Here is a 55,647-nt window from a genome sequence, read left to right on the forward strand (position 1 = left end):
GTGCCGGTTTCACCCCCTACCGGGCGGGTTTCACCCAAACCCGTAGGAGTTTCCATGCAACTGCCCCACCAGGCAGAGCGGGGGCGCATGCCCCCTCCCCTGCCCTCACGTCCGACCGGCTTGCGCCGTTTAACACCCGCCATGCTGCCCACAGCCCGCCTTGCTGATGGATTTGCCGGGGGTGACATCACTCCCGGCCAGGCTCTGGCCGCGTTCAAGGCTGCTGCGCCGTTTCTCGGAATCGGGCCGCGTGTCGCCCAGGCGATTGACTGGCTTTTCCGATTCACGCAGCCGCAGGATTGGCAGCCAGGCGCAAGGCCCATTGTTTGGCCGAGTGCGGCGATGATGTCGGCCGAGCTGGGGATCACTGAGACGCAGACAAAGCGCCTCAACCGCCATTTGGCTGAGCTCAGATTGATTGTCATGCGAGACAGCCCCAACGGCAAACGCTACGGCCATAGAGATCGGTCTGGGCGGATTATCGAGGCGTATGGCTTTGACCTCTCCCCTATCGCACAGCGTATCGAGGAGTTTCGTGCTTTGGCAGAAGCCGGCCGCGAGGAACGCGCCGCTGTAGCCAAGTTGCGCCGGCGCGCTTCGATCGCCCGTGCAAGCTTGCGGCAGACGTGGGAGACATTTCGGGAGCAGGAAATTGATCTGCCCGCGCCCCTCAGAACGGCCGCTCAGGCCGCAAGCCGTGGGCTCAAAGATTTGGAGAGCAGCCAGAGGCTCAAGCCAGCCGTGGAGGCTCTGGAAGCGATCGCGGTTGATGCGCGCCGGGCGCTAGAGATGACCCTTGCTGGCGCTTCTCTGGAGCAAACAAGCATTTCTGAATCTGTGGAAATGTGCCCCAAGGGGCACGCTGATGTGCCCCACATTACAACTACAAACCAACGCCTTAATCCTAAAAAGGATACTGTAATCGCCTTGAAGGAATGTAGTCGCGGCGACCTGCCGGGTAGAACGGCACAGACGAAGCCGCCTGCTAGGCCGGAAAGGCAGGATCGGGGCACTTCACTGAAATTGACCCCAGACGAGTTGGTCCGCTTGGCGCCCAGATTGGTGCCGTATCTGCGACAGCCCTCCCCCAGCTGGCCGGAAATCGTGGATGCGGCAGATTGGTTGCGGCATGACCTTGGCGTGTCTAAGCCCCTTTGGGGCGAGGCGTGTCTGGCCATGGGCCGAGAACAAGCGGCTATCGCTCTTGCCCTGGTTTCAGCTAAACCAGAGGGATATTTCAGGTCGAGCCCTGGCGGATATTTTCATGGGATGGTCGAGCGTGCCCGCGACGGCGGCTTGCATTTGGATCGTACGATCTGGGGGCTACGTGGCGCCAGTGCCCATAAAAGCTAGGCTTTTCCAGCATTTTTCATGGATACATAATTGCATGTTTACATGTAATCGTGTTTACGTTTTGGGGCTGTGAGCGTGTGTCACCTCACGCCGCTTCCATCACCCGCAACTCAACATGCAAACCAGCTGCGACCGCCATGTTGACCAAGGTATCCAGGCCAAAGAGGTTAATCTTGCCGCGCAGCAGATCGGAAATGCGAGGTTGCGTGACGCCGAAAAGCTTGGCGGCTTGGCTCTGGCTCAATCCTTCACGGGTGATCCGCTCTTTGAGCGCCATAATCAACGCTGAACGAAGCTTCATATTTTCGGCCTCGGCCGGGGTGTCCTCGATCGCGTCCCATACGCTTGAAAAGCGTTCGTTGCTCATGAGTTTAGCTCCTTCACTAGATCCCGATATCGCTTTGTCGCTAATTCTAAGTCCGGTTTACTGGTTGCCTGGGTTTTCTTTTGAAAGCAGTGCAGGACGTAAATCGTGTCTGCGAACTTGGCGACATAAATCACACGGAATGCACCTGCCTCATCCCGAATCCTAATTTCTCGAACGCCTTGCCCGATCGTTCGCATTGGCTTCCAGTCGTCAGGGTCACGACCTTGTTGCACTTGATCCAGTTGGTGCCCGGCTTCGCGGCGGGCGGACATCGGAAAGTCTCGTAGATCATCGAGGGCGGAGCCCCTGAACCGATTAGCTTTGAACGCTCGGGCATAGGAGGGTTATACAAAAAATTGTATACTTCTGCAACATGCTCAATGGCGGTGTGTAGCACGTTGCCTTACATGAAATCATGTAAACATGGTTATAATATTCCATGTCATCATGAAATTATGCTTGCACGTCCAGTGATCGTATGGGCATAAAGAAATGCCTGCATGCTTAGATATCAGCATGGAAGCAGGTTTTCATGAAAGGGTGTAAACATGCTTGCAGTTGCTTTCTGCACCCAAAAGGGCGGCACCGGAAAAACGACGATTGCCACCGCTCTTGCGGTTGCTGCGCATCGTGCTGGGAAAAAGGCTGCCTTGCTGGACCTCGACCCGCAGACCAACGCCGTTGATTGGTTTGATCGCCGTGAGGGAGACGGGCCGGATGTGGCCTCGATCCAGCCGGGCGCGATCCGCCGATCCCTCGACGCCTATCGCAAACTTGGGATGGAATGGGTGTTTATCGATACGCCAGGGAAAATGGATAGCGCCTCTACTGAGGCCGCCAAGCACGCTGACATTGTGCTGATACCGACCCAGGCCCAGATTTTCGCGATCGATACCTTAGAGCCGTTGAAGCGCTTGCTCGACATGGCGGGGAGTCCGCCGGCTTTTGTGGTGCTCAATCTAGTTCATCCGAACGCGGCCGGCCGAGCTGGTGAGGACGCCGCAGCTATTGCCGAGCGTTTCAAGGTGCCAGTTGCGCCGGTCCACATGTCCCGCCTGAAAGCTTATGAGGATGCGCCAGCGTTAGGGCAGTCACCCCAAGAGTATGAGCCCAAGGGAAGGGCGGCCCGCGAAATTTCCGAATTATTTGAGTTCCTTACCGCTCAAGGAAACATGGTTACAGGTAAGCGTGAAAGCATGAAAGCATGAGTCGGAAGCCCTCACTCCTTGCATCTGCCCTCAAGACCAGCGAGCCGGAAACCACCGTGCCGGTAGGCAAGGCACCAACGGAACCGAAGGCCGCGGCCGTTACGGCCCCTCGGGAACAGCGTGCAGAACACCAAAGCGGGGCTTATGTGCCGCCATCGCGGGCCAATAAGACCGCGAAAACCCACTATTTGCCCCCGGCCTATTGGGACACTCTGGAAGAAATCAGCTTTCGGACGCGCGACGAGAAGGGCAAGCGCGTGCCACAGGAGCGATTGGTTGCCGAAGCCCTCAACCTGCTTTTCGTGAAATATAATTATCCGCAAGTTCGTGATGAGTAGTGCAATCATACTTACACGTCATCATGTAAACATGGAAGCATGATTGTTTTTCTGGTCGAGCTGGTGAGTGGCATGGTGGCGACCGGCGCGGCAGCGGCCGCGATCATCACGCACCCCGGCGACCAGGCCACAGAGACCCATGCACAGCGCGCTGGTGCGGCCGGGGAGAAGCGTGTCGCGCGTGCGTTGGAGCGGGCAGGGGTGCCCGCGATCCACGACATCACCTTGCAGGATCAGCGCGGCACGCATCAGATCGATCATGTCGCGGCGGCCGGCGATTGCCTCTATTGCCTCGAAACAAAGACCTGGCGCGGCGAGCTGCTGGGGCGCGCCGATGCCCAGCATTGGATTCTAAAAAAGCCGGATGGCGCCGCGCAGAGTGTCTATAACCCACTTATGCAAAACGAGACCCACCGCGACGTGATCCGCCGGGTGGCACAAGTGCCCGTCCGGCCGCTGGTCATCCTGGCCGGGCATCTGCGGCTTGCCGGCGGGCCAGTGCCGGGCATGATTCCGCTCACGAGTGCGATCATGGAGATGACGAGGGCAGGGGCGGCCTCTGGCCGCGCCCTGGCGGCCTTGGAGAGCCTGGCGAGGTTCCGGGGGCAATCGCGGCAGGCAGCCCTGTCCGCCGCGCACAGCCGACGCATGAGGCGACAGAAGCCAACCCGCACACGCCAGCTTTGGACTCTGGCCGTAGGGGCGGCGCTGGTGTTTCTTATTCTGGCGGTCGAGCAGGCAATTTTCTCGTGAATATCCTTGCTTTTCGTAAGATATTTAGATATTCAAAAATAGATATTCGGATATCATAGGGAGCCCATGCCGCTTTACATCCGCGATGATGCGACTGCCGAGCTTGTCGCCAAACTGGCGAAAGAGCGCGGCCTAACTAAACAGGATGCCGTGCGGATCGCCGTGCAGGCCGAGCTTGACCGGACCCACGACGCAAAGCCCTTGCGCGAGCGCCTGCGCGAGTGGCGCGAAGCCAATCCGCTGCCACCGCCAACAGGCTTGAAGGCAGACAAGGCATTTTTCGATGATCTGTCGGGGGAGGGGGAATGATCTTCATCGATGCCTCGGCCCTGATCGCCATGATTGCCGGCGAGGAGGGTGCGGATATGTTGGCCGATCTTCTGGCCCAGGAACGCACCCGCTTGGTTTCGCCGGTTGCCATGTGGGAGGCCACAGCCGGGCTTTGCCGCCGCTTCGGGCTTTCGATGGATGGCGCCCGGCAAAAGGTGAGGAGTTTTATGAGTGCCCTCGGCATCGAGGTCATTTCTCTCGGTGAGCGTGAGTATGATCTGGCGATCCAGGCTTATGTCGATTTCGGGAAGGGGCGGCATCCGGCCGCCTTGAACATGGGCGATTGCTTTGCCTATGGTGCCGCCAAATCCTACCGCGCGGCGCTGCTGTTCAAAGGCGATGATTTTACCAAGACGGATATTCGCAAAGCCGGGATGAATAGTTGAAATCTCTTGAATTTTACGGCGTTTTTCCTTAAATCTTAACATTGGTGGAGAAAGGACGCGGCGCGATGGATCAGCTTGTCAGCAGGATTTCGGAAGCTGAAATGACGCGGCGCCGGCATGCGATTGAGCAGGCTCGCGCGGCGAATATCCGCCAGGGCTATGTTCATGATCCAGTGCTTGAGGCTGCAAACGAGCGGTTTATCCGGGGCGAGATCGACATGGTCGAGCTGGATCGCTTGATGATCGCCGCGATCGAGGCCGGACGTTAAGGCGCCCGGTTTGGCTTTCCGGCATGGCGGAAGATCGCGAGCCGCACGGCTACACCTATCCGAACACGTCAGACGATCCCGATCAGATTGATGTTCTACGCAACAGATTTGGCTTGCGAAGCCACGCGGCCCTGGCGCGGGCCGAATACCGCCTGACCAACAACCGCCTGGCAGACCTGGTGCTCGGTGAAGGCCCGCGCGGTGCCTTCGATGCGGCGCACCTGAAGGCGATCCACCGATATCTGTTTTCCCAGGTCTATGAATGGGCCGGGCATACGCGCAATGAGCGGCCGATCGTGGACGGTGCGCCGGTGGAGCCTATTGGCGGCTTCTACAAGGGCGGCACCGCGTTCCTGCACGGATCGCGGATCGAGATGGGGCTTGAGGAAGCCCTGCGGCCGCTCCGCGACCCGGATTTGAGCAGAAGACCCGCGACGGAGTGTCAGATAACCTCGACATCAACGGGCGGTTGGTGTGCTTTCCGTTCGCTGTAGCGATCGACCAAATAGGCCCGGCGATCACGAAGCAGAAGCGTGAACCGCAGTAATTCCTCCATTACGTCAACTACCCGGTCGTAATAGGCTGATGACAGCATGCGGCCGGCTTCGTCGAATTGCTCATAGGCGCGGGCGACGCTGGATTGGTTGGGAATTACGAACATGCGCATCCATCGGCCGAGCAGGCGCAGCGTGTTCACCGCATTGAAGCTTTGCGAACCGCCGGACACCTGCATGACGGCGAGTGTCCGGCCCTGTGTCGGGCGCACCGCACCGACTTCCAGAGGAATCCAGTCGATTTGGTTTTTCATGACGCCGGTGACGGCGCCGTGCTGCTCTGGGCTGCACCAGACCTGACCCTCCGACCAGATTGATAAATTGCGCAATTCCTGAACCTTCGGATGATCGACCGGCACTGTGTTGGTGACCGGGAGCTCACGCGGGTCATAGATGCGGGTTTCGGCTCCCATCAGATCAAGCAGCCGAGCGGCTTCCAGGGTCAGGAACCGCGAATAAGAGCGCTCGCGCAATGAACCATAGAGCAGCAAGATGCGCGGCTTGTGGGTGGCGCGCGATGCCGGCTCGAGCCGTGAAAGGTCGGGAGGTGCCAGCATCTCCGGGCGCAGTGCGGGAAATTCGGCGGGATCACCCATGGCCGATTGATCCCACTACTGGCAGCCAAAGTGCAAGCGCCGCGAGTGTGGCGAGCAACACGGGCGGCGTAATGAGCAGGCCGATCCGCATATACTGACCCCAGGTGATCCGTGTGCCCTTCTGCGCCAGCACGTGCAGCCATAGCAGGGTGGCGAGGCTGCCGATCGGGGTGAATTTGGGGCCGAGATCGCAGCCGATGACGTTGGCGTAAACCATGGCGTCGTGGATGGGCGGGGCGACATGGCCGAACTGGCCGATCGCCAGCGCGCCGACCAGTACACTCGGCATGTTGTTCATGATAGAGGAAAGGGCGGCCGCCAGAACGCCGGTGCCCAGCGAGGCGGCCCAGATGCCGTGGGCGGCAAAGGCCCTGAGCGCGCTGGAGATATAGTTGGTCAAGCCGGCATTGCGCAGGCCATAGACAACCAGATACATCCCGAGACTGAATACCACGACCTGCCAGGGCGCCGAGCGGAGCACGCTTCGGACCTCGATGATTGGGGCACCGCGGCCAGTGATGCGGGCAGCCAAGGCCAGCAATACCACAGCGCCGACGATGGTGACGAACGATACCGGTAAGCCGAGTGGGGCGGTGATGAAATAGGCGCCCAGCAACACCAGCAGCACCGGCCAGGCGGCGCGGAACACCAGGGGGTCGCGGATCGCCGATCTGGGGGCGTCGAGTGCCGCGACGGCATAGGTCCGGTTCGCGGTGCGGCCGTAAGTCACACCCAGGACGGCAAGGGTTGCGATCAGTGCGACGATGTCAATCGGCACCATGACCATGGCGTAGCGATCGAAGCCGATCTTGAAGAAGTTGGCGCTGACGATGTTGACCAGATTGGAGATTACCAAAGGTAGGCTGGTGGTGTCGGCGACGAAACCGGTTGCGATGACGAAAGCGAGGGCTACAGTCGGGGGAAATTCGAGGCTGACCAGAATCGCCATGACGATCGGGGTGAGCAGCAGGGCAGCGCCGTCATTGGCGAAAAACGCAGCGATCACGGCGCCGAGCAACACGATCAGCGGCAGCAGAATCCGGCCACGGCCACGTCCCCAGCGCGCGACATGCAACGCCGCCCAGCGGAACAGCCCGGCTTCGTCGAGCAGGAGCGAAATGATGATCAGCGCCACGAACGTAAAGGTCGCGTTCCAGACGATGTGCCAGACGGTGGGAATGTTGCGCCAATGGATCACCCCGAGCGCGAGATCAAGGATGGCGCCCGCCATCGCGCTCCAGCCGATGCCGAGGCCGCGCGGCTGCCATATGACGAACACCAGGGTTGCGACGAACACCGCAAGAGCGAGCATGGCGAGCCTCGGAAACTGGGGGATTAGCGGATGCGCCGACCGGCGGGATCGACCACGGCTTCACCGTCTTCCTTGGTGAAGGCGGAACGTTGCGGAGCCGGCAGGATATCGAGCACGGTCTCGGATGGCCGACAGAGCTTGACGCCCAGCGGTGTCACCACGATCGGCCGATTGATCAGGATCGGATGCGCCATCATCGCATCGAGCAGCGCGTGGTCGGGCAGGGCCGGATCGGCAAGACCGAGTTCGGCATACGGCGTGTCCTTTTCGCGCAGCACGCTGCGCACAGGCATTGCCGTTCTGGCAATCAGATCGATCAGGGTTTCGCGCGACGGCGGGGTCTTCAGATATTCGATGATAGTCGGTTCGATGCCGGCGTTGCGGATCAGGGCGAGCACGTTGCGCGACGTGCCGCAAGCGAGGTTGTGGTAGATCGTGACGCTCATGCCGCCGAACCCTCATCGGCGTTCGACCCGATCCGGCCGATCTCCTGCACGCGGCGTCGGAGCGAGGCTTGTTCCAGTTTGGCGAAGGGCAGGCTGGCGAACAGTCTGATACGGGTTTCGAGCATTCTGAACGCTGTCCGGAACGCCGTCATGCGTTCGAGGTCGGTTCCGCCTACGGCCGCCGGATCGGGCACGCCCCAATGCGCCGTCATCGGTTGTCCGGGCCAAACAGGGCACATCTCGCCAGCCGCATCGTCACAAACAGTGAACACGAAATCCATCACCGGCGCACCGGGAGCTGCGAATTCGTCCCAGGATTTCGAGCGCAGTCCTTCGATCGGCAAACCGGCTTCTTCGAGCATCGCCAGTGCACCGGGATGGACGTCGCCTTTCGGATGGCTGCCGGCGGAAAAGCCGCGAAATTTGCCCATGCCCCAGCGCTCGACCAGTTTTTCGGCCATTATGCTGCGGGCGGAATTGCCGGTGCATAGAAACAGCACGTTGAGCGGCTGATTGGTCACGCCGATTTCGCCTTCGAGCGCATCGCTTCCTGCTTCGCTGACGGTAGTGCGGGATCGCAGGCTGGGCTGCAGATGGATAATCCTTGCCCGCAACAGTTCTCGACGAGAAATCCTACCAGCGTATTCATCGCCGCAAAATCGGCGGCATAGATGACGTGGCGGCTGACGCGCCGCTGGCTGATCAGTCCCGCATTGCGAAGTGCCTGGACATGGAAGGTGAACGAGGACGGCACCAAACCGATCTTTTCGGCGATGTCTCCCGCTGCAATACCCGCAGGGCCGGCCTCGACAAGGATTCGGTACGCCGCCAGTCGATGTTCATGGGCGAGAGCGGCCAGGGCTGCAACCATCCAGGCAGGATCTTTTTTTGGGCTCCGTGGCATTCTCATTTCCATAATTATCGTAATGTCACCGATCTAGCATCGTCGGCTCAAATCCGTCAAGTCAACCGTGCCAACTGAAATGCGAAATTTTCTTGACGATTTTTATATAACGATTCTATTAATGTCGTAATATCATAATTCAGGGAGAGAAGCTGGTGAAAGTGTCACGTCGAGACTTTGTCCGGACATCCGCCGTAGCGGGCGTGGTAGCATCTCCCTTGATCGCAAAGGCCAACATGGTGATGCCAGATGGCAAACCTTGGCCTTCGGTCAAAGCAGGCAACATCAACCAGCTCAGCCCGGGCAAGCCCGTTTCATTTCAATACCCCGACGCGACATCACCCGCCTGGTTGTTGAAGCTCGCCGAACCGGCCTACGAAGGTGCAGGTTCGTCGGGTGATGTCGTCGCGTTCTCGGGCATCTGCACGCATATGGGTTGCCCTGTGGCATTCAAGGACGGCCGCTTCGTGTGCCCCTGCCATTTTTCGATGTTCGACCCAGCACGGAACGGCGTCCCCTATCAAGGATTGGCGTCGGATTATCTGCCGCAGATCGAACTCAGGATTGATAGTGCGGGTGACATTTACGCCGAGCGCATGTCCGGCCTGGTCTGGGGCCGGACCAGCGACGTTGCCTGAACGAGAAACTCCGAAAATCAAAGGGAGACGACTATGGCCTTGTATCGCCGTGAGGAATCCATCCCGCTACCGCCCAAAAATGCGGAAGCCTATAATACTGCTTGCCAGTATTGCACGGTCGGCTGCGGCTACAAGGTCTATGTCTGGCCGGATGGGCTCGCCGGTGGGCTCAAAGCAGGCGACAATGCTTTCGGGATTGATTTCTCCGGCCCACAACCACCGATCGTCGGATTTTCCTATACTGAATCGATGCATTCAACGATCCGCAAACGCGACGGTCGAACTTACCACGTCGCGATTGTACCTACGCACGACTCGCCAATTAACCCTATGGGCAACCATTCGAGCCGCGGCGCGGTTAATGCCAAAACAACATGGTCCGATAGCCGGCCGACCCAGGCGCGGCTGCATTACCCGCTGCTGCGCAGCGGCAGCGAATTCAACGCGATCCCGTGGGACGCTGCCATCGAGTTGCAGGCCCGGGTGATCAAGGGTGTCGCCGACAAGCATGGTGCGGACGCACTTTGCTCGAAAATCTACGATCACGGCGGTGGTGGCGGCGGCATGGAGAACACCTACGGCACCGGCCGGCTTCTGTTCACCGGCCTGCAGATGAAGCATGTCGGCATTCATAACCGGCCGGGGTACAGTTCGGAAACCTGGGGCACACGCGACCGTGGCGTCCATGAGCTCAATTATTGCTATGAGGATGCAAGGCTCGCAGATACTATTATGCTGTGGGGCTCAAACGCCTACGTCACCGCGACCGTGTTTTTTGTTGCGCACATGATGCCCAACCTGCAAGGCGCAACTACGGACGAGAAGAAGCGGCACTACGCAAAAGGGGAGGCGATCACACCGGCGCGCATGGTGATCGTCGATCCGCGGATCTCCGCAACGGTCAATGCAGCGCATGAAACTGGTGCCAAGGTGCTTCACCTGCGGCCCAATCTGGGCACGGATTACATGCTGATGAACGCGGTAGCGCGTGTGGTTTGGGAGAAAAAGTACTACAACAAGAACTTTCTGAACCAGCATACCGACATGACGAGCTTCGAGGACTACAAGAAAAAATCCCTCGAACTGGATATCCCCTACAAGGACTTCATGGCGCGTGCACAGAAGATTTCCGGCGTGCCAGTCGCACAGATCGAACAAGCCGCTGCATGGATTGCGCAACCCAAGCCGGGCGGCCATCCGCGACGCAGCCTGATCCTATACGAGAAAGGTGTTATCTGGAATTATCGTCAATATGATGCCGTTGCCGCGATCGCCCAACTTGGCGCACTCAGCTTCAATATTGGCCGGCCGGGTACCGGCACGGGACGAGTCGGCGGGCATCAGGAAGGTTATGCGCGGCCGGATTACCCCGGCCCGAAACCACCGCCGGATGTCGATAAGTATGTCCAGGACGGCAATGGGAAGATTTTCTGGCTGACCGGCTGCAACCCGTATCTCGCGGCCCAAAACAATGCGTATTTTCGCAAGCGGATCGGCGAGCGGGCGCAGGCCCTGACCGACTATCTGTCAGCGCAGAAGCAGGGCGATGGCGAGCCTGCTTCGATTGAGCACCTCGCCGCCCGTATCCTGGAAGGACTTGACAAAACCAACGGTTTGTTCGTCACCGTGCAGAATATTTACATGATCGAAAGCGCGCGCGACGCACATCTTATCCTGCCCGCGGCGCAATGGGGTGAAGCGGAGAACATCTCTCTCAATTGCGGCGACCGTCTCATGCGGCTCGACGACAGGTTTATGGACCCGCCGGGCGACGCGAAACCCGACTGGGAAATCCACGGCCTCGTCGGACAGAAGCTCGAAGAACTCTACAAGGCCGACGGCAAGGCCGACATCGCCAGGCGTTTCGCCGGCATGGACTGGAAACACGGCGCGGATGTCGTCAAATCGATCCAGGATGACCTCTATGCCGGCATGAACACGAAGGTTCCCGCATCGCGTGCTAGCACGCTCGATCCCGAGAGCTTCAAAGGCGTTGATTACGCCTATCTTCGCAAGATTGGCCAGAAGGGTATCCAGACACCGGTTCGAACCGATCCAAACACCGGCGAACTGGTCGGCACAAAGCGCCTTTATTCGACCTTCTATTTCATGACCAAGGACGGCAGGTTCAGTTGGTACGGCACGCGGCCCTGGGATGACCATGCCTCCGCTAAGGTGGTCGCAGGCTATCTAAAATCAGATCGGACCAAATATCCGTTCTGGTTCACTATGGGTCGCGACCAGCCTCTCTGGCAGACTAGCTATCATATGCGCCACTTGCCCGAAAAAGCAGAAACGATTCCGCTTCCGTTCGTGCAGGTCAATCCGGCGGACGTTAAAAAGCTCGGCGTCACCAATGGTGACATTGTGATGATCTACAATGATCCTTGCCTATCCGGTTGTTACCCACACCCACTAAATGTAGGGTGTGTCCATTCCCCGGAATAAAGCTCGTCAAAGGTTGGTGCGGCTGCCCTACCCGCGATTCCGAGCAGCGAGCGGAACGCGTTGAAGGGATAGAGGCGCCGGTTGAACCGAAACGTGAATTCATTGAGGTAGGCTTGTAGATGTTTGGCGCTGACCCCGTGATGGATGCCGTTGATCCAGGTCTTCAGGTTGGTAAAGACCAAGTGGACGATCGGCAGGAATTCTTCTGCCACCTCCGGGTCGCCGCATTCGGCGATTGCATGGTGGTCGAACCCGCGCCTTCCGAGACCGGCATAGCCGCTCCAGTCGTCGGTAACGATCAGCGATCCGGGAGCAACGGCGTTTTCGACGAATCCGCAGAGCGAATTGGCGCTACGGTCGGGGACAACAGCGAGACGAACGCGTCCCGCGTAGCGACCGTCTTTCCGATTGTCGAGCTTGGTTCCCGGTTTCCGGTGGCGCACCTCCACGGCACAGGCGACGAGAACCTTGTGATGGACACCCCGTCCATCGCCTCGGGTTCGTCCTCCAACCCACGTTTCATCCACTTCGACGTGTTCTTGCGGCGTGTCGCCAATCTTGTCGCGCTCGGGGCGCACCATCCCGGCGCGCAGCTTATGAAGGATGCCGAAGGCGGTCTCGTAGCGCGACAGGCCGAGTTGCCGCTGAAATTGGACGGCCGACATTCCGGGCGTCTGGCTGGCGATCAAGTAAGCCGCCCAGAACCAAGTCGACAGCGGCGTGTGACTGCGTTCCATAACGGTCCCAGCCATCAGGCTTACGTCTTTGCGACAGGCCCGGCAGCGCAGAACGCCCGGGCGCGCCTCGAAACGGAACGGCTCGCCAACGACGCCGCACCTTGGGCAGGCGAACCCTCCATTCCAGCGGGCGCTTTCGAGATAGGCGGCACAGGCCGCGTCGTTCGGGAAAATACGCTGGAATTCCGGCAGAGACTGCGGGAACGGCAGGTCTTCACGGGCCAGGACATCCATGCCCAACACTAGATCTAGTAGGTATGGGAGTCAACCGGATAGGCAAGCAATGATCAAGGCAATGAGACCTTCGCCGTCTATGAAACCGACGCGGTGCCGCCAGGAACAGTGTTTGCACTAATGTACCATTGGCTCGGCACCTCAAACAGCCTCACCTCGCCCTACACTGACCCGATGAGCACAAATCCCTGGTATAAAGGAACGCGCGTCGGAATCCGAAAATTATCCGGTGGCCTTGCGAGTGTTGTGGCAACGACAAGTTATCGGCAAACCAATACGTTTACTTGAATCTCTTGTGTCGGCGGCACTTGAATATAGGACAGCTGATCTTGCCTGGAGGGCTTCGTAGAGCGCAGATTTACCTGCCTGGAGTCTTTTCTTACGGTCAGTCAGGCCAGACCTTATGAGTGCGTATGCTTCTTGGATGTTGATTTCCGCTGAGATCTGACCCGGGGATTCCATCGAGATTTGACCCGCCCATAGTTTATGATTTGAGTTTCATGATGGGGTCAAGGCTGGATTTTTCTCCTTTCGTTTTTGGGATTTCTGCACGGAGCTATTTTTGAACCTGAAGCTGTCATTTCCGGTCTCGAGGATATGGCAGTGGTGGGTGAGGCGATCGAGGAGCGCGGTGGTCATCTTGGCGTCGCCGAAGACGGCGGACCATTCGCTGAAGCTCAGGTTGGTGGTGATGACGACGCTGGTGCGCTCGTAGAGCTTGCTGAGCAGATGGAACAGCAAAGCGCCGCCTGAGGCGCTGAAGGGCAGATAGCCAAGCTCATCGAGGATGACGAGGTCGGCATGGATCAGACGGCCGGCGATTTGCCCAGCCTTTCCCTGAGCCTTTTCCTGCTCCAGAGCATTTACCAGCTCGACGGTGGAGAAGAAGCGGACGCGCTTTTTGTGATGCTCGACGGCCTGCACGCCGAGCGCGGTGGCGATGTGGGTTTTGCCCGTGCCCGGGCCGCCGACGAGCACGACATTGTCGGCGGGTTCGATGAAGTCGCAACGATGCAACTGGCGGACCAGGGCCTCATTGACCTCGCTGCTGGCGAAGTCGAAGCCGGCCAGGTCGCGATAGGCCGGGAAGCGGGCGGCCTTGAACTGATAGGCCATGGAGCGGACCTCGCGCTCAGCGGTCTCGGCCTTGAGCAACTGGGAGAGCACCGGGATGGCGGCTTCAAAGGCCGGGGCACCCTGCTGGGCCAGTTCATCGACGGCCTGTGCCATGCCGTGCATTTTGAGGCTGCGCAGCATGATGACGAGCGCGCCGGTGGCGGGATCATGACGCATGGCGGGCCTCCTCAGATTGGCGCAAGCTATCGTAGCGCTCGACGTCAGCCTTGGGTTCATTGGCCAATGTCAGTGCCTGTGGCGCGGTGATGACCGGAGGCGGAGCCTGTTTGCCGTCGATCAGCCGGTGGAGCCGGTTGATGATATGCGTCTTGGACGGCACGCCGTCCTCCAGCGCCAGTTCCACCGCCACCAACACCGCCTGCTCGTCATGGTGCAGCACCAGGGCCAGGATCTCCACCATCTCCCGGTCACCGCCAGGACGGCGCAGGAGATGTTGCTGCAGCCGCTTGAAGGCATCGGGCAATTCCAGGAACGGCGCACCGTTGCGCAAGGCGCCCGGCTTGCGCTGGATCACCGCCAGATAGTGGCGCCAGTCATACAAAGTGCGCCCTGGGCCGTTGTGCGTCCGGTCGATGATGCGCGGATGCTCGCAGATGATTTGCCCCTCCGCCGCCACCACCAGCCTGTCGGGATAGACCCGCAGGCTGACCGGCCGGTTGGCAAAAGAGGCCGGCACGCTGTAGCGGCTGCGCTCCAAGTGGATCAGGCAGGTCGAGGAGACCCGCTTGGTGTGTTCCACGAAGCCATCGAACGGACGGCCCACAGGCATGAGGCTCTCAACCTCGCTGGCCCAGACATCGGCAATGGTTCCCGGCTCGTTGCCATGCGCGGTCTGCTCCCACAGCTCCCGGCAGCGCCGCTCCAGCCAGTCGTTCAGGGCGTCCAAGCTTTCGAACGGAGGCATGGACTGCCACAGGCGGTGGCGTGCATCCTGAACGTTCTTCTCAACCTGCCCCTTCTCCCAACCGGCGGCCCGATTACAGAACTCGGCCTCGAAGAGATAATGGCTGGTCATCGCCAGGAAGCGGGCGTTGACGCTGCGCTCCTTGCCACGGCCGACCTTGTCAACGGCGGTGCGCATGTTGTCGTAAATCCCGCGCCGCGGCACGCCGCCGAGAGCTTGGAAGGCGTGGTTATGCGCGTCGAACAACATCTCATGTGTCTGCAGCAGATAGGCCCGGACAATGAACGCCCGGCTATGCGACAGTTTGGTGTGCGCCACCTGCAACTTGACGCGGACGCCACCGATGATCGCAAAATCTTCGCTCCAGTCAAACTGGAACGCCTCGCCAGGCGCAAAGGCCAAGGGCACGAAGGTTCCCCGGCCGGCGGTCTGCTGCAGCCGTTGGCACTCCTCCTTCCAAGCCCGGGCAAAGGCCGCCACACGATTGTAGGAACCGTCATAGCCCAGGCTGACGAGATCACCGTACAGCTGCTTGACCGTCCGCCGCTGCTTGCGCGGCCGGTTCCCCTCACGCCGCAGCCACGCCGAAAGCTTCTCGGCATAAGGATCAAGCTTGCTCGGCCGGTCCGGAACCTGAAACTTCGGCTCAATCACATCAGACCGAAGATATTTGCGGATCGTGTTCCGCGACACGCCTGTGCGCCGCGAAATCTCTCGGATCGGCACATGCTCACGCTTATGCCACCGGCGGATAATGCTCAAAAACGCCATGTCCAACACTCCGTTCGCCCCCGCCTCTTCCAGACGGGGAAACAGTCAAACATGGGTCATGTGTGGAACGGCCCGGGATTCAAGAGCGAGCTTCGAAGATGTGGCGGCGGCACGAATGCGGTCATGTGTCCGGCTTATCGGTGCGGCCTCATGACCGCCAGCCCAGATGGGATCCGCGAATGACATCCAAACAAATCTGCGGCATCGACGTGCCGTTGACCCAGGCTGGATTATCGCCATTCGTCGGTTCGACCGATCACCATCATCTTCTGTCGCTCCTGCCTCCCCGGCACCGGCCGCGGTCAGGCTGATGCCGGCTGCCGCCGGTATGCCTCGCCACGCGCCATCATCGCCCAGATGATCCGGGCGATCTTGTTGGCCAGAGCGATTGCCGCGATCTTGCGCGGCCGCCGCTCCAGCAATTGCAGCAGCCATGTGCTCGCCGATTTGCTGCCAGGCTTCGCGTATCGAACGACCGACATCGCACCGACGACCAGCAACTGGCGCAGCCGTTCATTGCCTGCCTTGCTGATCCTGCCAATCCGATGCTTTCCACCTGTCGAATGTTCTCGTGGCGTCAGTCCCAGCCACGCAGCGAAGTGGCGGCCACTCTCGAAATTCGCCGGGTTTATCGAGATCGCCATGGTAATCGCGGTAATTGGTCCAACGCCGGGGATCGCAGCGAGACGCTGGCTGACTGGGTTGGCCTTATGCTGTTCCAGCAACTGCCGGTCGATCGCCTCGATCTTCAGATCGAGTTCAGCAATGTGTCGCCCCATCTGAGCGAACATCGTCCGAGCACCTTCCGGGATGGCAGCCTCATTTGTCAGAACGCAGACCAGCGCCGCAACATTGCCGCAGCCCTTGGCCGCGACGATACCGAATTCACCGGCATGGCCACGTAAGGCGTTGATCGCCTGCGTTCGTTGCCCGACAAGCATCTCGCGGTGCTTCACGATAATCGTCGCGGCCTGCTCGTCGACCGTCTTCACCGGCACAGTGCGCATGTCCGGCCGAGCGGCAGCCTCGCTGATCGCTTCCGCGTCGTTGCGATCGTTCTTGCCGCGCTTTACGAAGGGCTTCACATACTGGGGAGGGATCAACTTGACCCGGTGACCCAAGGCGCCAAATTTTCGGCCCCAATGATGGCTTCCCGCGCAGGCTTCCAGAGCAATCTCTGTCGCGGGCACCTTGGCAAAGAAGGCTTCCATCTGCCCTCGCCGCAGATCCCGCCTCAGAATGACACGATCTTGCCCGTCAACGCCGTGTATCGTGAAAATATGCTTCGACGTATCGATCGATATCCGTTTAAATTCCATCGGAGCGGCCCTTTCATGATGGTCATTTGAGCGACCTCATCTTGGCACATCCGATGCCGTGGGCCGTTCCACCCCAACAGATCTCAGCGGAAATCAACAGCGTGATGACAGATACACCGGTTTTCCACAGACGCAGCACCAGCCGCTGATCGGCGACAAGCCCGTGCGCGGCGAGAATCATCACCAGATCCGCACTCCTTCCGTCATCCCAGCGCGGCAACACCGGGATGACAGAAGGCGTTGCGTGGGGTGCGAGGAACGCAAGCGCGTTGCGGAACGTCCACGGCGCCGGTGAGCGCCAACCGAGCTGGACGAGAGCGCGCCGAAGCCCGCCGGCCGGGCCGATCCACTGGATTGTCAGCGCGCCAGAAAAGCTGCCGAGCATGCCGAGGCTGCGTGCTGGCAGGTTTTGCCATCCGCGTTGTAGCCAGTCGCGGCACGTCATCGTCGAGCTCGTGCGCCCCCCTTCATGACGCGCCAGATCGGCATGGCGGTTGAGGGCGATCGCCGGCGTACCGGCGATGGCGAGCGTGGCCGCCGTGATGGCGACGAGGCGCCAGGGGGCCACCGGTTCGACCGGGCGCGCAACATAGGCGAGGCCGAGACCGGCCGCCCACGCGAATCCGAAGCTCAGCGCGGCCAATTCGGATGAAAACCAGTCCAGCCCGAGATAGACGCGACTACCGAGCTGCAGCGCCGCGAACAGGACCGTCGCCGTTATTAGTGTCAGGCGCGCGCGTGTGCCGAGCTGGCGGCCGGCGATAACGGTCAGGATACCATAGACCGCGCATGACGTTGCAAGATCGCCGCCCGGAAACGGCATCAAGCTCCAGCCGGGCGCAATCGGCGACGGTGGCGCGCGATGCAGAGCGAGATCAAGCCCCGCTGTAAACAGGGACGCGCCGATCACCGCGGCAATGCCGTAGGCCGCACCACGCCACGCACTCTGCCGGTCGAGCCAGACGAGCGCGACTACGGCGACCGCTAGCGTGACCACGCCGCTGCCAAGCCGCGAGAACGTCACCGCCGCTTCCATCGGGATGCCGCTTCGATAGGGCGCGAGGAAATGCAGGATCGCGTGATCGGCATAGACCAGCGGATCTCCGGCTATCAGGTCCTGCAGGATACCGAGCAAAAGCCACAGGCTACCGGCAAGGGCGCAGGCGAGGGTGATCAGGCCGGACAGTTCCGTCCTTGCCGGATCGAGGATGGAGGCCACCGCGCTCCGGATCCGCCCTTTGCCGCCGCGGGCCCAGGCAAGAGCAGGCCCGCGCCCGGTATCCAGCCAGTTGATCGCGAGGCGGAGAAGCCGTGGGACCAGCCAGAGCAGGAGCACGAGGCCAACGACTGAGCCGACGAGCAGGGCCTCGAGCCTGCCGGCCATGACGCCGAGAATGGCCAGCGAGGCGCCGACGAGAACCCCGGCGCCGACATGTGCGGGCGCCCAGATGACAGCGGACCCGACGTCGAGCAGATAAAAGCGAAGCGGACGCATACCGCTGACGCCGGCCACGATGGGCACCACCGCCCGCACGCCAGGCGTGAAGCGCGCAATGATCACGGCGGACCCGCCGTGGCGCTCGAAGAACGCCTGGCCTTTCGGCAAGAGCCCCGGATGCAGGTTCAGCGGCCAGAGTTCTGTCGCCCGGTCCCGGAACCGAGAGCCGAACCAGAAGGGCAGCCCGTCTCCCAGGATGGCACCTCCCGTGGACCAGGCCACCAGTGGCCAGAAATGCAGGGCGCCCGTAGGCACGAGAGCACCTAATCCAACGATAATAGCAGTTCCGGGCACAAGTGCTCCGATGACAGGAAAAGCTTCGGCTCCGGTAAGCACAAAAGCCAGAACGTACGCGAGGAACGCGTGTGTCTTGGCCGTATGGATAATCATATCAGAGAGGTGACCCAGCAAACCTCAATAGCTCCGCTTCGGTGTTCAACGCCTAATCTCCGTCCCCGGCGGTCGCCCTGCAAGCGTGGCGGCGCGAATGATATCAGGCAGGCATGATCAGATAGGGCCGCAGATCGCAACTATGGCCATCGACTGAGCGTATGGCCCGCTTTTCACAAATCGAGACATGGGGTCGTGTTTGCCACGCGAAGCACCGTCTCCAAAGTCGGCCTCGCGAACGCAAACGATCCCGAAAAGCCGACAGGCCACGCTATCAGAAGAAAACATTTACACTTTTGGAAGGTCGGCTTCAGAGCATCCAATTAGAGCCGGGGATGACCGGGAAGGGCGCAGAGCCGTTGCAGGCCAGCGCCGCCGAATGACCGGTCTTGGGTTCGGGTTGCCTCCTCCCTATGGCTCGGTAGGGTCGATTTAGACCCACCAACACGGCAACATGTTTACATGTAATCATTTGGCTTCTGGTAGACATTAAAAATGGCCAGCTCCATCAACGCCGAGGCGGCAAAACGGTGAACGCATATCGCTTCACCGGCCAGGCTTGCGCCCAGGCATGGAGTTGCAGTTGCCCGAAACGCAGCCGGTCATTGAGGAGCAGGCTGGCGCGTGAAAGCGTCATCATGAGGATGCCTGCGCCGAGCGCGAACGCGGCCAAGCGGAGCTTGTGGACCTCATAATTCAAAATGCAGGACAGGGCCGAGAAGAAGCCCAGCCAGAACAGGAGGCGGCGGAACCAGAGCACGAACCGCACCGCGAGAATGAGCACGTCGAGCACAGCCGCCACCAGAAAGCGCAAGGCGCCCCGGAGCAGGCCGAGCAAAGCGCGGCCGAGCTGGGAGGCGAAGCCAGCCGAGCGGCCCGGCGCATCCGGGGGAGGTGGGAAGCCCTCCTCCATCCCGCTACCCATGCGCGGCCGGGGCAACGTTCGGCGTGGTCCAAAGCCAGAGATGGCAAGCCGTGCGGCCGTCCTGATGCGCCACGTTCTTGCCGGTGCAGTCGGATTTCATCGTGTCGAGGATGGCGTTATCGCGCATGAGCTGGTGCCATTGCGCCAAGCCAGCCGGGCCTTGCGAGGCGAGGACGGATTGCTCAACGGCGCCGGCAGCATGAATCGTCCCGGCGGCCTGGCTGTACCCGGCCGCGTTGCCGCGCCAGTAGCCCAGGCCGAACCCAAGGGCGAGGATCACGATTGCCAGCGCCGCGCAGGAGGCGAGGGTTCGCCACCATACCCACCGTGACATGGCCTTGAGGCGCTGTTCTGCCGCTTGGGCAAAGGATGCCACAAACTGACGCGACAAATCCGCATGCGCGGCCTCGGCCTGGGCTTTCGCGGCCTTGAAGGCTTGATCGATGGTTTGCGCCAGGCCGTCCCGCGCCTGGCGCACGGCGCTGAAATCCCGATCGACATGCAGGCGGTGTTCAGCCATGGCGCGGCGTTGATCGGCGGCGATGGCAGCGGTCGAGCCCAGGAATACCCGGAGCGCCAGGAGCGTGTGAGCGGTGGGGTCATTGTCGAGCCGGGCAAGCTGGTCGTCTGTGAATTAAGCGACTTTGCTGTTCCGTAGGCGAAGGTCTGGAGAGGGTCTTGCGGCCGAGAGCCATGCGACGAGGGCGCAAAGAAGCCTGATCAGCCATCTGCGGAGGAGGCGTAGGTTGTGGCCGGCGCCGGCGAGGACGGCGTTGATGGCATCACCGTCGACGCCGAGCAGGAAGTTTCTTCCGAGATGGCCATCGGTCTTCATGTGGCCGATGACGGGTTCGATGGCGGCGCGTCGGCGCAACTCGCGGCGGATGGTGGGGGTGATGCCGCGTTTCTGGCGGGATATGAAGATCTTTCTGCCCTCGGCTTCGACGCCGTGGCCGCGATAGCCGCGGTCGACATAGGCGCGGGCGACGGCAACGCCGGTGATCCGCTCGACCTGCTCGATCTGGCCGGCCAGGGTGTGGCCGTCATAGGGATTTCCCGGCCGGCTCTGCATGCCGAGAACGAACTGACCGCCGGGTGCAGCGGCGTTGGTGGTGGCGATGGAGACCTTCACGCCGAATTCGAAGCGCGTCCTGGCCTTGCCCTTGCCGATGCACTCCACCTCGGGCGCGTGCAGGGAATAGAGCTTGTCGGCACCGCGATCGGAGCGCTTCTGGCGAAGCAGGCGATTGATCAGGCCCAGCGTTTCGGCGAACGCCGCCTTCGCCTCAGCGTTGCCTGCGATCTTGCGGGTGATGTCACGCGCCAGCCGGCCCAGCCAGGTCCGCAGCTTGCGCACGCGCGCCTCGGCCTCGCGGCGTTTGCCACCATGGTGCAGGCGCGCCGCCTCCTGCCTGGCGTAGCGCGCGACCCGGCGATAGGACTGGCGCAGCGTGATGCCGTGCCGGCGCGCCATCCGCGCCAGCGTCTCGATGCCGCTGTGCAGCAGCTTGCTGTCGGTCGGATGCGTCACGGCCTTTGGCTGGACCGTGGTATCGATGGTGACCCGCTCGTAGTGCGTCTCCGCCACGGCCCCACCCCGCTCTGCAGCCACCAGCGTCTCGGCGAGCAGGGCCTCCATCCGCTCCGCCCCGATCCGCTTGCGCCAGCGCGTCATCGAGGATCGATCGAGCGGCAGCGTGTGCTGGAAATGCGTCTCGCCGCAGAATGCCTGGACATACGGACTGTCGAGATAGCGCGCGCAGATCGCTTCGTCGGACAGCCCATCCATGTGCTTGAGAAGATGCAGCGCCACCATCAGGCGGGTCGGCAGCGCGGGACGTCCGGCCGCCTCGGCGTAGAGTGCGCCAAAGCGTTCCTCGAAAACCCGCCAGTCGATCAGCCGGGCCAGCCGCACCAGGGGATGCCGCTGGTCGATGATGTTCTCCAGCCGCGAGCGGAACAGTTCGAGATCATCCTGCGAGGCACTCAGCTTCGGCGGCATTCTTTCCTCCACGCCAAACACATGATGTTCGGCATCAACGGGAGAGAATCACGATCGCGACCACCGCGCAACGCTCCAACGGTTTTGCAAGGTTTTCCCACTCAGGTCTCCCAGACCTTGCAAATCCCGATACTACCCGATCCTAAAAAATCATGAATATATCAACAAAGTTCGATTTTTCACAGGTGACAAGCTGTTCGGCCCGATCCAGCTCCGCTTGCGCGGCGCGGATCGCGGCCTCTGTCTCGCTCTGATCGACAGCCTCGCTCATGGCATCCACGATTTCACGCCGGCGAATTGCTCATCCATCGCCTTGAGCCAGTGGCCCACCCGCGAGCGGTTGAACACCCCGAGCGGCGGTTCTGTCTGACCGTCCCGTGCCGCGACGAAACTCGCGGTGCGGGCCTCGACCGCCTCGGCAGCGTGCAGGCGCGGCATCCAGAGGGTGAGTGCCCCGTCTGCTGTTTCATCGCGATAGACGTTCGAGGAGGTCACGCGCCCGAATGCCTGGTCACGCGATTGTCCGGCCAGAGCCATACCTTCATTGAGCACGAAGGCTCGTGCGCGGGGCTTAAAGCCCAAAGCGCCGAGCGTGGCGGCTGGGGTTAAATCCTCGGGATGCGGGCCGGCGAGGTAGAACATCACCACCGCCATGCCCGCATCCTCAATCATTGCATCGAAGCCGGGCATTTCTCCGGCTATGGTGCGCAGGATCGTATCGCCACCCCCCAGATCGATGATGGCGGTTTGTTTTTCGGCGATGGCGAACTCCATGAAATCTTGCAGCCAGTCGCGAACGGCGGCCTGATTGAAGGTGTCCGGCCAATAGTATCGAGTTTTGAGCAGGGCAGGGTAAACCGGGCTTGCAGCAATATAGCTAATACGCTATATAGCGTATATGAGATGGTCGGTTGAGACTCTGGATGTCGTGGATGATGAGATCATGGAGTTGCCGCCGAAGTTGCAAGCCCGGTTGCTACGGCTGTTCGAGATGGTTGAAAGCCTCGGATTGGACCAGCTTCATGAGCCGCATGTCAAACATTTAGATGGGAAGCTTTGGGAGCTTCGAGCAAAGGCAGCGGAAGGAATAGCGCGGGGCATCTATGTAGCGGTGACAGGGCGACGAGTGGTCGTCTTGCATGTCTTTGTCAAGAAGTCACAGAAAACCCCAAGGCGGGCATTGGAGCTTGCACAAGAGAGAATGAAAGAGGTGAAGCCATGACAAAACTTGGCGAGTTGAAGAAAAAGCTAATGGAAAACCCCGAGTTTCGGGTAGAATATGCACAGGCGGATGCAGATTATAGGCTGATCGAGGAGATGATCCGCGTGCGGATGGAAGCTAAGCTGACGCAATCCGAATTGGCACTGAAGATTGGAACCACACAGTCTGCCATTGCCAGATTAGAAGGCGGTAAAGTGTCACCATCCGTTTCGACGCTGCGTCGCTATGCGGAAGCAACGGGGCATCAACTGAAAGTCTCGTTTGTTTAAGTTTACGCAGAGGAAGCGGGTGTCCAGCTGATTGGGCATTTGGCCGCTATACGAGCCTGGGCAAATCGTCAAGCTCGCAACACGGGTCGTCACCCGGCGTGGCTGAATCCCCTGCGCTCCACCCGCACGGCAAGATGTTTCAAAAGATCGAGCAGCAGCGTGAACACGGCCGCGCTGATCATGATTGTGCCCAGAATCTTCCACCCAAGCGGTGCCATCAAGATACCCATCCCCGCAACCAGCAGGCTGAACCCAACCATGGCGAGCGTGGCGACGCTCAGCCAGAGGCTGGGCGTCGAGGACCAGAACCAGCGCTCCTCGCGGATGACATAAACGCTGGCCTGGATTGCCAGCATGAGGGTGAGGAAAGAGAGCGAGCGGATTTGCGGCAGTGGCAGATGCCAGATCACGCGCCCGGCCAGAAGCATCAACGCCGCATAGCCGAGCGTGGCCAAACCATAAACCCCGCCTTCGGTGATGATCCGGCCGATGCGCCAGCGCCGGGGATGAGAAGAGGGCAAGGCGCGATCCGTTGTAATCGCCATGGTCAGGAAATCATTGACGATCAGCAGCAAAACCATCAGCAGCGGCGTTAGAACCGCATGTCCGGTCATCACCAATCCGAGCGCCAGATAAAGAACGAAGGCGATTTTGCGGACCACCATCGACAGCGTGTAAGTGCGGATGCGCTGAAACGCCGCCCTGCCCTCGCGGATGGCATCCAGTATGCCGGCCAGCCCGGGTGAGGTGAGCACCAGCCCTGCCGCCGCCTTGGCGACATCGGTGGCCGTTGAAACGGCAATGCCCATCTGCGCCTGACGCAGCGCCGGGGCGTCGTTGGTGCCGTCGCCGCACATGCCGACGACATGGCCGCCGTGCTGGAACAGCTTTACCAGGCGGAATTTCTGCTCCGGAAACACGCCGGCGAACACGCCGTAATCACCTGGCGCGGCCAATGTTTCGAGCGTTGCAGAATCGCAAATATCGCCCGTGATGCCAACGGATTTGGCAATCACCCTGGCCGTCTCCGGCGCGTCGCCCGTGACCATGACCACACGCACGCCAAGCTCCTGCAAGGCTGTGATGAGGCTGGCCGCATCCTCGCGCGGCGGGTCGGCAAGGCCGAGTAATCCGAGCAGGACAGTGGCGGCGCCAACGGTCCGGGTGACGGCAAGCACCCGGCAGCCGGCCTCGGCCAGATGCTGCCGTGCAACTTCCTGCTCAGCGGAAAGCGGGACTTGGAGCAACGCGCCAAGCGCCCCTTTACGGAGCAGGCTGCCATCCGCTAGCCGCGCTTGCGCATATTTGCACGCTGGATCGAAAGGCGTGAAGCCCGTGGCTTCAGGCACTGCCACGCCGCGTAACCGGGCGGCATTGATAATCACCTGATCAACCGGATCGCCGCCCTCCGACGAAGCGGCAGCCGCGGCGGCCAGCACGGCGTTTTCAGCCATGCCGTCAAAGCCGATGATCGTTTCAATCGACAGCGCATTCTGCGTTAATGTTCCGGTTTTGTCCGAGCAGAGTAGGCTCATCGTCGCCGCCTCGTTGATCGCGGCGAGCCTTGTGGGCAGCACCGCGCCGCGCACCAGCCGCCGGGCCGAAAGCGCCGCGGCCAGGGTAAAGGTGGAAGGCAGGGCAACGGGGATGGAAGCAAGCAGGGCGGTCAGCAGCAAGGGCACGGTTTCGGCGAAGCTCCGGCCAATCGCATGGGCATAGGCGAGCATCGCCAGCACCACGGCACCGTTGACCACGGCCAGATCCCGCACCACCGCCAGAACCGCGCGCTGCTCGCTGCTGACACCGTGAGCATCCTGCACCAAGGAAGCTGTTTTGCCGAAATAGGTGCGCGCGCCGGTGGCCACCACGATGCCGGTGGCCTCGCCCTGGCGGATCATCGCGCCGGCATAGGCCAGATCGCCCGGTTTGCGCTCAACCGGCAGGGATTCACCCGTCAGCATCGATTGGTCCGCCAGCACGTTGCCTGCGGCGATTTTAATATCGGCGGGCACCACCGCGCCAAGCGCCAGTTTTACCAGATCGCCGGGCACCAGCTGAGATGCACCGAGGCGCATCCAGCGTCCATCGCGCCGGACCGAGGCCATCACCGCCAGTGTCCGCCGGAGCGCCTTGACCGCCGCCTTGGCGCGGGCTTCCTGGGTCAGCCCCAGAATGGCGTTGAAAATCAGCAATACGGAAATAATGACAGCCTGCAGCCCGTGACCGAGAAACACTTCCAGCAGGATTGTGGCTTCGAGCATCCAAGGCAAAGGCGCCCATAATTTGGCTGCCAGCGCATGCGGCCAGCTCTCGGATTTATCCGCAACCTCGTTCGTACCAAATTGCCGCAAGAGCCTCTCGGCCTCGGCAGACGGCAAACCCTGCTCAATGTCCGCGCTCATACCGGCATCCGTTGGGTCTATACCCTGCTCATTGTCTCGCTTTCATGTGCATGGCCGCAATAGCGGCCGGTGCGACATTCGGCGTTGTCCATAGCCATAGATGGCAAGCCGTGCGGCCGTCCTGATGCGCCACGTTCTTGCTGGTGCAATCGGATTTCATCGTGTCGAGGATGGCGTTATCGCGCATGAGCTGGTGCCATTGCGCCAAGCCAGCCGGACCTTGCGAGGCAAGGACGGATTGCTCAACGGCCCCGGTAGCGTGAATCGTCCCGGCGGCCTGGCTGTACCCGGCCGCGTTGCCGCGCCAGTAGCCCAAGCCGAAGCCCAAGGCGAGGATCACGATTGCCAGCGCCGCGCAGGAGGCGAGGGTTCGCCACCATACCCACCGTGACATGGCCTTGAGGCGCTGTTCAGCCGCTTGGGCAAAGGAGGCTACGAACTGACGCGACAAATCCGCATGCGCGGCCTCTGCCTGGGCTTTCGCGGCCTTGAAGGCTTGATCGATGGTTTGCGCCAGGCCGTCCCGCGCCTGGCGCACGGCGCTGAAATCCCGATCGACATGCAAGCGGTGTTCAGCCATGGCGCGGCGCTGATCGGCGGCAATGGCGGCGGTCGAGCCCAGGAACACCCGGAGCGCGAGGAGCGTTTGAGCGGTGGGGTCGTTGTCGAGCCGGGCAAGCTGTTCGGCCCGATCCAGCTCCGCTTGCGCGGCGCGGATCGCGGCCTCTGTCTCGCTCTGATCGACAGCCTCGCTCATGGCATCCACGATTTCACGCCGGCGAATTGCTCATCCATCGCCTTGAGCCAGTGGCCCACCCGCGAACGGTTGAACACCCCGAGCGGCGGTTCTGTCTGACCGTCCCGTGCGGCGACGAAACTCGCGGTGCGGGCCTCGACCGCCTCGGCCGCGTGCAGGCGCGGCATCCAGAGGGTGAGCGCCCCGTCCGTTGTTTCATCGCGATAGACGTTGGAGGAGGTCACGCGCCCGAATGCCTGATCGCGCGATTGCCCCGGCGGTGCCACGCCTTCATTGAGCACGAACGCGCGAGCGCGAGGCTTGAAGCCCAAAGCGCCGAGCGTGGCGGCGGGGGTTAAATCCTCGGGATGCGGGCCGGCGAGGTAGAACATCACCACCGCCATGCCCGCCTCCTCAATCATTGCATCGAAGCCGGGCATTTCTGCGGCTATGGTGCGCAGGATCGTATCGCCACCCCCCAGATCGATGATGGCGGTTTGTTTTTCGGCGATGGCGAACTCCATGAAATCTTGCAGCCAGTCGCGAACGGCGGCCTGGTTGAAGGTGTCCGGCCGAGCAACCCCGCCGAAATAGGTCGAGAAGGTTGCGTTGGTGGGGTCAATATCAGCCAGGAGCGGAGCTTTCCCGTCCCGCTGTGCCATCTCGACGATCCAGCGCAGGAAGGTGGTTTTGCCGGTTTTGCCCCGGCCAGCCGCCAGGATGATCTTGGGCCGATCGGCGAGATCCAGGCCCTGAGCCACGGGTTTGGAACGGGTTTGCTCGCTGGTCAGCAGTGGCTTGATTTCCGCCGGCTTGAGTCCGGCGACGGCGCTGCCGGGGCGGAATACAGGGGGGGCGGGTTTTTGCGCGCCGGTGGGCTTCTTTTCTGATGAGGGGGCCTCAGTCATCAAATTCTCCTATCGGGATTTATCGCCACTCCATTTCGGATCGTCAGGATCGGCCGGAGCAGTTGGATCGCCGAGGGCGCGGCGTTCCGCAGCGGAAACGCCCCGGCCCTCATTTCTCATCCATGACCGTTGAAACTTGGGCACTGGCTGGGCCGCCTGGTCAGCCGGAGCAGTAGGATCACCGAGGGCCTGGCGTTCCGCAGGGGAAACACCCCGGCCCTCATTCCTTAACCTAACGGGCTTGAATCGAGGTTCGGGCGCCGGCGTGCTAGCCGGGGCCGCCGCAACCGGGCGCCCTTCGGCCCGTTGCTTGGCGACCAGGCGCCGCGCCCGCAGCCAATAGTTTTCGACGGTGCGCGGCGTGAGCGGCTGGCCGGTGCGCGAGACCAGCCCGGCCGCCGCAAAGTGCTCTGCCAGCCCTTTCCAATGCGCCCCATGCTTATCGAGAAGGGCGGCAAATTCGTCGTGGTGCTCGATAAACCAGACCATCAACGGCGACCGCCGGCGAAGGCCGGAAGCCATCGCCGCACTGAGCTTTTCAATATCGAGATCAGGCGCGGGCATGGGGAATCCTACCGATTTCAACCTCTGCACGTCAATAGAACGCAGCACAACCACAGCAGAATCACAGCATAAAGTCCGCCATATTCGTAGCAGATACGATGCAAAAACACAGCATATTCGCTGCATATCCGCGCCAGAAATCTCGCCAAACTCCCGCCAGTGTGCGGGCGGAGAAAGCGGAGAAGAAGTTACAGACCATTGCACCTATGGAGCTTGCGGCGCAAGAGGCAATGGCGTTAGGTTGATGGGCAGGAGTTCCGCCCGATGCCCGAGCCCGAAACCGCCCCGATGCCCCCGAAAGATGACCGCCTCGATGCCGTCATCCAGGCGCTGCGGCTGATGATCGAGACGCAGAACACGCACAGCCAAATGCTGGCGCGGTTGATCGAGCTGGCGACCCCTTCGGAAGAAAGCCCGCTTGAGGAATCCCTTGCGGAGATTGCCGGGGCGCTGCGCGATCAGACCACCGCGCTCCTGCAAATCGGCACGACGCTGGACGGGCTGGGGGCCGAGGTTGAGGCCGGGGTGATGCGCGGCCTCGCCACCGCGCTAGAGTCCGGCGAGGAGGCTACGCAGCAAGAGGCGGGCGGAGAGACATGCTGACGTTCCGCGCCGGTGCGGCTTCCACCTCATCCGGTGCCGCCGGGAAGATGGCGGACCACCTGATGACCATGACGCTGCCGGGCTTCGAGCAGGACATGGCGACGTATTATCAGCGCGGCATGATGGCCGAGGGTGGCCTTTGGCAGCCGGGCACTGAGGCGGCGGAAGATAACGCGGCGGCCACCGCCACGGACGCAGCTCGCCCTGGCACCATTCCCGAGCCCCGGCGCGACATGCACCCGGCCGTTGCTGCCGCGCTGGGGATTGACACCTCGCGCCCGCTGACCCGTGACGAGATTGCCGAGCTGCTGGCGGGCAATCGGGCGGATGGCGAGAAGATCGCGGGCAAACAATATCAGCGCGCGGTGACGCCGCTTGCCGAGGTGTTCGGGCTTGATCCGATGCGGTTGCCGACCCGCGCGGAGCTGGAAAACCTGCTTGCCGGCAAACGGGCTGACGGGTCCGATCTGCCGGCCGCGCCCGTGGAGGTGCTGCCTTCAACCCGTGCGCAGGACGCGGTGCCGACGGCGCCCGAGGCGGACGAGACGGAGGACCGCGACGCAGCCCTTGCTGCCGAAGCGGCGGCGCTTGGCGAGCTGGGGCACGCGCCAGACGGCCCGCCGCCCTGGCCGGATGATTTTGCCCCGCCCCCGATGGAGGAGGCGGCCGCATATGATCGTGATGCGGCGCTGGCGGCCGATTGGCAGGCGGATGTTGCGCGGGGCGGTGAACCTGCGGTGCCGCCGCGTGGCCCGGCGGCCGAGGAGAGGCCAGCGGAACCGCGCGCGATTGATGTTGCGGCGGCGCTTGATGCCGCCGGTGTGCCCTACCGGACCAGCGGCGGCCGGTTGCGCCTGCAAGCGACCTGGCGCGGGGTGGATAGCTGGACGGTTTCGGTCAACGCCACCACTGGCCAATGGACCGACTTTGCCGCCAGCGAAGGCGGGCGGTTCGAGAGCCTGGTGCGCCGGCTGGGCGTCAAAGCCGAGGCGGTCGAGCTGGACCCCGAGGCGGCCAAGGCAGCGCGCGAGGCCGAGGTGCGGCGCAACGCCTTTCGCAAGAGCATCGCCGGGAAAGTCTGGGATGAGGCGATTCCGGGCGCGGGCGAATTGCGCGAGCCGAATTTGCGCGGGTCGGTGGGGCAGAAATTGCGGCAGCGGGCGGCGCATGAGGCGCGCGTGGAAGAGGCCGAAGGCATGCGGGCGCCGGTTCGTGCCTACCTCAGCGGGCGCGGCCTCGATGCCGATTGGCTGATGAGCCAGGTGCGGCTGGTCCGGCCGCATCCGAACTATGATTCGGCGGAAGTGGCGGCTGGGGCGGCGGTGGTGATGCTGACGCCGATGTTTGGCCAGGATGAGGACGGCCGGGTACGGCTGACCGGCGTGCAGCGCACCTATCTGACCGAGGGCGGAGCAAAAATCGGCCGCCGGATGCTGGGGGCCTCGGGCGCCTGGCTGCTGCATCCGCCTGCTGGCGCGGCGGTGCCGATCGGGGGTCATGAGCAGGCGCGGGTTGCCGGTGAAGGCTTCGAGACCGTCGCGAGCGTGGTGCAGGCAACGCGGCAGGCTGGTGTTGTCGGGTACAATGCCGGCGGTCTGGTGGCCTGGGCCGGGCAGTTCACCGGCTCGACGCCGGTTGCGCTGCTGGCCGATCGCGACAATGCCCGCCTCCATAATGGCCGTGATGTTGGTGAGGCCGGGCAGAAGGCCGCGGCCAAGGCGGCGGCGCTGATCGAGGCCAATGGCGGCGAGGCGGTCTATCTTGAGCCGCCGGCTGATGTTGCGGGCGGGGCGAAGGGCACCGATTGGGCCGATGCCTTGCGCGCCGGCGGAGCCGCCGGTTTGCGGCAGGCACTGGCGGTGGCCGAGGCGTCGAGTGCGGCTGACCGGGCGCGGATCGAGGCGAAGCTGGCGCCCGCCTCTCCCAGCGCGGCGCCGGATGGTCCGTCCGCCCAAGAGGCCGAACAGAACCAGCCTGCCCCCCATCCCGAGCTTGTGCGGCTCTACAAGGCGCTAGGGGCCAAGGACGGAAACGGCCTTTCCGAGACCGAGCGGGCCAACATCCTTGATGGCAAGCGGGCGGATGGCGCGGCGCTGGATGCGGCCGATTGGCGGAACGCGGTGAACCGCTCGAAAACCCCGATCGGCTACGTTGATTTTACCTTCTCGGCCGACAAGACGATTTCGTTGGCATGGGCCTTCGCGCCGACCGAGGCGGAGCGCAACCAGCTTGCCCAGGCGCACAAGGATGCGGTGGCCGCGACCATGGCCGAGATCGAACAGGTCATTGGCCAGGCGCGGAAGGGCAAAGGCGGCAAGGAAGGCACTGAGCAGGGCCGCATCGGGTGGATCACCTTTGACCACTACACCGCCCGCCCCACCCTCGAAATCGCCCGCGAGACAGCGGACGGCCGCACGGAAACCGAGATCGTCTCCGTGAAGGTGGCTGGTGATCCGCAGCTTCATACGCATGTCGCGGTGCCGAATGTCATCGTCACTGAGAGCGGCCGTGTGGTGTCCCTGAACACGTTGCAGATGCATGGCCGCATTCATGAATGGGGGGCGATCTACCAGGCCCATCTCGCCCAGAATCTCCGGCGGGCGGGGGCCAGTATAGAATTGGACCGAACCACCGGCGCGGCGCGGCTCAGCGCCGTGCCGGAGGAGATCCGGGCGGCGTTCAGTAAGCGGACCCGCGATGCCCTTTCCGACGCGAAAGCCTATGCCGCTTCGGTGGGCGCGGAGTGGGACCGCATGACCGGCGACGAACGGATCAAGCTGCTGAAAGGCGGCGCCTTTGCCAGCCGTAGTGCCAAGGCCGACGATATGAGCGACTTCGCGAGCTGGCGGCGCCAGGCGGAGGAACGCGGCTACCAGCATAAGAGCGTTCTGCAGGACGCGGCGCCGGCGGAGACACTGACCGAAGCGGCCCGGCTTGACCGGGCCTACGAGGCCGCTGCGCGGGTGCTGGGCGAGCAGTTTGCCCGGCGGGCGGTCATCAAGGACGAGGACGAACGCGTTGCCGCAGCGCGTGGCCTGGTGGCGGCCGGCATCAAGGATGGCGGCGATGTGGACCGGGTGATTGCGCGGTTGCGGGCGCGTGGGGTTGTCGAGACGGGCGTTTCTGCTGGCAACGGTGAGCCCGCGCGCACCCAGATCATCGCGGTCGAGACCGTGCGGGATGACCCGGACAACCCGGATGTGAAGATCACCACAACCAGGCTGACGACGCGCGCCCATGTTGAGCAGGAGAGCGCGCTGGTCGAGCTGGCGGCACAGGCGGGCCGGGACCGGCGCGGGACGCTCAACCCGGCCCAGATCAAGCGCGGGATCGCGGCGAGCGGGCTGAGCTTCACCGGCGAACATGGCGTGGCGCAGCGCCGGATGATCGATCATCTCGGCATGAGCGGCCGGTTCGCGGTGGGGATCGGTGCGGCCGGGGCTGGCAAGACCACGCTGTTGAAGCCACTGGTGGCGGCGTGGCGTGACCAGGGCGCGGATATTCACGGGATCAGCCTTGGCTGGCGCCAGGCGCGCGAGCTACGCGAAGCCGGGCTGAATACCGAGGCCGAGACCGGCGGGCGTGACACGATCGCGGCCGTGTCGGTGTTCATCAACCGGGTGGAGAGCGGCCGGCTGGATTTGTCCAACCGCAGCGTCGTAGTGATCGATGAGCTGGGCACGATCGGCACGCGCCAGATGCTTGATCTGTTGCGGCTTCAGGAGCGGCACGGGTTCCGCATGGTGGCGATCGGTGATCCGAAGCAATGCCAGTCGATCGAGGCGGGCCAGGTGATCGGCCTTCTCGAAAAAGGGCTGGGCGAGGTGCCCTCCATCGAAAGCAGCGTGCGGCAGACCAATGAACGCGCGCGCGAAATCGCGGGCTTGCTGCGCAAAGGTGGCGCCGAAGCCGTTGGCAAGGCGCTGGATATGAAGCGGCAGGACGGCACGGCCGAGATTGTCGCCGGTGGTCATAGCGAGGTGATTGCGCGGGCCGCCGCGCTCTGGGATGAGCGTAGGGCCGCGAACGCTGACAGGTCGCGCTTTACGCTTTCGATCAGCACTCCGACCAATCAGGACGCGCGCGCGATTGGCGAGGCGATCCGGCAACGGCTGCTGGCCTCTGGCGAGCTGGGGCAGAGCTGCATGACGCTGGCGGCGATCGACAAGAATACCGGCGAGCACTACGCCATGCCGATCGCCACTGGCGAAAAAATCCGGCTATTCGCCCGGACCAACGCCGCGATGCTGGATGGCGGCAAGGGCGCGATCGGGGATAACGGCTCGATCCTCGAAATCACCAGCATCCGCGACGAGGGCCTGGTGCTGCGGAACGACCATGGCCGCGAGGGCTTTGTGAAGTGGGACACGTTGGCCGACAAGGAAACCGGCCGGATGCGGCTGGCCTACGGCTATGCCATGACCACCAACACGGCCCAGGGCATCACCACGACCGAGCATATCTTTGTAACACCGGGCGGCTCGCAGACCACGGACGGCTTCAAGACCTATGTATCCGGGTCGAGGCACCGGGAGCGGGATTACTGGCTCACCTCGGAAGGCGCCGAGCGTCAGGAGATCGCGGGGCGGCGGCCGTTGGGTGATCCGCGTCCCATCCGCGAGCACGACATCTGGACGAACTGGACGCGGAACATCGCGCGCCAGCCTGAAAAGACCAATGCGCTCGATTTGGTGAAGATCGGCGAAGAGGCCCGCCGCAATGCCGCCCGCGCCTTCCTAAAGGGGCTGGCGGCCGACGAAAAGCGCGAGGCCGCTGGCTTGCCCTCTGACCTGTCCCAGCGTTTCGCGCGCACCCAGGCCCGTGCTGGTGCGCAAGGAAGCTTGACTGAAACCATGGCCCGCGCTGCCGAGGAGAAGGGGCAGGCGCTGGCCCGCATCGAGCGGGCGGCCCCTGCCGTGCGGGCAGCTGTGGCGGCGGGCTGGGAGCGGGCGCGGCCGTTGATCGAGGCAGCGCATCGGAGCGCCCGGGCGCGGCTACAGAGAGCGCTGGAGGGGCATCGGCGCCAGGCGCAGCACCAAGCCGAGGAACGGCCGGTTGAACAGGAAAGCCGGAAGCGCGGACGCGGGCGGTAGCAACGGCCAGAAGGGGGGTCTCTTGGCTACTGAGAGACTGCACTCTTGGGCAGCCGAAGAGGGGATCTGGGTTCAGATGGTTAACTGCGAACCCAAGCTAACTATAGTTCCCACTCTATCATAAATAGACAAGAAATCACCATATACATCAATACTTTACTGAATGCTGCTCTACAAGTGCCATGAACAATACCATGCTCAGCTCCACAGCACTTGGGTGACGCCAAGGATTCAGGGCAACCTCGCAGCGCCCTGACGCTGCCGAAGGCTGTCCGCCCAGGTCGCCAAGGCATCAATCTCGGCCGTCAGTGCTTCTGGCCTTGGCAGAGGGCGGTTCAACGCAGCGGCGGCGCTATGCAGCAGTTCGGAACAGCGACCAAAGCCGTCACGCATGGCCTCGCAGTCGGGAACCGTGATCGCGGTCAGCTTGACCAAGCCAGGCGTCTTCACTTCGTTGGACAGTCGCCGGATGACGTGTCCGACAACTTCTTCAACCGCGATCTCCCACGTATCACGCAACGTCGCAGCGATGGATTTGACGGACTTGCGCCACTCGTCGAGATTGCCTTGCTCGAAATGGTAGCGTTCACCCGCAAGCTGATTGCTCAGACTTGTGGTGATGTCACTGACCCGACGCGCTTTGAATGGCGGCTCGCTGCGGCAGAAGCCTGCCTTGTCAGCACCCCGGCTGATGGAGCTAATCGCAACCGGCGGCTTTGGCTGCGCATCGTCAGCCGCGCGATTCAACTCGAACAGGAACGCAAGGTCATGAGTGAAGACGATGACCTGGCGATGAGCGGCCTCAGCAACCAGGCGTTTAGCTACGGCTTCCCGGTGCATGTGGTCGAGCGAGGAAACGGGATCGTCAAAGACGATGCCGGACTTGTTTTCGGTGGTGGCGAGTTCGGCCATGAACGCGGCCAAGGCAACGCAGCGATGCTCGCCTTCGCTCAAGACCTGTCCCACCGCAGCCGTGGGCTTTCGTGTAAGTGCGACCTTAAAGCGAGGGATGCCCTGAACGCTGTTTTGCTGTCGAAGCTCCACAGCGAGGCCAGCAATCTCGAAGCTCGCCACCTCGCGAGCAAATTGCGCGCGTAGCGCGTCTGTCACCAAAGCCTGAGCGATCTCAGTGCTCTTTGTGGTGACGCGGTTGGTAGCGGTGTCTCGCTGGGCCGCCTCAAGCCGCGCGATTTTCTTCTGGCGTTCGATTTCGGCGAGAACATCGGCTTTTATGCTACCAAGCCATTGCCGATCCACAAGCTCGGCCTTTTCGGCAAGCACGGCGGCGCGGGCTGGAGAGCCAGCCTCCGCGACAAGGGCGTTCGCCCGAGTCTCAATGCCCGCTGCTTGATCGACCAGCGCCTGGCGCGAATATTCTGTAACGGGCACGTCAATGGCGGCGCTTGGATTTGCGTGGCGTCGCCTGATCTGGCGATGACGCCACAGGGCGCGAAGGGTCGCGCCCCTGATCTCCATCGCCAAGGCATCCTGGCGCAGTTCGTCGCGGACGGTTGCCACAATGTTCACAAGATCGGCCAACGAAACAGCCTCACCCTTGAACGTTGCCAGCGCCCTGTCGTATGCGACGCGCGCAGCGTCGGCACGTTGCTGGCTGTCGTCGCGCACAAAAGCCTCGAAGCGATTGAGCCGATCAGCGGCGACGGGCGTCAATTCCTGCTGGCAAAGCACGCATACGCTGCCGTGGTCTGTGACGGGGAATCGCCGTTCGGGATAGGCTTCCGCATCAGAAAATGCTCGGGCACTGGCCCATAGCGCCTGCCAAACCTCCGACCCAATCTGCGGCAACGGTTCGTCGCGGAAAAGCGCACTGGAAGCAGCTTCTGCGGCCCGGCGTGCGGCATCGCTATCAACGGCAAGGCGGCGCAGGTTATTGGCGGAATCGTCGCTGATTGAAGCAAATAGCCGATCCAGGCGCGCAATGTGCCCGTCAACCTTGGCCTTCATCGCCGCAAGCTGGCGCGCCGCGCGAGCCGGATCACCTGCCAGGTCCGCCGTGAGCTGCGCCAATCGGTCTTGCTCTGCTTGCGTGAGCGTTGCCAACGCTTCGACCGTCGCCGGCGCAGTGTTGGCGGTGAGCCGGGCCATGAGCTTGCCGACCGCTGTGTCCCGGCTGCACGCCGGGGTCCTGATCGCTTCGGGCGTTTGCGCCTTTATCTGCGCGATCTCGGCTGCCAGCTTATCCTTGACCGACTTGCAGAGCTGCGCCAGCGCACCTAGCAGCTTGAGCGGAAACGGCGTGTAAGCCACGTCATTCGTATCGTCCACGTGGACGTTCGCGGTACGGGAATCGAACACGCTGATGCCTGAAAGCGCGTTGTCGGCAGCCTGACCAAGCTGCCAAGCGCAAGTGCGGTTCTGACCGCTAATCGCGTATTCAATCGTGGCGCTCGGCGTGCCTGGTGCAGCGTCATAGATGTCGGGGGCGATTTCCTCGGCTCGGCCAGGCATACGGGCGCGACATACCTTCTTGAGAATCCGCGCGTAGCCGGATTTTCCCGATCCGTTGTCGCCATAGATGATCGTCAAACCGACACGGTGGAGCGTCAGCCGTTGGTCGGGAGCCAGAGCATTAACATGCAGGACTCCATGCACCTGCCGCAGATAGACTTCCCCCTGATCGCGGTTCGGGCCGCGAAGGTGCCCCGCTTCCAGCGGGACCGCCAGATTATCGCCCTTGCAGATGGAAGCCAGCTCGTCGATCTCGGCCGACTCCAGGGCCGCTTGCGTTGCAAGTCGGCGCAGTGCGTCGCGCTGCCAGCCAGGACTGTCAGCAGACCACGCGAGGATGTTGGCGAGCGCCTCCGCTTCCGTTGTCATACGCCTTCGCCTCTCGGTTCGCGCCCGCTATCTGTATCAGCCTTCTCCAGGTGCCTGCTCACGGCCTCGGATAGCGTCTCGTCGGGCTGCCAGCCGAACAGATCGCGGATGCTCGCCGTTCGCGCATGGCCCGGCGGCACGAACTCGTAGCCAGCGGCGGTCAACTCAGCCGCCACGTCCTCGGTGATGAAAAACGGCTCGCTTTCGTCGTGCGGCTTCATACTGCCTCCGTGGCGGGTTTCCTGAAAGAACGAAATGCTGTCATCCCATGCTCCCGCCTCACACAGTGGCTAGTTCGGCGCCGGCCGTTTCGGGCTCGTCAGAATCGCCAGCCTTCGGCCCAACAGCCAGACGGATCGCTTCCAGATCGACCTTGATCTCATCAAAACCCAATTCGTCAGCGGCTCGGGCGATCAAGGTCTGGGCCGCACCGATCACAAAGCGATCACCCGCCGAGATGCGCAGACCAGCAGCTTGCAGCCGTGACGACAGCGCATCGACTGCCTGGCGCACGTCCTGGACAGCGGGCGACTGGTGCAGGGCAAACGCCTTCTTACGACACACGAGGATCGCATCAAGACTGATCGGATCTTTCGCCGCCGTCTTGGGGCTCGCGGCTCGCAGCTCTGCGTGAACTGGGTGAGCCGCAACAACGGCCAGGCCCGCCTCGCTGATCGCCTCGTAGATGGCAGCCCAACCCTCGGCCCGCGAGTGATGAAAGCTGAATGCCAGTACTCCGTCGTCCTTGAGCACGCGGCAGGCTTCAGTGAACACGGCAGCGAGCTGACGGGCGAACACACGCGGGTCTTTGTGCTGCACCTCGCCCTGGTCGGACGAGTCCTCGCGAGCCATCCACGGATAGCGGCCGCGAAGTACTGGCGACAGCCAGGCAAAGAAGAAATCGCTCAACTCCGAGTAGTGAACGAAATCGAAGTAAGGAGGGTCGGTCACAACCGCGTCCACCGATCCTGCGGGCATCGGCAGCTCGGAGCTGTCGCCGTTCAGGATCAGCAGGCCATGATCGGCCGTCGCCAGCTCGCCCCAAGTCTCGACGCGGCGAGCGCGGATCGGGTGGCTGGCCACCGTTTTGCGTGACCCTGCACGGTTGCCGTCCTGGTCGTGCTCGAACGCGATCTCAAAGGGCTCATCGAGGTAACGCTTGGCGCGCAGTAGGCGCGATTCGAACAGCGTGCTGAACGTGCCGCTGCTCTTGTCAGTGCCCCACACTGAGTTTTCCAACGGCGTGCGTTCAGGCTTCAGGATGTGGTTCGAGAACATGTGCCGAACGGCCCCGGTGCCCTCGCCCTTGAAGCTGCAAAACAGGTTGTTGAACTCCAAGGTGCTGGAGAACAGGCACAGCATCTGTTCCTGCACGGCTTGGTCGTCGATGCTTAGGATTTCGCGCAGCAGTAGCCCGAGACACAGTAGTTGGCGCGCATTGAAGAAGTCGCGCCAGTGGGTGTAGTTGTAGCCCCGCGCTTGGTCAGTGTTGTGGCCCGGACGGACAGAGATTTCCGGTAGCGGCAACGTCTCACTCGCAAGGCGGCCCTGGGCTTCCTCGTAGAGCGCCAAGTCCTCAGCACGCACGGGCAGATAGACCTTCGTGCCATCAGCGCGCAACGCCATCATCGCGTACATGCGATGTGCAGGAGGGGTGCCATCCTTGGGCAGCAGCTCCTTGATTCGATAGCGCTGGCCGCCCTTGGTCGTGACGTATTGACCAGCGGCCGGACCTTCCTGCGGGTTGAAGTGGTGGCCGCAGTACTGGCAGTGCATGTCGGTCGCGTCGTAGCGGTCTTCCAGCACGCCCCAGCAACCAGGGCATACGATCTGTGCTCGCGGCTTCTTCTTCGGGTAGGCATCCTGGGCGAACACGTAGCGGGACAGCAGCGGGATCACTTCGCCTTCCGGCGTCGTGACCGTCTTGACCCAGAAGCAGTACAGCACCGGGATCACTTCGCCGGTCTGGGGATCACGGGTCTGGTAGTAACGCCGAATCTCCGGTGCCACGTCACGCTCCAGCCGCTTGAAGGCGGCACGAAGCTGAGCCTCGGGCGCGGGCGTGAACGCCTGGCGCACAAGAAACGTGCTGACCGGGTTGATGTCGCAGCCGATGGCCTTGGCTCCCAGCTTGATGGCCTCGCCAAGCGTCGTGCCGCTGCCCATGAAGGGGTCGAGCACCACCTTACCGGCCAGATCGTGGGTCTTATAGAAGTGCGCCCAGGTGTCCGTGCCAGGCTGGCTCAAAGCCCCAAGCGTGATGCCACGGAACACCGATCCCAGCCGGGTCGCCCACCACTTGTGGATGTGGTATATGGGCCGATTGATCTCCTTACGCCAGCTCTCCTGCTCGGCGATCTGGCTGATCTCGACCAGAGGGAAATCGCACTCCAGTGCGGTCGCGGCGGTCGCAGGAGCGAGCCCGATCTTGTCGGTAACTGCGTTCATTCTTCGTCCGCGAAGTTGTTCTCGTCGGGCTGCACCGGGGTGCCGGTCATCGAGACGAGCTTGCTGGCTTGCCCCTTGAGCCGATAGGCGACAAATCGGTGCTGGGTGCCTGCTTTGGGGTTGGGCACGCGCTCTGCGCTCAGCTCGTTCGTGCGCAAGTCGAAGTTGTAGCCAACCACCAGCGTCTCAGCCTCGACGCGGGTAAGGTTGCCAACCATCTGGTAACGATCATCCGCACCGAAGTCTTCTGGCAGGATCAGGGTCATCAGGCCCGTGGTGCCCTCGGTCAGCGCGAAAGGGGTCGGCGCGACGTACATCTTCCGGTCGCGGATCATGATGTCGCCGTAGGTGCCAAAGCCCTTCACGCTCTTGTTCTTGTGGACGTAGTTGTGGTCGGCGTTCAGGAAGTCGCCGTGGCACACAACGAGGTCAACGACGGGGTACTGCTTGCGACCGTTGCCCTGGTCTGCGTAGCCGGACAGGTCAGCCGGATAGCGCCCGAATACGTAGAAGATTTGACGGCCGTTGTGATAGCCGGTTGGCACCTGGCTATTCGAGTCGTAGTCCCGCTCGCGTCCCGGCCACGCCAGCCCCTTGATCTCGTAGCCTTCGGTGTGCTCGACCAAGCAGAAATCGGGATAGGTGTTGCGACCCGAGCCCTCGAAGTGCATGGACAGGCTCTGGAGACGCTTCTGAAACCAGTTCTGGAAGTGGAATTCCTTGTCCTTCGCAGAGACGGATTCGATCAGCTCCCCGGCCTGGACTGCTTGGACGCATTTCTCGAACACGTCGAATGCGGTCGTCTTTTTGGTCATGTTGTCCCTTCAATGAATTCGCTCGGCCGCACCACGCCGCAATACTTATAAATCGTTGTTCGCGACACTCCGTAGTCACGGGCCACTTCAGCGACGCTAGTGTTCGGGTCGCGTAGTAGCACCTTGATCTGGCGTATCTGTTTGGCGTCCAGCTTTGGCTTGCGACCGCCCGTCCGACCTCGGGCACGAGCTGCGGCCAACCCGGCCTGCGTACGCTCTCGGATCAATCCGCGCTCGAACTCAGCCAATGCCGCGAATACGTGGAAAATCAACTTGCCCGCTGCGCTGCTTGTCTCGATCTTCTCCGCCAAACTCTCGAAGCCCACACCTTGCTGCTCAAGGTCGGCCACGATCTGAACGAGATCGGGCAAACTGCGACCAAGCCGATCCAACCGCCAGACGACAAGGGTATCCCCAGCCCGCAGCGCCTTCCGGCACTGCTCAAGCTCCGGGCGGGTGGCGTTCTTCCCGCTGGCAGCTTCCTCATAAATCACGCTGCACCCAGCCTGCGTGAGAGCATCCCGCTGCAGGTCTAGGTGCTGGTCATCTGTGGACACGCGAGCGTATCCTATGCGTTGATTCATTGACGTAACCAGAACATTGAAAACTTGACGAGTATGTTAACACTCATGAGCCGATTCGGCCATCCCGGAAATGTTGTTCCAGAAGTGTCTGGAAAACCACCGTTTTCTGGACATGGATGTACAAAATTCGCATCCGGAAAAGAAATGCGATCGTAAGTCTGATAATTGTCCTGGGCGCTTTGCTGTCCCCATATGTGGATGTTTGACGTCCAATCCTGCGATCTTCTTCCAAACCGGATTGAATCGGCCCCTGAGTTTTAGTCCGGCTTATTCTTTTGCCGGCGCTAGTAGCTCAGGCCCGTTGTTCCGAGGTGAATTGACGCCCCTTCCTACTGGCCATGTCTCAACCAGCCCAGCCGGCGCATGGTGCAAAAGTTCGGCTGCATTTCCCGCAGCTTCGCCCAACCAGACCGGCCAATCCTCACGCTGAACGATGACGGGCATGCGGTCATGCACGGGCGCTGCCGTGGCATTGGCGGTTGTGGTGATGATGGCGAAGGTGCGAAGCACTTTCGCCATGCCTGGTGTCATCCAGCTTTCCCATAGACCAGCAAACGCCATGGTTTCCCGATCCGGCCGGGCGAAGGCAAAGGGTTGCTTGCCCTCCGGTGTTACCTGCCACTCATACCAGGCATCAACCGGGACTAGGCAGCGCCGGGTGACGAAGGCGCTGCCGAACATCGGCGAGCTGGCGATGGTTTCGGCGCGCGCGTTGATCGGGCGACGGGCGGCCTTCAGGTCTTTCGTCCAATGCGGAACGAGCCCCCAAAGCAGCAGATCCAGATGCCGGGCGCCGGTTTCCGGGTGACGGCGGACGGCAAGAGCTGGCTGCGAGGGCGCGATGTTCCATGATGGCTGTGCAATATCGGGAAGTGGGTTCGTGGTGCGGAACAAGGCCCGCATCGCATCTGGTGGCTGAACGCTGGCAAACCGACCACACATAACCCCTCCTCGATCCTTTCCGCTTGCCCCGCTATTATGTTCTCGTTATGTTCCCAAACTCTCGGGAGGGGTTATGGTTGGATATAATGGCGGAAATACTACAGGTTTTGTCAGTCCGGCCGGGGATGGCCTGGAAGGACCGATCGACCTTGCCGCCATTCTCGACCTGCGGCAACCGAGCCGTTACCCCGTGCGCGTCATGGGTGATGCGCTGGCCGGCCGAGGTATCCTGTCAGGGGATATTTTGATCGCTGATGCCGCAAAGCCGCCTGCGGCAGGCCAGGTGGCCGTGGTGATGCTTGCCGGCGATGTTCTCGTGGCGCAGCTCGCCTACCGGCGCGGGCATTGGTGGCTGCTTTCGGGGAGGCCGGACACGGCGCCCTTGGCTGTTGAGGGGGATGACGCCGAAATCTGGGCCGTTGTCACCGGCCTGGTCCGCACGAAAGTCTAGCCATGCCGACCTTCGCGCTGATCGACGGCAACAGCTTCTATTGTTCGGCGGAGCAGGCTTTCGCGCCCGAGCTTCGCGCGAAGCCGCTTGTGGTGCTCAGCAACAATGATGGTTGTGCCATCGCCCGCAGCCCAGAGGCCAAAGCCCTCGGCGTCAAAATGGGCGAGCCGTGGCATCTGTTCCGTAAGCGGCCGGGGAGCCAGGCGGTTGCCTGGCGATCCAGCAATTATGCCCTGTATGGGGATATGAGCCGGCGCGTCTATGACGTGCTCACGGAGCGGGTGCCCGCCGTGGAGCCATACTCGATCGATGAGATGTTCCTTGATCTGACAGGCATCGCTGACCTCGATCGCTTTTGCCGCGATCTTCGGCGCGATGTGCGCCAGCTTGCCAAAATTCCAACCTGCATCGGCATTGGACCGACCAAGACCCTCGCCAAGCTGGCTAACCGCATCGCCAAGAACACCCCGGCCTTGGGCGGGGTGTGCGATTTGCAGTGCCCGGCCGATCGGGCAGCTTACTTCACGATGCTGCCCGTGGCGGATGTCTGGGGCATTGGTAATAGGGCTGCCGCGAAGCTGGCGGGTGCGGGGATCGAGACGATCGCGGATTTCGTCAGCCATGACCCCCAAGCCGTGCGCGACCTGCTGACCGTGACCGGCGCGCGCGTCCATGCCGAGTTGCGCGGTGTTTCATGCCTTCCTTTGTCCCTCATGGCGCCGACGCGACAGGGCATCGCCGTGACGCGAACCTTTGGCAGCCTTATTGAGACATGGCCTGGGCTTCGCGAGGCGTTGACGAGTTACACGGCCCGCGCGGCTGAAAAGCTGCGTGCCGAGGGGCTTGAGGCTGGGCAGATCGCCGTTTTCGCGCATACCAATCCCCATAACGGCGACCCTTGGTATTCCGCGCAGCGGGCGGCCGAGATTGAACCGACCGCTGACACTGGCGCACTGATCGGCGAGGCCGTGCGCTTGTTGCGCGCTGTCTGGCGGCCTGGTTTCCGCTACTTCAAGGCCGGCGTGATGCTGAATGATCTGACGCCGGCAGGCCAGCAACCAATGCTGTTTGCCACCCGAGACAAGGTGAAATCCGCTGCCGCGATGGCGGCTATGGATGCTGTCAATGCCAGGTTCGGCCGAGAGACGATGCGAATGGCATCGACAGGGACCGCCCGGCCGTGGCGGGCCAGGCAACAGCAGCTTTCGCCCCGCTATACGACGCGGGCCGACGAAATCCTGATCGGCCGCGCGTTTTGATCGTACGTTATCCGCTCCTATTCAGCCGCTTTGATGGCCTTGCCAGCAAACCGATTCTCGCCCACACGGACGGCCATCTCAGGCCGCCGGAAATAAATGGCCCGGCCGCAGCGCAGCGGCCGGCCGGATTTCGGGAAGATGATCTGCTCATCGTCCCGCATGTCGTGCATGATTTCCTCGGCGCGGATGAGTTGGCGTTTCAGCTCATGATAGGTTTTGGTCTGGCCGGTCGAGCGCGTGCCCGCTTCCAGGCCCTTTGCCGAGTTGCCGGTGTTCGAGCCTTCCGACCAGGCCAGCACGCCATATTCACCGATCGCCGCAGCCAGCTCCTCGGCGACGGCCTTAGTTTTGACGCCGGCGAAGCCATACCAGCTGACTGATTCAAACCACTTGGCCGGGCCGTCCTGGCCGAACAGCTCGCGAAGCTGGCCGATCGACTGATAGAACGGAAACAGCGTAATCTTGTATTTCCGGGCACAGTCGCGGGCGGTTTCGAGGATTTTCATGGGGCCGAGGCGGGCGGCCTCATCGAGCAGGAACAACACGCGGCCTTCGATCGCGCCATCCGCTTCGTAAGCCGCGTTCAGCAGGGCGCCCGTGATGACGCGGGCGACGGCCGGTGTAGCATCGAGCGCCTTGAGCGGAATGTTGATGAAAACCGTGGCCTTGCCGAGCGTCAGCTCAGCGCACCGGAACGTGTTGCCGGAGACGAGATCCGCATAAGCGGCGGTGGAAAGCCAAGCCGTGTCTTGGGTGGCGTTTTTGTAGATGCCGCTAAAGGTCTCATCCACAATGTCCTTCAAGCTCCCGGCCAGGTCACGGGCCAGACGGCTTTGCGAGTTCTTGTGAATATGGGCCAGGATGTTCCGCAGCTCTTTTTCAGGGGTGACGATGGCCGCGCGGACAGCGCGCAAGGTCTTTTCGTGCGGTTCCAGGCGTTCATCCCAGAGCATGTGCGCGAGCAGCGCCGTCACCAGCTCCTTGCCGCTGTTCTTGAAGAAGGAGGCGTTCTCATCGCCGCCTTGCTTGGTATCGCCGCAAACCCACTCAACCACGGCCTGCACGTCGATTTCCGCGAGCAGGGAGGATACATCGATCCAGTCCAGCACGTTAAACCCGACTTCGCGGGCCGTGCGGGGATCAAGCATATAGACCTTGTGGCCCATGGCCTCGCGCGCCTGGCGCAGCATCGGCCCCAGCTCCACCGAGGGGTCAAGGACAATGGCCGAGCCTGTCCATGTCAGCAGTGTGGAAATGGCCGTTGTCGTCTTATAGCCGCCCGATCCGGCGAACATCATGCAATGTGTTGAGCCAATCTCGCATGGATCGATAAGCAGAGGTGCCTTGCCCCCCTGCCCCCAGCTTGCACGATCCTTCGGCCGGAACGGCATGCTGGCAACGCTATCGCGGTGAACCTCGTAAGCCTCGCCCACGACAAGCCCGCCATATTCCGGGGTAGGCCCCGGAAACCGGGCGCGGGCCTCCTCCATCGTCATCCAGCGGGCATGCCCGTGGTTGTCGGTTGGGGCACGGATCGGCGCATCGCGGATGGCCTCGATGCCGGGGGGCTTGTCGAGGCTGTAGTCCTTGCCCTTGGCGAAGCTGCCGTTCTCCAGGGGGCGGGTGGTGAGCATGATGTGGGCGTGAGGTTGCGTCTCGCCGTCCTGTGCCTTGGGGGCGTGGATGGCGATATCGGCGACGAGGCCCTTGCTGGCGAACTCGGCGCGGGCGAACTCGCGGACCAGACCGGCCTGTTCGGCGGTGTTCAGTTCGCGCGGGAGGGCGACCAGGACTTCCTTGGCGGTGCGGGCATCCTTGCGCTTCTCGGCGGCATCGGCGGCATTCCACAGGCGTTCGCGATCGTGGACCCATTCGGGCGCGTTCTCTGGTGCGACGATCTCGGAGAGTTCGACGTCGCCCTTGTGGGTGTAGGCATGATCCAGTTCCTGGCGCTGGTCGTGCAGGCTGGTGCGATGCCGATAGGCGGCAGCGGCGACGCAGGATCGACCCTGACCCCGGCTGATATTCTTGATCTCGCAACGATAGATTGCCACAGAACGATCTCGACGAATGAGGAAATCAGGTTAGGCTATTTTGGCGTCATGAACAACCACGAAAGGATTGAGTGCGCGGTTACGTGTTGCTGCGCAACACACGCGGCAGTCCTGGGGGCGTTGCCCCCGCCCTGCGGGCGTCCCCCACCAATGGGCTTGCGCGCCCCTTGGAACCCCGACTAGTTTTTGTGTCATGGCAAAGCGGACGGACGACGAAATCCTTGCTGATCTCACTGCGAAGCAGCGTGAGATCGAGATGCGGATCAACGCGGTGAAGGCGCGTTCGAAAGAACGCGCCCGCAAGGAGGAGACCCGCCGCAAGGTGCTGGTTGGCGCGGTCATCCTTGCGGAAGCGGAGCGGTCTGAGGCCGCGAAGCAGCGGCTCCAAGCCCTGCTCGACAAGCATCTTGTCCGTCCTGTCGACCGCGAGGTGTTCGGACTGCCGCCTCGACCAGACCGTCCCGGCCAGGTGGGCGTATCCGGCGACGGAACCTTAAGCCCGGATGGTGACGACAGCCCATGATCGGCAGAGCTTTCTTTCCGGAGTAGCCATGACTAGTCACGCCAAGCCATGATTAGTCATGGGATATCAGAGCGATATGTGCCATGATTAGTCATGGCGAAGAACAGCAGAGACGGGAATCGAGAGCGCGCCGCCCGGCGCCGGGCGGCGCTAGCAGAGCGCGGGATCAAGCAAGTCCTGCTTATGGCTCCGGAGCAGGCCCACCCGTTGCTGAAACAAGCGGCTAGCCTGATGATCCGCGACGATGACCCTCTAGAGCCACGGGCGGCGCTGCGTCGGGCTGGCGGGGCGAATGAGCCCGCGCCGGATGAGGTGTCACCCGATCTTGCTGTTGAACTGGAAGCCGCCAAAGCCCGGATCGTGGAAGTTGAGCGTCAGGCGGAGGCACGGCTGGCGATTGTGATTGAGGCATCGGAGCGACGGCGGCGAGCCTTGGAGGTTGAGCAGGAGAGAGTCCGGGCTAGCGCCGAGGAGGCTCAGAAGGCTGCCAAGTCTGCCCAGGAAGCTGAGGAACGGGTGACGGCGGCGCAGCGGCGTGCGGAGAAGGCGGAGGCGGCCATCAGGCAGGCCAAGGCCCTGCCGGGTATCAAAGGCCGTCTGGTGCGGTTTCTGGCTGGCGACGTTCTGAAATAGCAGGAGGCCGCTGCACCGGACTTCTGCACCTGAAATTCCTACTTCCGGCCTATGGGGCGGGTGTGGTGCGAAATTCGTAAATTACGCACCGACTGGACTTTACTGACGATTAAAGTGACCTATCAGAACAAAGCAAGCCCATTGATTGATAAACCGAATGTGAGGTGACTCGGGAGGATTTGGCTGATTCAACGTCCGCTTTGATAACAACCTCGGGCAAATTGATGCAAATTGATGTCGGAGTTATTTCGCGTCTGAGTTCCGCGGCAAGATACATGCGCCCCGAGGGTGCTGAACAGCTCGCCTGGCCGAAGGCGGCGCTATTGATTTTTCTCGTCTCGATTGCGGCCTGGGCTGCCATTCTGGCGTTGTTCATCTGGCTTTGAATTGCCGGCGCACACGGCACGAGGAAGCTGAGCTAGTCGACCGTCATTCGTGCCACATCGAACAATCTCTCGGCTCGACGCTCCGGTCCTACAAAAGCATGTATTACAACCAGCCTGATGAATTCAGAGCGCGGTCCGAATCATCGGCACTGGGATTCTACCTGTTCCTCGCTACAGGGCACGGTAATGGCCGTGAAGATAGAGGGCTATGTCCATGACCACGATGGCGCTAATCATCACAACAGCAAAAGACGCGATCGGACGATCATAGAAAATGACGCTTTTCGAGCTGATGCAATCCACAGCACGAATAAGGCGTTGCCGCAGCGGCACCATCCCAAGGGTCCTTTCTTGTCGAAAATATTACACTTTTTTTATTTTCGATCTTATTGATGTCAAGACCCGCGGAACAGCGGAAATTCCGCATGGCTGATTTTCACGATCTTCTGGCTGCGCAACCTTAATCAGCCAGGATCCACGACTCGGCGATCTCCAATTCTACTCTCAGGCAGAACGAGTCCGAATAGACGGAACGCCTGCTCCAGAATCCGTATTATGGAAACGCCCCGGAAGTCGCCGGGAAGTCGTCACATAGTCGCCGCCCGGCACGGCGCCCGAGCCCAGAGTAACCCCGCCACAGAGACTGTCAAAGCACCCCGCCACAGGCGCGCCAGGGCACCGCGAATACTTGCCTCAGCACCTTCGCCAGCCGCGTGATCGCCGACCCATGATCACCCCTCACCGGGCCAGAATTCAGCGTCCATAACCTGTTCAAAGGACCAGGGGCAGGCGGATGGAAATGTGATCAGATCGAGGTTTGTCTCACGAGCCGCCGCTAGAATGGCTCCTCCATAGGCACTTTCCATGGCCTCCGGCAGTTTTGCCTTGAGGCTAGGGTTGTCCGCTAGGTGATCCACAACCTCCCGACGCTGTTCAGCAATGGTCAGCCGCCAACTGGTCGAACGACCGCCCGGCTGAAATTGCCATTTCAGCAGATGCATCAGCAAAACTTTCAGGCGGCTGACCAGTTCACGCTTCTCCGTCTTGCCCATGGTTTCGATCTCCTCGGCGACATGTTGGATATCCGCCTCGGACAGACGGCCCGCCCGCAAAAGTGCCGCCTGTTCATTCGCCCAGGCGTAGAAGTCGCGGTCATAAAGGGTAGAATTGCTCATTTGGCATTCTCCACACGGAAGGCGTGAGGCTGCCGGGTGGGTAGATCCGGCTCTAGTCCATCGAGACTAGGTTGGGATGGAGGGGGTTCACCATCCCCTATCGGCATCTGTCTTTCGCCGGGAAATAACGTGGGAATGCGGCGTAGATCGGCATAATCAAGCGAGGTCGTATCCTGGTCTTCCAAGTCGGCCACGACTGTTGCCGAGAATGTCGAAAGGCGCAGCTGATCGCGGGGCTGTCCCCAAGCCACTCTGTCGTTGACTACGTAAGCTGCTTCCTTGCCGCTGCCGATCCGAACGATCTGAATCCACCGTTCTTCAACAAGATCGGCAACAGCACGGCGGACGGTGCGCTCGTGGGTGCCCATGATTTTTGCCAGTGTTTTTTGGCCGATTACTACAGCATTCTGGTGGCCCATCTGGGCCACCAGATGATGCAGTAGCATGGCTGCACGAGGCTTTCTGGCTATCAAATTCGCCCAAGCTTCATGCGCCTTGCGCTCGGTTTGTACCCACTGACCAGGTTTAAGCTTAACGGGGGTTCCGATGATGTCCGGGGGTGCGGTCAAACCAGTCATGTTTATGTACTTTTCTGTCCAAAATCGTGACTCCAAATTTGTCCGATTAAAAGACTGCCTTGTCAAGTTTTTGGACAGACCCCGGACACAGCTTGTGTCCGGGGGTGCGGACACAAGCTGTGTCCGCACCCCCCCATATAACCAACTGATTTAATTGGAAATTTTTTCGGCCCCTCTTTATGATCTTAGGACTGGGGCTCCCCCTCATTTTTGTCGTCCCGGTAGTCCACAGGGAACGAGGGCCGCAAGCCGCCCGAAGGGAGGCGAAGCGAGCGGCCCGAACTTCCCTGTGGGCCCACCGGGGCGACGGGCAGTACGCGTGCGCGAGCGCGCGAGGCTGCGAAGCCGGGAAGGAGGTGCGGGAAAACCAGATGCGGCAAATCGCGATGCGATTTGATCATAAGCGGCGGCCCTGACGGGCCGCGCTGGCGGAAAGTGGGGGCTAGCGCGGGCGCGTTGCGCCCTACGGGTCTCCCGCGCTGCGCTCGACCCGCGCCAGGCGGTCAGGGGCAGCGGCACGGGAAGCAAAAGCGGCATTGGGGACGAAGCGGCGAGGATGCTCGCCAAACCCCGTCAGACGGGCGTACACGGGTTTTAGGGGTTTTCCGCTTCTTGGGGTGTCCGAGCCGCAAAGGCCGCTCTACGGCCTCCTGACGGGCTGGAATGGGCATTCTGGATTAATAGCCGCGTGGGATGACCAGCTTGATATGCCCCTTCGTGGTGTACCAACCGCCGTGCTGGTCACTGCTGGCCTCGAAGCACAGATGACCGCCGCAGGTGTTCCACTCCACCCGAGCGCCTTTGGCCTTGAGTGCCTTGAGATTGGCCTGCGCGGTCTGGATCTCGGCGTGCAGGGCGATGACCCTGGTGTGGAGGCGGTGGAATTCGTGCCGTTCCCACCAGATCGAGGCGATGCTGCCGCTCACCACCAGCAGGACGGCCAGCGCCAGGACGGCGACTGAGCGCAGACTGAGCCAGCGGGTTGCGGTGCGGACCTCGGCAACCTGCTGGACAACGCCGGCCGCTGCCTGAGCGGTGTCCGAGGCAGCTTTCTTGATCTCTGTCACGGCATCGCTGGCGCCGTCCAGAGCGGTATTGATGCTGGTCACGGCCTTGGTGGCGGCCTGATCGACGGAGCGGGTGAGGGCGTCGGGATTGGCTGCCTTCACGGCCTCGGTGCATCTGGCGACCTCGCCGGCGAGGGCATCCAGAGCGTCTACGATGGGGTTGCCGGTTGCCATGCTACATCTCGATCCCCCGGCTGCGTTCCCGGCCCCGGTCCGGTGTGCGTTGCTGCTGGCGTTGCTGGTTCTCGTGCTCGCGGGTTTTGAGGATTTTCTCGGCGGCTCGGATGTCCAGCATCTGGGTGGCGCGTTGCATGTCCGGGGTGGCGGTTGCGGCGATCAGGGCGGAGGGCAGGGGCAAAGCCTGTCTGAGCACGCTGGCGAGGCCGGGGAGGCGTTCGCGCATGGTCTGCATGAGGTTTGCGCCGGCCTGGCGGACCTGTTCCCAGGAGCGGCTCATGGTGCGGAGCAGGCTGCGATCCTGCCTGACCTGCATGGCGTCCCGGAGGGCGTGAGCCCGCGCGCCGCGTCCCTGGCGTGCCATCTGCATGGCGACGGGGCCGATCTTGGGTTCCGGGGCGCGGTCCAGTTCCATGGCTCTGGCGGCTGCCCTGATGCGGTCGGGTTCGGGCTGGGCGGGGTTCTCTGCGGCTGCGAGGGCGGCCTGGCGCTGATCGGCGAGGGAGCGGTGATCGACCCGTTCGAGGCTTCTGGCGCGCTCGAGGGCGCGATTGCAGTGGGTGGCCCACTGTTGGGGTCACCGCACGATCTGTTCAAAATCGTACGCTAAGCGGCGCGGGGTATGAACGGAGCGCGAACATCGCGTAGCGGCCTGAAGCTGGCATTGGGATTGGCGGGATTCCAGACATAATCGCCGGTCAGAGCGATGTGTTCCCATCCGAGCGGCGCGACATGCGCCAGGAGATCATCGGGCACTGCCGTACCCTGGGCCCGCAGGTGCTGGACGGCCTGGTCGAGATAGATGGTATTCCAGTGGACGATGGCGGCGGTGATGAGACTGAGCCCGGAGGCCCGGAAGCTCTGATTTTCGAAGGTGCGGTCGCGGATTTCACCCTGGCGATGGAAGAATACGGCGCGGCGCAGGGCATTGCTGGCCTCGCCCTTATTGAGCCCGGCATGACTGCGCTGGCGCAGAGCGGGATCGGACAGCCATTGCAGGGTGAACAGGGTGCGCTCGATCCGCCCCACAGCCCGTAACGCCCTGGACAGAGTGTTTCCTCCACCGGCGGCGGCCAGCTTCCGCAAGATGACGGAAGGCAGAACAGTGCCGGCATTGATGGATGCCTTTAACCGCATCAACTCCGGCCATTGCCCGAGGATGGCGGTGGTTTCGACGGCGTCGCCGATGAGCGGCACCAGCAGCGGCCAGGTGCCTGGCTTTTCTATCGTGTAGAGCTTGCGGTCCCGGAGATCCTTGATCCTGGGGGCAAACCTGTAACCCAGCAGATGGCAGAGACCGAAGACATGATCGGTCGCGCCGGCGGTATCGGTATAATGCTCGGCGATGCGCAGATCGGTCTGGTGGACATGATGCAGCAGCCCGTCGAGCACATAAGGCGCCTCGCTCATCGTCGCGGAGATGACGCGCGTGTGGAACGGTCCGTATTGACCGGAAACATGGGTGTAGATCACCGCGCCCGGCTCGATGCCGTATTTGGCGTTTACCGAGCCGCCGGCTCCGGCGCGGCCTGCGGCCCGGAAATATTGCCCGTCCGAAGACGAGCTTGTCCCATCATCCCAGATTGCCGCCATGGGGTGTGCATGGTGCGCATTGATGATGGCGGCGCGGGCGGCGACATAATTGTCATCGCTGATGTGCCATTGGGCCACATTGACCAGGTGGTGATAGCTGAGACCGCGCGAGGCGTCCGCCATGCGGGCAAGGCCAAGATTGGTGCCGTCAGCGAGCACCGCTGCCAGCAGGGCCGCTTTGTCGGTGACGGGGTTACCGGTGCGCAGATGCACGAACCTGTCCGTGAACCCGGTCCAGGCATCGACCTCGCTCAAAACCTCGGTGATCCGCACCCGCGGCAGCATACTGTTCAGCCGCAGCGCCAGATCGCGAGCCGCGTCGGGCACGGTGGGCGGCGTGCGGGCGATAAAAAGTTTGCCGTCCTCAATCTCCACCCCGTCGAGGTCGCCCTGCGCGGCCCGGGCGGCCACGAAGGTCAGACGCTCGCGCAGCATCTCTGCCCGGCTTGCGACGTAACGATCGGGATCGGCCTCACCATCGATGCCGGTGGCCGCACCCGCCCCGGCCGGAAGCAGATAGGTCTCGAACGCCTGGTAATCGCGGCTGCCAGCGACCCAGATATTACTGCCCCGCAGCTTGTCGCGCAGCACGGCCAGCACCGCTGTTTCATAGAGCCGCCGGTCGGCTGTGCCGCCGGCAAAAATCAATTTCCGCCACTGCGGCGGCAGGAACGTGGAGGGCGGCCGCTTGGGCAAGCTGCGGATCGCGCCACGGTTCAGGGCGCGGAGAAGTTCGATCGCGGCCAGAACGGGATCGTTCGGCATATTCGACCGGAAATCGAAGGCGGCCAGGAAGCGGGGGCTGAACCGGCGGAGCACCGTATATCGCTCGGCCGCCGTGACCAAAATATCCTGATCCGCCACATCGGCGACGGCGCCGATGATCGGCAGCACATCTTCGAGCTGGTTCATGCCGATCTCGCGCTCGATGGCGGTGATCCCATCTTCTCCGGCCTCCTTCGCCTGGCGAAGGGCGGCGATCGTCCGGCGGAACAGCAGTAGCGCCTTGGCGACATCGCGCCGCGTGGCCTGAAACCGACGCTCATCGCGGTTGCGCGCCCGGCTGAACAAAGTGCCGACATATTTCTCGAACATGGCAAGCGTCGCGTCCGTCAGACGGGTTTCCAGGCTTGCGATCTGGGCAATGAGAATGGCTGTGCGCCGCGCCGGCTCCAGATCGGCGATGTGCTGCACGGTCATGAGCGCCCCCTCGTCGGTCAGCCGGACCAGGCGGGCAGCATGGATACGACCAGCCCGTGCGGGATCAATGCCCATGGCGCGGACATATTCGAGGCGATCGAGCAGGGAGACGATGTTGGAGGGAGCTGGTGATTCCGAATAATCCCGCAGCCAGGCAAAACGGGAGCGACGCAACTCGGGATCGACCGTCAGCAGCTCGGTCAGAGCACTGCGCTCCGCATCGGCCATCCCGGCTGCCAGCACCTCGAATGTTTTCTTGCGTGCTCGGACACGGGCGGCCAGTCCAATTCGCTCCAACACTGTCGCCGAGGGAAGCAATACCCGGCTTTCTCTCAGATGAACGAGCATAGCCTGGATGATGGGTTCGCCGCGATCTGTGGCCCAAGCCGTATCCGCACCAGCATGTAGGCAGGCGCGCCAGTCATCGAGGCCAAAACTACGCAGACCAGTGAACTTTTGGAGCTCGACCAAATGCTCCCGACGGGTTTCAGCACGGCGCGCGTATTCCGCAAACAACAAAGGATCGACACCGATCTGTTCAGCAACAAAAGCCAGCGCCGGCGCCGGTGGATATTCCGATGGATCCAGAGTGCGGCCTGGGAAGCGGAGAACACAGAGTTGCACGGCAAAGCCGAGCCGGTTGCTTGCCCGGCGTCTGACCCTGACCATAGCGAGGTCAGCAGCATCCAGTACGTAATGCCGGCTCATGGAGGCCATGTCCGTTGGAATTGAAAACAAACGGGCTCGTTGTTCAGCGGATAAAAGAACGCGGAGTGGCATATCGGGTTCCGGTTGATGAGAAAATTAGCGCCCACCGTGCGTCCGCAAGAGGATCGTTCAACGGACAGATGTAACGGCCTGGCACTGGTGGCTGTTTCCCTCGGCAACGGATGGATCATTTAACTGGTACGATATCTTTTGCAATGAAGGGGGGTCATACGTTACAATTCCGCATGGCCCACACCCTGATCGGTTACGCCCGCTGTTCAACCGACCGGCAAGATCTCGCCGCGCAACGCGCCGAACTCGAACAGCTCGGGGTAAAGCCGGACCGCATCTATACGGACCATGGCCTCACAGGCACCAATCGTGCCCGCCCCGGGCTTGCTCAAGCCTTGGCGGCGGTGCGTAAAGGCGACACCCTGGTCGTGCCAAAACTCGACCGCCTTGCACGCTCCGTTCCAGATGCCCGTGCGATCGCCGATGAACTCATTACCCGCGGTGTCAAACTCGCGCTCGGCGCGGCCGTCTATGACCCAACCGACCCAATGGGGAAGATGTTCTTCAACATTCTCGCCACCTTCGCAGAGTTTGAGGCCGACCTGATCCGGTTACGTACCAGAGAAGGCATGGCCATCGCTCGCGCCAAAGGAAAATTACGCGGCAAAAGGCCGACGCTATCCGAAAGACAACAAAAAGAACTGCGCCGCATGTACGACACTGGCAATTATTCCATCACTGATCTCGCAGACCTATTCTCCGTCTCCCGCCCAACCATCTATCGTACCCTCGCCAGGCAGCCCGCCAACGCTTAGCGTACGATTTTGAACAGATCGTGCGGTGACCCCATCGACGGGCTTTGTCGGGGCGTGATCGCGGCGGAGTGACCAGCCGGTGACGCGGCGGCCGCGCACAAGCTGAATGACCCCGGCGAGGAAGGGGATCGCGAAGGCTGGCACGCCGCTGATGACCAGCCAGACCCGCACGACAGGGTCTCCGCTGGCCTCGAAAAGATAGAGCCACCATTGCCAGAACGGATGCCGGAAATGCCAGAAAAGCCCGGTCCCGATAAGGAAGATCATCGAGGCGAGGACGGTGAAGAACACCAGGCCGAGCACCAACCCGACGAGGAGCCGCATCACGCCGCGCCAGGTCATCAGGCGGCCCGCAAGAGGGCGGCGGCTGTTTCACCGCGCCTGGCCGCGTCAGGGCCAAACCAGACCTTGCCGATCCGGTAGGTGCTGCCGGAAGTCTCGAAGGGGATGATGAGATCGACAGCCGCCGCGAGCAGATCGCAAAGCGTGGCGTCATCAAAGCCAGCACCCTTGGGGGAGCCCTTGATGAGCGAAAACAGCTTCTTGAACGCCTGGGCCGGATTGGCCCCGTGAATGGTTGTGATCGAGCCCGGATGCCCGGAAACCACCTCGTTTACATAGGTCCATGCCGCATCGTCGCGCAGCTCTTGCAGGAGCACCCGGTTCGGCCGCATGCGAAGGCTGGCCTGCAACAGCGCTTCGGCGTCGATTTTCGCGGTGGAGAGGCCGTCTTTCGAGTAGAGCAGCCGGACATGATTCGGCTGCGGGATCACCAGCTCCGCCGTGTCCTCGATCGTGATGATCCGCTCCGCCATGGGGATCGCCGAGATCAGCGTTTTGCTCATCGTGGTTTTGCCGGAGCCGGTGGCACCACAGAGCAGGATGGTCATGCGGCAGCGTACGGCCGCCGCAAGGAAGCCCTCAAGATCGCCGGAATCGTAGTATTCCAGGGCTTCCGCAAAATTCCGGGTTTCCCGGTTTTGTGCCCAGGTGTTCCACCCTTCCGACTGATACCGGGAGGTGACGGACGACAGCGGCGCCACCGTCGAGCCGGGCCGGCGGATCGTCAGACTGACCGTGCCCGTTGGCACGGCCGGCGGCAGACAGACTTGCAGCCGTTCGCCGCCTGGCAGTTCGGTGGAACAAAGCGGCGACGTGGGGCCAACATCCTGACGGCGCAGCGCGCCGGCGAGCACGGCAATATCTTCCAGCGCCGAGCGATCGAGCGGCATCTTGTATCGCTCGAAAACGCCGCGCTGGCGCACCCAGCACTCGCCCGGCCTGTTGATGCACAGCTCCTCAGTCGCCCCATCGTTCAGCCAGGGTTGCAGCGGGGCGAGCAGGAAGCGGAGCAGAGGCGCGGCCGGGCTTTCCGCAACGAGATCATCGGAAAATTCGGTGTCGTTCATAGTTCCCCCCGCTTTTTGGCCCTGATGACCATGGCCGTGTGCCAGATTTTCAGAGCCAGGAAGATCAGGCCGAGGCCGGCCGAGCTATGGATGACCGCGGCCGATTGATGGCCCAGCAATTCCAAGATGATCAGAACGAGCCACAGCCCCAGAAGCGTGCTGTAGAGCCAGCCTTGCCGGAGAAATTTCTGCCGCCGGCGCGCGTGGCGACGATCTTGCCATTGAATGTATTTGACGGCGGCCTTTTCGATCTTCTGGTTGAGCCGCTGCCCTGCTTGCGCCAGGCGGTCCAGGCGGGTGCGCCAGCTCTCCCTCATGGCGAGACAACCGACAGCTTATAGACCTTGGAGAAATTCAGATCGCG

56 protein-coding genes and 1 pseudogene (1 of these 57 only partly in view) are annotated in these 55,647 nt (G+C 62.1%); 20 read left to right on the plus strand and 37 right to left on the minus strand.

Annotated features, from left to right (window positions below; genetic code table 11):
• Positions 1–54 precede the first annotated feature (54 nt).
• Positions 55–1,353 carry a plasmid replication protein RepC gene (gene repC, locus ACMV_RS18395; RefSeq protein ID WP_048857882.1) on the plus strand — a complete coding sequence of 433 codons (1,299 nt, stop codon included), beginning with the start codon at positions 55–57 and terminating at the stop codon, positions 1,351–1,353.
• Between the two features lie 85 nt (positions 1,354–1,438).
• Here repC and ACMV_RS18400 read toward each other — a convergent pair whose 3' ends face one another.
• Both ACMV_RS18400 and ACMV_RS20330 read right to left on the minus strand, forming a co-directional pair.
• Positions 1,439–1,720 (minus strand): helix-turn-helix domain-containing protein, encoded by a 282-nt coding sequence (locus ACMV_RS18400; RefSeq protein WP_013641203.1) that lies wholly within the window; start codon positions 1,718–1,720, stop codon positions 1,439–1,441.
• Positions 1,717–1,992 carry a type II toxin-antitoxin system RelE/ParE family toxin gene (locus tag ACMV_RS20330; RefSeq protein WP_013641204.1) on the minus strand — a complete coding sequence of 92 codons (276 nt, stop codon included), beginning with the start codon at positions 1,990–1,992 and terminating at the stop codon, positions 1,717–1,719. Before ACMV_RS20330 ends, ACMV_RS18400 begins: the two co-directional genes overlap by 4 nt.
• 276 nt (positions 1,993–2,268) lie before the next feature.
• On the opposite strand from ACMV_RS20330, the gene ACMV_RS18405 reads away from it, so the two are divergent.
• From ACMV_RS18405 to ACMV_RS21020, 7 genes are all read left to right on the plus strand, one after another.
• Positions 2,269–2,928 (plus strand): nucleotide-binding protein, encoded by a 660-nt coding sequence (locus ACMV_RS18405; RefSeq protein WP_013641205.1) that lies wholly within the window; start codon positions 2,269–2,271, stop codon positions 2,926–2,928.
• Positions 2,925–3,266 (plus strand): chromosome partitioning protein ParB, encoded by a 342-nt coding sequence (locus ACMV_RS20335; protein WP_013641206.1) that lies wholly within the window; start codon positions 2,925–2,927, stop codon positions 3,264–3,266. Before ACMV_RS18405 ends, ACMV_RS20335 begins: the two co-directional genes overlap by 4 nt.
• A gap of 39 nt (positions 3,267–3,305) precedes the next feature.
• A complete protein-coding gene (locus tag ACMV_RS18410) occupies positions 3,306–4,019 on the plus strand; it encodes a nuclease-related domain-containing protein (RefSeq protein ID WP_148360951.1) in 714 nt (237 codons plus the stop codon).
• Between the two features lie 66 nt (positions 4,020–4,085).
• Positions 4,086–4,328, plus strand: coding sequence for a type II toxin-antitoxin system VapB family antitoxin (locus tag ACMV_RS18415; RefSeq protein WP_013641208.1), 243 nt, complete (start codon positions 4,086–4,088; stop codon positions 4,326–4,328).
• Positions 4,325–4,735: a type II toxin-antitoxin system VapC family toxin gene (locus tag ACMV_RS18420; protein ID WP_013641209.1), complete on the plus strand. Its 411-nt coding sequence runs from the start codon at positions 4,325–4,327 to the stop codon at positions 4,733–4,735. The genes ACMV_RS18415 and ACMV_RS18420 overlap by 4 nt, the downstream gene beginning before the upstream one ends.
• A 65-nt stretch (positions 4,736–4,800) precedes the next feature.
• On the plus strand, positions 4,801–5,004 hold the full coding sequence (locus tag ACMV_RS18425; RefSeq protein WP_013641210.1) for an antitoxin VbhA family protein: 204 nt from the start codon (positions 4,801–4,803) through the stop codon (positions 5,002–5,004).
• 23 nt (positions 5,005–5,027) lie between these two features.
• Positions 5,028–5,498, plus strand: coding sequence for a hypothetical protein (locus ACMV_RS21020; protein WP_048857883.1), 471 nt, complete (start codon positions 5,028–5,030; stop codon positions 5,496–5,498).
• Here ACMV_RS21020 and arsH read toward each other — a convergent pair.
• Genes arsH through ACMV_RS18455 form a run of 5 tightly spaced genes read right to left on the minus strand, consistent with a single transcriptional unit; the run spans position 5,447 to position 8,783 of the window.
• Complete coding sequence (gene arsH, locus ACMV_RS18435) at positions 5,447–6,154, minus strand: arsenical resistance protein ArsH (protein ID WP_013641212.1); 708 nt, start codon at positions 6,152–6,154, stop codon at positions 5,447–5,449. The two genes, ACMV_RS21020 and arsH, sit on opposite strands and share 52 nt — an antisense overlap.
• Positions 6,147–7,466 carry an arsenic transporter gene (locus ACMV_RS18440; protein WP_013641213.1) on the minus strand — a complete coding sequence of 440 codons (1,320 nt, stop codon included), beginning with the start codon at positions 7,464–7,466 and terminating at the stop codon, positions 6,147–6,149. Before ACMV_RS18440 ends, arsH begins: the two co-directional genes overlap by 8 nt.
• Before the next feature lie 23 nt (positions 7,467–7,489).
• Positions 7,490–7,912 (minus strand): arsenate reductase (glutaredoxin), encoded by a 423-nt coding sequence (arsC, locus tag ACMV_RS18445; protein ID WP_013641214.1) that lies wholly within the window; start codon positions 7,910–7,912, stop codon positions 7,490–7,492.
• On the minus strand, positions 7,909–8,433 hold the full coding sequence (locus ACMV_RS18450) for an arsenate reductase ArsC (RefSeq protein WP_013641215.1): 525 nt from the start codon (positions 8,431–8,433) through the stop codon (positions 7,909–7,911). The genes arsC and ACMV_RS18450 overlap by 4 nt, the downstream gene beginning before the upstream one ends.
• On the minus strand, positions 8,430–8,783 hold the full coding sequence (locus ACMV_RS18455) for an ArsR/SmtB family transcription factor (protein WP_148361051.1): 354 nt from the start codon (positions 8,781–8,783) through the stop codon (positions 8,430–8,432). The genes ACMV_RS18450 and ACMV_RS18455 overlap by 4 nt, the downstream gene beginning before the upstream one ends.
• 188 nt (positions 8,784–8,971) lie before the next feature.
• Between ACMV_RS18455 and ACMV_RS18460 the strand changes: the two genes are divergently transcribed.
• Complete coding sequence (locus tag ACMV_RS18460; RefSeq protein WP_013641217.1) at positions 8,972–9,454, plus strand: arsenate reductase (azurin) small subunit; 483 nt, start codon at positions 8,972–8,974, stop codon at positions 9,452–9,454.
• 33 nt (positions 9,455–9,487) lie between these two features.
• Positions 9,488–11,902, plus strand: a complete 2,415-nt coding sequence (locus ACMV_RS18465) for an arsenate reductase (azurin) large subunit (protein WP_013641218.1) — start codon at positions 9,488–9,490, stop codon at positions 11,900–11,902.
• On the opposite strand, the gene ACMV_RS20345 is transcribed toward ACMV_RS18465, so the two are convergent.
• Complete coding sequence (locus ACMV_RS20345) at positions 11,857–12,873, minus strand: IS1595-like element ISAcr1 family transposase (RefSeq protein WP_007421341.1); 1,017 nt, start codon at positions 12,871–12,873, stop codon at positions 11,857–11,859. The genes ACMV_RS18465 and ACMV_RS20345 overlap by 46 nt on opposite strands.
• Before the next feature lie 57 nt (positions 12,874–12,930).
• Between ACMV_RS20345 and ACMV_RS22060 the strand changes: the two are divergent.
• A pseudogene (locus ACMV_RS22060) lies at positions 12,931–13,161 on the plus strand (molybdopterin dinucleotide binding domain-containing protein); the annotation flags it as partial.
• A 210-nt stretch (positions 13,162–13,371) separates the two neighbouring features.
• Here the strand turns inward: ACMV_RS22060 and istB are convergent.
• From istB to ACMV_RS18510, 9 genes are all read right to left on the minus strand, one after another.
• The gene (gene istB, locus ACMV_RS18475) at positions 13,372–14,166 is read right to left on the minus strand and encodes an IS21-like element helper ATPase IstB (protein WP_013641220.1); all 795 of its coding nucleotides are present in this window, start codon (positions 14,164–14,166) and stop codon (positions 13,372–13,374) included.
• Positions 14,156–15,685 (minus strand): IS21 family transposase, encoded by a 1,530-nt coding sequence (gene istA / locus ACMV_RS18480; protein WP_081479292.1) that lies wholly within the window; start codon positions 15,683–15,685, stop codon positions 14,156–14,158. Before istA ends, istB begins: the two co-directional genes overlap by 11 nt.
• 302 nt (positions 15,686–15,987) lie before the next feature.
• Positions 15,988–17,004: an IS110 family RNA-guided transposase gene (locus tag ACMV_RS18485; protein ID WP_013641222.1), complete on the minus strand. Its 1,017-nt coding sequence runs from the start codon at positions 17,002–17,004 to the stop codon at positions 15,988–15,990.
• A 22-nt stretch (positions 17,005–17,026) separates the two neighbouring features.
• Positions 17,027–18,913: a VTT domain-containing protein gene (locus ACMV_RS18490; protein WP_148361043.1), complete on the minus strand. Its 1,887-nt coding sequence runs from the start codon at positions 18,911–18,913 to the stop codon at positions 17,027–17,029.
• A 487-nt stretch (positions 18,914–19,400) separates the two neighbouring features.
• Positions 19,401–19,805, minus strand: a complete 405-nt coding sequence (locus ACMV_RS18495; RefSeq protein ID WP_013641224.1) for a hypothetical protein — start codon at positions 19,803–19,805, stop codon at positions 19,401–19,403.
• 4 nt (positions 19,806–19,809) lie between these two features.
• Positions 19,810–20,337 carry a hypothetical protein gene (locus tag ACMV_RS18500; protein ID WP_231844555.1) on the minus strand — a complete coding sequence of 176 codons (528 nt, stop codon included), beginning with the start codon at positions 20,335–20,337 and terminating at the stop codon, positions 19,810–19,812.
• 114 nt (positions 20,338–20,451) lie between these two features.
• Positions 20,452–21,819: an IS5 family transposase gene (locus ACMV_RS18505; RefSeq protein ID WP_013641226.1), complete on the minus strand. Its 1,368-nt coding sequence runs from the start codon at positions 21,817–21,819 to the stop codon at positions 20,452–20,454.
• Positions 21,820–21,961: 142 nt separating this feature from the next.
• Positions 21,962–22,090, minus strand: a complete 129-nt coding sequence (locus ACMV_RS21900) for a hypothetical protein (protein ID WP_269447799.1) — start codon at positions 22,088–22,090, stop codon at positions 21,962–21,964.
• Positions 22,087–22,593 (minus strand): hypothetical protein, encoded by a 507-nt coding sequence (locus ACMV_RS18510; protein ID WP_013641227.1) that lies wholly within the window; start codon positions 22,591–22,593, stop codon positions 22,087–22,089. Before ACMV_RS18510 ends, ACMV_RS21900 begins: the two co-directional genes overlap by 4 nt.
• A 124-nt stretch (positions 22,594–22,717) precedes the next feature.
• Between ACMV_RS18510 and ACMV_RS20355 the strand changes: the two genes are divergently transcribed.
• Both ACMV_RS20355 and ACMV_RS20360 read left to right on the plus strand, forming a co-directional pair.
• Positions 22,718–23,041 carry a type II toxin-antitoxin system RelE/ParE family toxin gene (locus ACMV_RS20355; RefSeq protein WP_013641228.1) on the plus strand — a complete coding sequence of 108 codons (324 nt, stop codon included), beginning with the start codon at positions 22,718–22,720 and terminating at the stop codon, positions 23,039–23,041.
• Positions 23,038–23,310, plus strand: coding sequence for a helix-turn-helix domain-containing protein (locus ACMV_RS20360; protein WP_013641229.1), 273 nt, complete (start codon positions 23,038–23,040; stop codon positions 23,308–23,310). Before ACMV_RS20355 ends, ACMV_RS20360 begins: the two co-directional genes overlap by 4 nt.
• An 89-nt stretch (positions 23,311–23,399) precedes the next feature.
• Here the strand turns inward: ACMV_RS20360 and ACMV_RS18520 are convergent, their stop codons facing one another.
• Genes ACMV_RS18520 through ACMV_RS20365 form a run of 4 tightly spaced genes read right to left on the minus strand, consistent with a single transcriptional unit; the run spans position 23,400 to position 27,920 of the window.
• Positions 23,400–25,712, minus strand: a complete 2,313-nt coding sequence (locus ACMV_RS18520) for an HAD-IC family P-type ATPase (RefSeq protein ID WP_013641230.1) — start codon at positions 25,710–25,712, stop codon at positions 23,400–23,402.
• A 28-nt stretch (positions 25,713–25,740) separates the two neighbouring features.
• A complete protein-coding gene (locus ACMV_RS18525; RefSeq protein ID WP_231844556.1) occupies positions 25,741–26,469 on the minus strand; it encodes a hypothetical protein in 729 nt (242 codons plus the stop codon).
• Complete coding sequence (locus ACMV_RS18530) at positions 26,466–27,356, minus strand: P-loop NTPase family protein (RefSeq protein WP_013641232.1); 891 nt, start codon at positions 27,354–27,356, stop codon at positions 26,466–26,468. The genes ACMV_RS18525 and ACMV_RS18530 overlap by 4 nt, the downstream gene beginning before the upstream one ends.
• Before the next feature lie 9 nt (positions 27,357–27,365).
• Entirely contained in the window at positions 27,366–27,920 is a 555-nt protein-coding gene (locus tag ACMV_RS20365) for a hypothetical protein (protein ID WP_081479293.1), read from the minus strand.
• 264 nt (positions 27,921–28,184) lie between these two features.
• On the opposite strand from ACMV_RS20365, the gene ACMV_RS18535 reads away from it, so the two are divergent.
• On the plus strand, positions 28,185–28,523 hold the full coding sequence (locus tag ACMV_RS18535; protein ID WP_013641234.1) for a hypothetical protein: 339 nt from the start codon (positions 28,185–28,187) through the stop codon (positions 28,521–28,523).
• Positions 28,517–33,616 (plus strand): MobF family relaxase, encoded by a 5,100-nt coding sequence (gene mobF, locus ACMV_RS18540; RefSeq protein ID WP_013641235.1) that lies wholly within the window; start codon positions 28,517–28,519, stop codon positions 33,614–33,616. Before ACMV_RS18535 ends, mobF begins: the two co-directional genes overlap by 7 nt.
• A gap of 231 nt (positions 33,617–33,847) precedes the next feature.
• Here the strand turns inward: mobF and ACMV_RS18545 are convergent, their stop codons facing one another.
• From ACMV_RS18545 to ACMV_RS20375, 6 genes are all read right to left on the minus strand, one after another.
• Positions 33,848–36,454: an AAA family ATPase gene (locus ACMV_RS18545; RefSeq protein WP_013641236.1), complete on the minus strand. Its 2,607-nt coding sequence runs from the start codon at positions 36,452–36,454 to the stop codon at positions 33,848–33,850.
• Positions 36,451–36,675, minus strand: coding sequence for a hypothetical protein (locus ACMV_RS18550; RefSeq protein ID WP_013641237.1), 225 nt, complete (start codon positions 36,673–36,675; stop codon positions 36,451–36,453). Before ACMV_RS18550 ends, ACMV_RS18545 begins: the two co-directional genes overlap by 4 nt.
• Before the next feature lie 58 nt (positions 36,676–36,733).
• On the minus strand, positions 36,734–38,902 hold the full coding sequence (locus ACMV_RS18555; RefSeq protein ID WP_013641238.1) for a DNA methyltransferase: 2,169 nt from the start codon (positions 38,900–38,902) through the stop codon (positions 36,734–36,736).
• Positions 38,899–39,717 carry a hypothetical protein gene (locus ACMV_RS18560; protein ID WP_013641239.1) on the minus strand — a complete coding sequence of 273 codons (819 nt, stop codon included), beginning with the start codon at positions 39,715–39,717 and terminating at the stop codon, positions 38,899–38,901. Before ACMV_RS18560 ends, ACMV_RS18555 begins: the two co-directional genes overlap by 4 nt.
• Entirely contained in the window at positions 39,714–40,301 is a 588-nt protein-coding gene (locus ACMV_RS18565) for a recombinase family protein (RefSeq protein ID WP_013641240.1), read from the minus strand. Before ACMV_RS18565 ends, ACMV_RS18560 begins: the two co-directional genes overlap by 4 nt.
• A 267-nt stretch (positions 40,302–40,568) precedes the next feature.
• Positions 40,569–41,243: an SOS response-associated peptidase gene (locus ACMV_RS20375; protein ID WP_013641241.1), complete on the minus strand. Its 675-nt coding sequence runs from the start codon at positions 41,241–41,243 to the stop codon at positions 40,569–40,571.
• Positions 41,244–41,316: 73 nt separating this feature from the next.
• Between ACMV_RS20375 and ACMV_RS18570 the strand changes: the two genes are divergently transcribed.
• Together ACMV_RS18570 and ACMV_RS18575 are read left to right on the plus strand one after the other, a co-directional pair.
• On the plus strand, positions 41,317–41,694 hold the full coding sequence (locus ACMV_RS18570; RefSeq protein ID WP_013641242.1) for a LexA family protein: 378 nt from the start codon (positions 41,317–41,319) through the stop codon (positions 41,692–41,694).
• Positions 41,695–41,696: 2 nt separating this feature from the next.
• Entirely contained in the window at positions 41,697–42,953 is a 1,257-nt protein-coding gene (locus ACMV_RS18575; protein WP_013641243.1) for a Y-family DNA polymerase, read from the plus strand.
• A gap of 17 nt (positions 42,954–42,970) precedes the next feature.
• On the opposite strand, the gene mobQ is transcribed toward ACMV_RS18575, so the two are convergent.
• Entirely contained in the window at positions 42,971–45,007 is a 2,037-nt protein-coding gene (gene mobQ, locus ACMV_RS18580) for a MobQ family relaxase (protein WP_013641244.1), read from the minus strand.
• A 193-nt stretch (positions 45,008–45,200) separates the two neighbouring features.
• Here mobQ and ACMV_RS18585 point away from each other — a divergent pair, with 193 nt between their 5' ends.
• On the plus strand, positions 45,201–45,530 hold the full coding sequence (locus ACMV_RS18585) for a hypothetical protein (protein ID WP_013641245.1): 330 nt from the start codon (positions 45,201–45,203) through the stop codon (positions 45,528–45,530).
• Between the two features lie 93 nt (positions 45,531–45,623).
• Positions 45,624–46,163: a hypothetical protein gene (locus ACMV_RS18590; protein ID WP_013641246.1), complete on the plus strand. Its 540-nt coding sequence runs from the start codon at positions 45,624–45,626 to the stop codon at positions 46,161–46,163.
• A 1,117-nt stretch (positions 46,164–47,280) separates the two neighbouring features.
• Here the strand turns inward: ACMV_RS18590 and ACMV_RS18600 are convergent.
• The 5 genes from ACMV_RS18600 to ACMV_RS18615 form a co-directional block, all read right to left on the minus strand.
• Positions 47,281–47,724, minus strand: coding sequence for a DUF29 domain-containing protein (locus ACMV_RS18600; protein WP_013641248.1), 444 nt, complete (start codon positions 47,722–47,724; stop codon positions 47,281–47,283).
• Positions 47,721–48,302, minus strand: coding sequence for a helix-turn-helix domain-containing protein (locus ACMV_RS20380; protein WP_013641249.1), 582 nt, complete (start codon positions 48,300–48,302; stop codon positions 47,721–47,723). The genes ACMV_RS18600 and ACMV_RS20380 overlap by 4 nt, the downstream gene beginning before the upstream one ends.
• A 677-nt stretch (positions 48,303–48,979) precedes the next feature.
• A complete protein-coding gene (locus ACMV_RS18605) occupies positions 48,980–49,543 on the minus strand; it encodes a hypothetical protein (protein WP_013641251.1) in 564 nt (187 codons plus the stop codon).
• 1 nt (position 49,544) lies between these two features.
• The gene (locus tag ACMV_RS18610) at positions 49,545–49,961 is read right to left on the minus strand and encodes a molybdopterin-guanine dinucleotide biosynthesis protein MobA (RefSeq protein WP_081479294.1); all 417 of its coding nucleotides are present in this window, start codon (positions 49,959–49,961) and stop codon (positions 49,545–49,547) included.
• A 191-nt stretch (positions 49,962–50,152) separates the two neighbouring features.
• The gene (locus tag ACMV_RS18615; RefSeq protein ID WP_013635074.1) at positions 50,153–53,119 is read right to left on the minus strand and encodes a Tn3 family transposase; all 2,967 of its coding nucleotides are present in this window, start codon (positions 53,117–53,119) and stop codon (positions 50,153–50,155) included.
• A gap of 173 nt (positions 53,120–53,292) precedes the next feature.
• Between ACMV_RS18615 and ACMV_RS20390 the strand changes: the two genes are divergently transcribed.
• A complete protein-coding gene (locus tag ACMV_RS20390) occupies positions 53,293–53,874 on the plus strand; it encodes a recombinase family protein (protein ID WP_013635075.1) in 582 nt (193 codons plus the stop codon).
• On the opposite strand, the gene ACMV_RS21035 is transcribed toward ACMV_RS20390, so the two are convergent.
• The 4 genes in view from ACMV_RS21035 to virB10 are tightly spaced (each overlapping or abutting the next) and all read right to left on the minus strand, a layout consistent with a single transcriptional unit that may run on beyond the window.
• Positions 53,812–54,216, minus strand: a complete 405-nt coding sequence (locus tag ACMV_RS21035) for a hypothetical protein (protein WP_041665815.1) — start codon at positions 54,214–54,216, stop codon at positions 53,812–53,814. The genes ACMV_RS20390 and ACMV_RS21035 overlap by 63 nt on opposite strands.
• Entirely contained in the window at positions 54,216–55,283 is a 1,068-nt protein-coding gene (virB11, locus tag ACMV_RS18625) for a P-type DNA transfer ATPase VirB11 (RefSeq protein WP_013641253.1), read from the minus strand. The genes ACMV_RS21035 and virB11 overlap by 1 nt, the downstream gene beginning before the upstream one ends.
• Positions 55,280–55,600, minus strand: coding sequence for a hypothetical protein (locus ACMV_RS18630; RefSeq protein ID WP_013641254.1), 321 nt, complete (start codon positions 55,598–55,600; stop codon positions 55,280–55,282). Before ACMV_RS18630 ends, virB11 begins: the two co-directional genes overlap by 4 nt.
• Positions 55,597–55,647, minus strand: the 3' portion of a protein-coding gene (gene virB10, locus ACMV_RS18635) for a type IV secretion system protein VirB10 (protein WP_013641255.1). The gene runs 1,086 nt beyond the window's last position; 51 of the gene's 1,137 nt are visible here — the last part of the coding sequence; its start codon lies off the right edge, out of view; it ends in the stop codon at positions 55,597–55,599. Before virB10 ends, ACMV_RS18630 begins: the two co-directional genes overlap by 4 nt.

It is taken from the genome of Acidiphilium multivorum AIU301 (genome assembly GCF_000202835.1).
GTDB classification, from domain to species: Bacteria; Pseudomonadota; Alphaproteobacteria; order Acetobacterales; family Acetobacteraceae; genus Acidiphilium; species Acidiphilium multivorum.

Bases quoted from the DNA above. Each gene is read 5' to 3' on its own strand.
- repC (WP_048857882.1), top strand. From the start codon at position 55: ATGCAACTGCCCCACCAGGCAGAGCGGGGGCGCATGCCCCCTCCCCTG.
- ACMV_RS18400 (WP_013641203.1), bottom strand. From the start codon at position 1,720: ATGAGCAACGAACGCTTTTCAAGCGTATGGGACGCGATCGAGGACACC.
- ACMV_RS20330 (WP_013641204.1), bottom strand. From the start codon at position 1,992: ATGTCCGCCCGCCGCGAAGCCGGGCACCAACTGGATCAAGTGCAACAA.
- ACMV_RS18405 (WP_013641205.1), top strand. From the start codon at position 2,269: ATGCTTGCAGTTGCTTTCTGCACCCAAAAGGGCGGCACCGGAAAAACG.
- ACMV_RS20335 (WP_013641206.1), top strand. From the start codon at position 2,925: ATGAGTCGGAAGCCCTCACTCCTTGCATCTGCCCTCAAGACCAGCGAG.
- ACMV_RS18410 (WP_148360951.1), top strand. From the start codon at position 3,306: ATGATTGTTTTTCTGGTCGAGCTGGTGAGTGGCATGGTGGCGACCGGC.
- ACMV_RS18415 (WP_013641208.1), top strand. From the start codon at position 4,086: ATGCCGCTTTACATCCGCGATGATGCGACTGCCGAGCTTGTCGCCAAA.
- ACMV_RS18420 (WP_013641209.1), top strand. From the start codon at position 4,325: ATGATCTTCATCGATGCCTCGGCCCTGATCGCCATGATTGCCGGCGAG.
- ACMV_RS18425 (WP_013641210.1), top strand. From the start codon at position 4,801: ATGGATCAGCTTGTCAGCAGGATTTCGGAAGCTGAAATGACGCGGCGC.
- ACMV_RS21020 (WP_048857883.1), top strand. From the start codon at position 5,028: ATGGCGGAAGATCGCGAGCCGCACGGCTACACCTATCCGAACACGTCA.
- arsH (WP_013641212.1), bottom strand. From the start codon at position 6,154: ATGGGTGATCCCGCCGAATTTCCCGCACTGCGCCCGGAGATGCTGGCA.
- ACMV_RS18440 (WP_013641213.1), bottom strand. From the start codon at position 7,466: ATGCTCGCTCTTGCGGTGTTCGTCGCAACCCTGGTGTTCGTCATATGG.
- arsC (WP_013641214.1), bottom strand. From the start codon at position 7,912: ATGAGCGTCACGATCTACCACAACCTCGCTTGCGGCACGTCGCGCAAC.
- ACMV_RS18455 (WP_148361051.1), bottom strand. From the start codon at position 8,783: ATGGTTGCAGCCCTGGCCGCTCTCGCCCATGAACATCGACTGGCGGCG.
- ACMV_RS18465 (WP_013641218.1), top strand. From the start codon at position 9,488: ATGGCCTTGTATCGCCGTGAGGAATCCATCCCGCTACCGCCCAAAAAT.
- ACMV_RS20345 (WP_007421341.1), bottom strand. From the start codon at position 12,873: ATGGATGTCCTGGCCCGTGAAGACCTGCCGTTCCCGCAGTCTCTGCCG.
- istB (WP_013641220.1), bottom strand. From the start codon at position 14,166: ATGCGTCATGATCCCGCCACCGGCGCGCTCGTCATCATGCTGCGCAGC.
- istA (WP_081479292.1), bottom strand. From the start codon at position 15,685: ATGGCGTTTTTGAGCATTATCCGCCGGTGGCATAAGCGTGAGCATGTG.
- ACMV_RS18485 (WP_013641222.1), bottom strand. From the start codon at position 17,004: ATGGAATTTAAACGGATATCGATCGATACGTCGAAGCATATTTTCACG.
- ACMV_RS18495 (WP_013641224.1), bottom strand. From the start codon at position 19,805: ATGGAGGAGGGCTTCCCACCTCCCCCGGATGCGCCGGGCCGCTCGGCT.
- ACMV_RS18500 (WP_231844555.1), bottom strand. From the start codon at position 20,337: ATGGCTGAACACCGCCTGCATGTCGATCGGGATTTCAGCGCCGTGCGC.
- ACMV_RS18505 (WP_013641226.1), bottom strand. From the start codon at position 21,819: ATGCCGCCGAAGCTGAGTGCCTCGCAGGATGATCTCGAACTGTTCCGC.
- ACMV_RS21900 (WP_269447799.1), bottom strand. From the start codon at position 22,090: ATGAGCGAGGCTGTCGATCAGAGCGAGACAGAGGCCGCGATCCGCGCC.
- ACMV_RS18510 (WP_013641227.1), bottom strand. From the start codon at position 22,593: ATGGAGTTCGCCATCGCCGAAAAACAAACCGCCATCATCGATCTGGGG.
- ACMV_RS20355 (WP_013641228.1), top strand. From the start codon at position 22,718: ATGAGATGGTCGGTTGAGACTCTGGATGTCGTGGATGATGAGATCATG.
- ACMV_RS20360 (WP_013641229.1), top strand. From the start codon at position 23,038: ATGACAAAACTTGGCGAGTTGAAGAAAAAGCTAATGGAAAACCCCGAG.
- ACMV_RS18520 (WP_013641230.1), bottom strand. From the start codon at position 25,712: ATGAGCGCGGACATTGAGCAGGGTTTGCCGTCTGCCGAGGCCGAGAGG.
- ACMV_RS18525 (WP_231844556.1), bottom strand. From the start codon at position 26,469: ATGAGCGAGGCTGTCGATCAGAGCGAGACAGAGGCCGCGATCCGCGCC.
- ACMV_RS18530 (WP_013641232.1), bottom strand. From the start codon at position 27,356: ATGACTGAGGCCCCCTCATCAGAAAAGAAGCCCACCGGCGCGCAAAAA.
- ACMV_RS20365 (WP_081479293.1), bottom strand. From the start codon at position 27,920: ATGCCCGCGCCTGATCTCGATATTGAAAAGCTCAGTGCGGCGATGGCT.
- ACMV_RS18535 (WP_013641234.1), top strand. From the start codon at position 28,185: ATGCCCGAGCCCGAAACCGCCCCGATGCCCCCGAAAGATGACCGCCTC.
- mobF (WP_013641235.1), top strand. From the start codon at position 28,517: ATGCTGACGTTCCGCGCCGGTGCGGCTTCCACCTCATCCGGTGCCGCC.
- ACMV_RS18545 (WP_013641236.1), bottom strand. From the start codon at position 36,454: ATGACAACGGAAGCGGAGGCGCTCGCCAACATCCTCGCGTGGTCTGCT.
- ACMV_RS18550 (WP_013641237.1), bottom strand. From the start codon at position 36,675: ATGAAGCCGCACGACGAAAGCGAGCCGTTTTTCATCACCGAGGACGTG.
- ACMV_RS18555 (WP_013641238.1), bottom strand. From the start codon at position 38,902: ATGAACGCAGTTACCGACAAGATCGGGCTCGCTCCTGCGACCGCCGCG.
- ACMV_RS18560 (WP_013641239.1), bottom strand. From the start codon at position 39,717: ATGACCAAAAAGACGACCGCATTCGACGTGTTCGAGAAATGCGTCCAA.
- ACMV_RS18565 (WP_013641240.1), bottom strand. From the start codon at position 40,301: ATGAATCAACGCATAGGATACGCTCGCGTGTCCACAGATGACCAGCAC.
- ACMV_RS20375 (WP_013641241.1), bottom strand. From the start codon at position 41,243: ATGTGTGGTCGGTTTGCCAGCGTTCAGCCACCAGATGCGATGCGGGCC.
- ACMV_RS18570 (WP_013641242.1), top strand. From the start codon at position 41,317: ATGGTTGGATATAATGGCGGAAATACTACAGGTTTTGTCAGTCCGGCC.
- ACMV_RS18575 (WP_013641243.1), top strand. From the start codon at position 41,697: ATGCCGACCTTCGCGCTGATCGACGGCAACAGCTTCTATTGTTCGGCG.
- ACMV_RS18585 (WP_013641245.1), top strand. From the start codon at position 45,201: ATGGCAAAGCGGACGGACGACGAAATCCTTGCTGATCTCACTGCGAAG.
- ACMV_RS18590 (WP_013641246.1), top strand. From the start codon at position 45,624: ATGGCGAAGAACAGCAGAGACGGGAATCGAGAGCGCGCCGCCCGGCGC.
- ACMV_RS18600 (WP_013641248.1), bottom strand. From the start codon at position 47,724: ATGAGCAATTCTACCCTTTATGACCGCGACTTCTACGCCTGGGCGAAT.
- ACMV_RS20380 (WP_013641249.1), bottom strand. From the start codon at position 48,302: ATGACTGGTTTGACCGCACCCCCGGACATCATCGGAACCCCCGTTAAG.
- ACMV_RS18605 (WP_013641251.1), bottom strand. From the start codon at position 49,543: ATGGCAACCGGCAACCCCATCGTAGACGCTCTGGATGCCCTCGCCGGC.
- ACMV_RS18610 (WP_081479294.1), bottom strand. From the start codon at position 49,961: ATGGAACTGGACCGCGCCCCGGAACCCAAGATCGGCCCCGTCGCCATG.
- ACMV_RS18615 (WP_013635074.1), bottom strand. From the start codon at position 53,119: ATGCCACTCCGCGTTCTTTTATCCGCTGAACAACGAGCCCGTTTGTTT.
- ACMV_RS20390 (WP_013635075.1), top strand. From the start codon at position 53,293: ATGGCCCACACCCTGATCGGTTACGCCCGCTGTTCAACCGACCGGCAA.
- ACMV_RS21035 (WP_041665815.1), bottom strand. From the start codon at position 54,216: ATGACCTGGCGCGGCGTGATGCGGCTCCTCGTCGGGTTGGTGCTCGGC.
- virB11 (WP_013641253.1), bottom strand. From the start codon at position 55,283: ATGAACGACACCGAATTTTCCGATGATCTCGTTGCGGAAAGCCCGGCC.
- ACMV_RS18630 (WP_013641254.1), bottom strand. From the start codon at position 55,600: ATGAGGGAGAGCTGGCGCACCCGCCTGGACCGCCTGGCGCAAGCAGGG.